Genomic DNA, 52,352 nt, shown 5'->3' on the forward strand with positions numbered 1-52,352 from the left:
CATGTGTTAGGCACGCCGCCAGCGTTCATCCTGAGCCAGGATCAAACTCTTAATAAAAAATTTCTGGGTTCTATTCTTATTGAATAGATGCTTTTCTTTGCTGGCTTAATATCTATACTGTTTAATTTTCAAAGACCTTTTTATCATCCGCCGCTTTTCAGCGACTTTATTACTATATCATATCCATCGTATTATGTCAACACTTTTTTTCGTCGTTTTCTTCTCTGCTGTTTTACCAGCTTCTCTTTATAGGATATAGGTTTTACTGTTTCTTTTGTTCTTCTATCCTGCCGCCCCTACTAGCGGCGACTCGTACTACTTTATCAGAATCTCTTTTGCTTGTCAACTCTTTTTTTAAAGTTTTTTTGTTTCTTACCCGCCACCCCTTGCTTATGGCGACTTTTACTACTATACCAGGTTCTTTCTTCTCTGTCAACAGGGTTTTATATGGTAAATTATGTATTTAATTTCTGTGCGCTAATACTATATAAGGGGTTAATTCCTTTACCTTAAGATAATCGATCTATATAATTCTGCAGTACAGCTCCCTCGTCAGGATTGCATTTAAAAACTCTTGTATCTTCACTTTGGAAGTTTTTTAAATGAACTGTAAATTGATTATCTTTTTTATCCACCTCATATAATATACATCTATATCCTTCATCATATAAATCCTTAAAGTTTCTAACAATTGGAGAATCAAAATCCCCGTACATAGTATCAAATCCTTTCCGTTTTTGCTTTTCATAAGTTGCTAATACAAACCCAAGTTGTATCATGCTAAATATATAAATAGAATCACCATTTTTTATAACTTTATTCATTAACACCTAATTTAAGATTTTTTCTTAAAAAAGATAGACCTTAGGGATTAGATTGACTTTTATTGCGAAAAAGTTTGTATAAAACATCAAGAGCTGTAAAGGTTGAAAACAAGCTGTTTTTATAAATATAATTGATTAAATTTTCTGTTTTTTTAATGCTTTATTGACTTTTAAACATTTTTTTAATATAATATATGTAAAGATATTATCTCTTCCATTCAATAAGTATTTAAGGTTGCATAATTATTCACGCTTATTTATAATTATGCAGTTTTTATTCTCGGTTGCTTCCACCTCTAGGAACCAACTCTTTACAATCACTGATTTTATCTATCCAATTTTATTCATTTGAACAAAAGATGGTTTGAACTTTATTTTTTATCTTAATTAGTCGTAAAGGAATAGCTCACTATAATAACCCTTTGTTATATAGTTTCTTTGGTTTCTTTTCATTTATTATTTTTATATTTCAGAGATAGAAAGATAACAGATATGATTTATTAGAAACTTTACTAAAATATTATGATTATAAGCTGTGGGCTTATTTCTTAATATATTTTCAAGTAACGCTTTTTCTTAAATTATACTAAAATTCAATAATGTTAAAGGAGGGTTCTAATATGGAAAATTTGAACATTGGGGTGAATATTGTAGAAAAAGATCCGATACTAATTGATAGCAAGGGGTATAAAAATCACTTGAAAGTAAGAAAAGCTATACCAAAAGATGTTCAAGACATCTACTATATTGCCTGTACAGTTGGCACAAACAAAAAAGATTCTAATCAAGGGTTTTTGGTAGATGATTATTCTTCTGATCCAAAATATTATCAAAAAATGCTACTGGAAAAAGTATTAGAGTTAGATCATTTTTATGTGGCGGAAAGCTTTAACAATAAAGTAGTCGGTTTTTTAATGGCCTATACAAAAGAACAATGGCTTAAATATAACCGAGATTGGTTACAGGAAGTTCATTGGCATCCTAGTTTTGATAAGACAAAAACAGAGAATTTTATAGTAATAGACAAAACTGCTATATATGCTCCTTTAACTGGTCATGGTATTGGAAGTCAACTTTATAAAAGGTTAATAGCAGATATTTTACCAAAGGGTATCCACAATATATTTGCTGAAACAATTATCAGTCCAGTACCTAATTTTGCATCCTTATCCTTTAGAAAAAAACAAGTTTACACCTTAGCGGGTGTACGTTATGAGGCTTATATGGGAGAAATGTTTACTGATTTAATTTATCATAAATCCATATAGTTTAAAAATAATAAAATTCTTCTTAAACTTGTGGAATTTAAGAAGAATTTTATTTTTTAGTAATATTAATAGGATTCTTTCTCCATTGTGGCTAAAACCCTCATGAACAAATTCAATGTTTTTAATCGCTCTTCCTCTTCTGTAAATCTTGTCTTGTTTTTGTAGGAACGTTGATTTTCTGTTTTAACTTTTTTCTTTTTTTCTATATATTCATTTAAATTAATTATTTTACTTCTACTCAAATTAACCACTTCTCCTAATGATGTTTAATTTATTAAGTTAATTTTCGATTTTTTTTATAAAAATCCTTCTTTTTTTTCTATTGTTTTTTTGTGCCTTTTATATTAGTGTCTATCATTAGGCTCTATCTTTTTTTCTACTGGAACTTCTCCTTCATCATCTATAACTTTTTCAACTGTTGCTATCGACGCTACTACTGATTGTAATTCATCTAGTATACTTATTTCTTCTCCAAATTCCATATCAGCTACCTTTAATATATCTCCTGGTCTAAAATGAGTAATATCATATTCTATTTTCTTAGGAATGTTGCCAGCAGTACATTCAATTTCCACTTCCTTTAATTGCTGTTGTACTACAATACCACCTTTCTCTACAAATCCTCTTCCCTTAAGAACCACAGGTATAGAAACATGAATTCTTTCATCCGCATTTACCTGCTGTAAATCTAAATGCATAATTTGTCTTGTTACAGGATTCCATTGTATTTCCTTTATATAAGCTGTATAGCTTTCTCCTCCTATACTTACATCTATTAAGCTCTTCTCTCCTCCATGCCTTACAAGACTCTCTAACTCTCTTTTGTGTACTTCTATAGGTAATGTATTCATGTTTTTTCCGTAAATTACTGCTGGTATATACCCTGTATCCCTTAAGCGATGATTGGCATTACTCCCTATATCATTGCGAATATTACTTTCAATAGAACTTACCAATGCTAAGCCCTCCTTTTTATCTTCTTAAAATCCATTATTTCCAAATGTTTCTGTTTTATACAAAATTAAAAGTGATTCAATAAATTGAATCACTTTTAATCATATATACATTTACTTTTTTAAAAGACTATCTTTCTCCTTCGGTGTATTGCTAAGTCCACCGCTTTAGGTGAACAAACTAATTATAGTTGTAACAGATCTACCGTTTCTTCTGTCTCTTCTCCCTTAGATGCATAAACAATCGTTGCAACCACGCTGTTGACATCATCCAAAATTTCTATATTTTTATTTCCTGCAATATTTAAATCTGCTAAGGTTAAGTTATCTTGCTCTTTCAACTTGATCGCATTTACTTCAACTTTATCTGGTAGATATTTAGGATAGGTTTGAATTTCTACTTCCCCTAACTGTACTTGTAATATTTCGCTACTAGATTCTACTTTCTCTTTATTCATAATGTAAATCGGCATCGTCATTTTAATTTTTTCATTTTCATTTAAGGTTTGTAAATCTATATGTAACAAATTGCTTTTTAATGTGTTTCTTTGAACTTCTTTTATAATGGTATAGGTTTTTTCCCCATTGAGATCTAAACCTATCTTTGTACTCATTCCATATTGAGATATGATTTTTTCCATTTCTTTTGCATTTAAATATATGGATTGTGTATCCTTTCCCCTAGCGTATACTACTGCTGGAACTGTTCCATTTCTTCTTTCCTTTGAAACTTTATTTTTTCCGGTAGCTTCTCTTTTTTCAGCCTTTAGCATTGGCGTAGCCATAATATATTCTCCCCTTTCAAAGTAGTTATATTTTTGGTCTTATTAATATTAAAACAAAAAATTTGGAAAATTTCAAACATTTATAGTATATTTTTTTAATGTTTTAAATTTTATGTTTATTTTCTATAGATATATTCTTATAAATATAATTTTTCTATAAATTCAAAAGCCTCCATCAATATTGATAATGAAGGCTTTTTATATAACAGTATACTTAATCAATAGAATTTAATACTCTATTAACCACATCCTTTAGCTTCTTTTCTCCAACAGCTTCATCTATAGCAACAAAAACAGATTTTATTTCTTCTGCATCCTCATCATAACAATAAGAATATCCATAGGATATAAAACTTTCTGGAATAACATCTTCAATAAAAACGATATTTTCGTCTGCTGTAGCCATTAATTCATTTATGACTTCCTCCTTTGTTAAGGTTTCTCCTATTGATTCTAGCTCCATCTGTTCTTTCAAAGCTACTGCTTCTTGTATAATTTGATATACCAAAGCATCATCTCGTTTTGAGGCTTTCGTTATATCCTTTACTTCTTTAAAATCAAAGGCATTCATGATATCTTTTAAAACATCTTCGCTATTAACAAACTGGTCCCCTGCTATCACATAACTCATAATCTCATCTCCTTTGTATCTTCTTTAAAATTTTACTGTATTATTCCAATCTCTATAGGATATATATATTATACTATTTAAAAATATATTATGAGCAATTTTATGTGGAGAAGGTCGTTTTATCTTTCGGTGTATTGCTAAGACTCCCGCTTCTTCTAGATAAACAAACTAAGCGACTAACACAAAATCAAAGATTTTGGTTATCTGCTTATAGATAAACAAACTAAGTGACCAACACGAAAGTTAGAAACCAAACTTTCGGTTGTCTACTTAAAGCGGGAGATCAAGCACTACATCCTCGAAGTAAATTCGGCTACAATTCAGTGGGAGTAAAAACTCCCTCTGAATTAAGTCTCATTTTATGGCAATAAAAAAAAGAAGTAGTTTTTTCTACTTCTTCCTTTATCTTTATTATATGATTAATCTACTGTATATGGTAGTAATGCCATATGTCTAGCTCTTTTAATGGCAATTGTTACATCTTTTTGATGAATTGAGCAGTTTCCTGAAATTCTTCTAGGCAATATTTTGCCTCTTTCAGTAATATACTTTTTAAGTTTTTGTATCTCTTTGTAATTGATACGGCTATTTTTATCCGCACAAAAAGCACAAACTTTTTTCTTAGCTTTTCGCTTTCTTCTGTTATTTACCATTCTACTCCCTCCTTCTTTTTAGAATGGAACACCATCTTCTTCTTCATCTATAGCTTGAAAATCATCTAAATCTATATCTGAACTTCCAAAGTCATCTGTTCTATTTGGTACATTATTGTTACTTTTATTTTCTTTATTTCCCCATTCCAAAAATTCTACTTGATTTGCTACAATTTCTGTAACATATCTTTTGTCACCATTTTGAGTTTCATAGGACCTAGATTGTAGCCTTCCTTCAATTCCTACTAATCTCCCTTTAGCTAAGTAGTTCGCACAGTTTTCAGCAGTTTTTCCCCATACTACAACATTGAAAAAGTCTGCCTCATTTGTTTTGGAAAAAGGTCTATTCACTGCAATACTAAAGGTGGCTACAGCTTTTCCGCTTGCAGTAAAACGTAATTCAGGGTCTCTTGCAAGTCGTCCAATCATAACAACAGTATTCATAAAATACACCACCTATATTTTTAATTATTCTTCAATTTTAATGATCATATGACGAATTACTTCATCAGCAATTTTAAGATTTCTATTTATTTCTTTTGGGGTATCTGGATTTGTAGTAAAGTTCATTAACACATAGTATCCTTCTTTTATTTTGTCAATTTCATAGGCTAACTTTCTTAATCCCCATTCATCAACATTTTCAACTTCCCCATCGGCTTCGATAATTCCTTTGAACTTGTCTAATAGCTGATTTCTTTTTTCTTCTTCTGTGTTTGGTTCAAACACACAAAGCAATTCATATTTATTCATATTTTCACCTCCCTCTGGACTTAAGCGGCTCTGTTTTAACAGAGCAGAGAAATGATTTTCTCACGTCTCAATATTATATCATTATGGTTAACATTTTGCAAATATTTTTTCTCTCTATTGGAAATTCTATTCAATAAGGGCTGAAAAAAATTTTTTAATTGTTGTATATATTTTAATGCTATGGGCAATCCTATTACTAGATAGCCCCCACAATACAACATTTTATTCATCCCAATCTCCCCCTTACAATAAAAGCGAGTGGTGTTTACACCACTCGCGATTTTTTTTAAATCATTTCCTTTAATACTTTTCCTATTCTTTCTATACCTATTTTTATTTTATCCTCTGGCATATTTGAATAGTTTAATCGGAAGGTGTTTTCCTTCCCTCCATTAGGGAAAAATGAACCTCCTGGTACAAAGGCAACATTTAGTTCTATAGCTTTTTCTAATACTTTTTTAGCATCTAATTCCTCCGGAAGCTCAACCCAAGTAAATAATCCACCCTCTGGATAAGTATATTTTAGTTTTTGAGGAAAATATTCTTTCATTGCCTCTAGCATAACATCCCTACGTTTTCTATAAACATCTTTGATCTTTTCAACATGTTCATCTAGATCATATAAATCTAAAAATTTATTAATTTCTCTTTGGGCCATTGTGTTAGTTTGAAGATCTGAGCCCTGCTTTACGAAGATGTATTTTTGTAGCAGCTCTTGACCAGCTAAAGTCCAGCCTATTCTTAATCCTGGACAGAAGGTTTTTGAAAAGGTTCCTAAAAACACCACTCTATCCTCTGTATCAAAGGATTTAACCGCTGGTGGTCGTTCTCCTTCAAACCTTAATTCCCCATAGGGGTTGTCTTCTATTACTGGTATATCATATTTGTTTGCTAACTCCACTAACTTTTTACGACGCTCTACTGACCACGTTTTTCCTGTGGGGTTTTGAAAATCTGGAATTACGTAAATAAATTTAACGTTTTCTTTTGTGGATAGAATGCTTTCAAGCTCCTCCATATCCATTCCTTCATCATCTGTAGTAACTTCTACAAACTCTGGTAAATATCCCTTAAAAGCATTAATAGCACCTAAGTAACTTGGACTTTCACAGACCACGATATCTCCATCATTTAAAAAGATTTTTCCAGTAAAATCTAAACCTTGCTGAGATCCACTTGTAATCAAAATATCATCTGCAGAGGCTTTTATTCCTATGTTTTCCATTCTTTTAGCTATTTTTTCCCTCAGTGGAGTAAAGCCTTCAGTGGCACTATATTGCAATGCCTGCATACCATTCTCGTCCAAAACCGCTTCTACAACTTTTTTCATTTCTTCAATAGGAAATAATTCAGGAGCAGGGAGTCCTCCTGCAAAGGAAATGATTTCTGGTTTTTCAGTTAACTTTAATAACTCTCTTATTTCAGAAGCCTTAAGATTGTCCATACGTTTTGCATATTTTATAGCCATAAAAAAACACCTCCAAATGTTGTTTGTTCAGTAGATTCCTTGCTGATTCTTAAACTATTATACCATTTTTGGAGGCAAAAGAGATGTTTCTTGTTATTTTTTTGTAAAGGCTTTAATTTTTTTAATCTTCTTTGTTAGTTACCTTTTTCACTCTTCTTTCTAGATTAGGTCTATCTATCCATAATTGTTTTTCACACCCTAAACATTTCACTCTAAAATCTGCTCCTGTCCTCATAATCTCAAAATCTTTACTACCACAGGGGTGTTGTTTTTTTAGTTCTACTTTGTCTCCAACCTTTAAATCTAATGGCATAATCCTAACACCTACCTTTTTACTATTAAGAAGTTTTATTTATAACAACTCTTCTTGGATATGGAATCTCAATTCCATGTTCATCAAACGCTTGTTTAAAAGCCTTTCTCATAATTCTTTCTGTTGCCCATTGTTCCATAGGCACGGTTTTAGCAATAATAGAAATAACGACCTCTGAATCTCTTAAGTCTGTTACCCCTAGTACTGTAGGTCCTTCTAATATAGAAGGATTTTCTTCCTTTAATTTTTCACTAACTTCACTTAATACTCTCATAGCGTGATCTATATCTTCTTCATAAGCGATGGACATATTGACCCATGCCCTCATTTTACCTGTACTCTTATTAGTTACTTTTTTTATCTCTCCATTAGGAAGAATGTGGAGATCTCCATTGAAATCTCTTATTTTTGTAACCCTTAAGGCCATTTCCTCAATAATACCGCCAAGACCATCTATTTCCACATAATTTCCTACAGAGAACTGTTCTTCAAAGAGGATAAAAAAGCCGGTTATTACATCCCTTACTAGATTTTGTGCACCAAACCCAAAAGCCAAACCTCCAATACCTGCTGTAGCAATTAAAGCACCCACCTCTACTCCAAAAGATTTAATAATAGAGGTAAAAGCTATAAAATAAATCAAATATTTTACAATACTCTTGATTAATCCCTTCATGGTCTCCATGCGCGCAACATCTACTTTGAAATTTGAATTTCTTTGGGTGTGAAAAAATTTGTTAACAATAGATTCAATTACTTTTATACTGATCTTCGCAATAAGTAAAATAATAATAATTTTAAAAATTACTCCAATGATAGTTGTTAATTGTTCTGGATTTTTTAAAAAATCTATTGTTTCTTTAATAGATATTTGTATCGTATTAATAAAAATAAACATTTAAGCTCTCCTTAATTAATTTGTTTTACTGTTTTCTCATTATCAGTCTTTTTTATTTCATATATTCCTTTTATTTTTATATTACTTTCTTCAATATCTTTTTTTATATACCCCAACAAGTTCTCATTAAACTTGATAGACAATCCACAGCTAGCGGTAATCTCTCTAGGTGTTGGGATTGTGTCAAATTGATATTTTTTTTCCTTTAGTACTTTTTCTGCTGCTATTGCATAATGAGTTGATTCAAATACAATTACATACATTTCCTGCATCCTCATTTTCTAATCCACCTTAAAGTTTAATTGTGTTTTTTGCATTGTTCAGCTTTTCTACAATGGTGTACATATTACTGACACCTCCCACCATCAACTTGCCTTTTACTTTAAAATAATCTAAGCAAGTGCCACAGGATAAAATTTCTACCCCATTGGCCTCTAAGGTTCTCAAATGCTCTATAACCTCAGAACCTTCTACTACTAAGTTTACACCACCGTTTAAGAATAAAATAGTTTTTGGAAAAGGCATTACCTCTGTTAATGTATAAATATATCCCTTCATTAAAACCTTTCCTAGTTCTTCAGATCCCTCTCCTAATCGGTCTTTAGAAATTAATATTACTAAATCCTTTTTAGGGCTGCTGTCACATTGTATATCCATCGTTGGCATTTCATTGATTCCATGATCTTTAAATATATCTATATAATAGTTTCCCTGATTTTCTTGAATATCCACTTTAAAATCTAAGCTTTTTGCTAATTTTGATACATTTTCTTTAGCAATTTCATTATCAACAATGGTGGTTACTTTCCCTTTATCTATAGCTTCCAACGCCTTTTTTGTATGAATCACTGGTAATGGACAATTCAAACCTCTTGCATCAACTTCTTTATACATTTTCATTCCTCCAAAGTATTTTTGTATTATACTCTACATCCTAGAACCTCATTTTCCTCTTTCTTGCTTTAAGTATATCAATAGGAATGTCTATCTTCAATCTATTGTAACCAACCTGCTATAGAAAATTTCTATTCTTCTTAACCAAGTTATAGAAAAACATAATTAAAGTAAAGTCTTCTTTTAAAAAATTTATAGGATGGTTTTATTGAAATCAACAAGGTAAATTATAACTTTTTCACAAATAAATAAAGTTTGTAATTTCCTATTGATTATAACAAAAAAACACGAGATTTCCTCTCATGTTTTTATTTATTTAAATATTTAAGCTGTGCACCTCTCTTCGACATACCATCATAGGCGTTACCCAAGCAGTTAACTCAAATTAGGCTGCCCTGCGGCACACGAAAGGGATCACTTACCGTTGCTTCCTTCCGGACCTGGCGGGGTTCGTAACTTTCCGTTGCGTAGGACCCAACTCTCATTGCCACTTACTTAAGCCAGCCCTACAATGAATATGCCTCTGAGAGGAATTCAACCCTGCTATAGCGGATTGCAGGTTACAGGACACCGCTACCTCCCCATCTAGCACAGCAAACTTATAAACTTGTTAATGGCGGAGAGAGCGGGACTCGAACCCGCGGGGCCTTGCGGCCTTACACGCTTTCCAGGCGTGCCCCTTAGCCAACTCGGACACCTCTCCATAGTTTTATTATTACTGTTTTTGTTTGCTATCTCTTAATGCTTTAAAAAACTTCTTCATAATATTGGAGCATTCTTCCTCCATCACACCTGTCACAACTTCTGCTTGATGATTGAAGTCTTTATTACTAATAATATTTGCTACTGATCCACACGCTCCTGCTTTAGGATCCATAGCACCAATCACTACTCTGTCAATTCTACTCTGCAAAATAGCACCTGCGCACATTGGACAGGGTTCTATTGTAACATAAAGGGTACTCTCTGTCAATCTCCACCCATCCGCATTTTTACAGGCTTTTTGAATGGTAATTATTTCTGCATGGGCTGTCGCATCCTTCAAACTTTCTCTCAAGTTATGACCTTTAGCAATAACCTCACCTTTTCTCACCACAACAGCACCGATAGGGACTTCCCCTTTATCATAGGCTTTTTTAGCCTCTTCTAGAGCCATTTTCATATAATAAAGATCCACTAATCTTTGCCTCCAACACATTGGTGTACCTATTAAAAATTCTATATTATTAATTTTAAGTTGGTTAACATCGCTACCCTAAAATCATAAAAAACTAAAAAGCAAGGCATAAATCTACTGTACTATTATAGCCTATTGTGTAAGCTTTGTCTACAGTTCACTGTATTTTATCTACTATTAAAGTATTCCATTTTTGCCTTATATTATTATGTCTCGCTATGAGCGTTATATACTATACCCTCTTTAATATATATAATTGAATCCAATGTCTTTTTAGATTATTCCTTTTTATCCTTTAAAACCCCTAAAAATCTTTAATTACCTGTTGATTTAACTCCTTATCGGCTTTTTTATAAGAAAATAAACATAAAAAAACAAAGCCCTGCAAACTATATCTGCAAGACTTTATTATTACTAAAATGGTGTTCCCGGCGGGAGTCGAACCCACGGCCTACCGCTTAGGAGGCGGTTGCTCTATCCTTCTGAGCTACGGAAACATATAAGGTTTAATATTTATAGAATGTTCACCAGATGCTACCCAAGTTGGTCAACATTTTTGTCCAAATGATAGTTTACCACAAATTCTTTAAAAAATCAATGGTTAGAAGTTACTACAGAAGAAATTTCTACATACTTAATTTTAGTTGTTGTTAATTTTTTCCTTCTTTAACAGCAGAAAGACCGTTTTTCGAAGTATTTAGACACAAAATCCTTTTTTATACATTAACACTGTGTCAGTTTTAGTTAAAAAATCATAAATAAAGATTACCTTCAACTTATAGTCTGAAACCTATGATTACCCCAAAAAAGTAATTGTATAAAAACCCATATGCGATATACAGTAGTTAATTGGACTGTTTCACTACTATATACCGCATATGGATTCAACAAAATACTCATCGTTTAATTGCTGTTAGTCATCCTTCTTCTGAAGCATCTTCTTCCAGATTTTTATCTTAAATGGCAAAGCAATAATACCTATCACTATGATTAACCAACCCCACCATGGCATATTCAACCCACCCCCTTAATGTGTAAATAAATGTTTCTTCATAATTGGTGTCAAAAGCAAGATCAAGACAACACTGATGGCAAGCAATATCCCATTGCTAAACCAAAAATTTCCAATTTCCAACGGCCGTACCATAATTGCATTAAACGCCTCAAAAGCCCAATAATTGGGGAATGGATATAGTACCCAAATCCATTTAGCGGGTATAAATAATGCAGCAATCGGTACACCCATAAAAACAAGAAATACTACCTTAAGTAATGCTATTCCTTCTATCTGGCTGTTAGCAAAGCTACCAATGCCAAATCCGATTAAAAGTGATAAAGTTACAGAAAAAAGCACTCCAATAATTAGTAATAAATAATTGACCTGCGTACCTACCATGATCAATGCATTACCAACACCTAGCATCACGCCGATGATCAATGCCATTAATCCCCGTGCCAGTAGCATTTCTCCAAAACTAAGAGGAGTAACCCCTAGGGCATGAATCGATCGACTCTCTTTCTCATCGATTATATTAAAAGCACTCAACAATCCGCCCATTAAAATACCCATAAGGATCATCACAATAACAATGACATTCTTGAATTGGGATTCCTCCTTCCCCAGACTTTCTACCTGATAGTCACCAAAGTATTGACCAGAAATCACCTGATCTAAGGTCATCCCAGCCAATTCACGTAAGGATTCTAGTTCATTTCCTTCTAGTATTATATTATATTTGTCAGCTACCTTCGTAATTCCAACAACATCATCAATCCCCAAAACCCTCTCTTTTACAGCTTGATTAGATTCAAGAACAATGACTTTTCCATATTGCTGTAATCCCTGTACCACAGTTTCTTCCACACTAGAATCAATGACGAAAGAGACCTGAGTGTTTTGAAGAGATGAGATGAACAGACTAAAAATAAATGACAATAACAGTGGCATTATCAGCATATAAAGCATAATCTGATCACGAAATGCTAGTGTAAAGTCTTTGGCCATAAACTTTAAAATCCTTCTCAATCTTAAACCACCTCCCTCATCAAACAGCGCTTGCAAGCCCAATAACTAACAGCGTACGCAATTCCATTCGCTATAAGTAGACTTAGATAGAGTGAACCAAGGTATCCACTCCGTCCTGTTGGGAAGAGTACTTCCCGGACTCCGAAGAGAACTGGATAGGATGGAACCATCTGAACCAACATGTTAGAAAAGGTTGGAAAGAAATATGAACCAATTGGTAAACCCATCAATGACATCAGTACAATTGCAACAAAGAGAAACTCCGAAAGACTGCGAAAATGTACACTGACAATTAGTCCTAAAAATGTAGCAAAAGAACTCATAAGGATTATAAGCCCCAGTAAATTCAGATAATCCACTCGCAATCCCAAAGTAAATATCACAACCAGAAGTCCATAAATAATAGATAATAGAACGTTAGTTATAGCTTTTGAGAGAACATAATCATGTACTCCACCCGGAGCAATCCGGTAAGCACGAATTATTCCCTCTCTCTTCTCCTGAAAAACCATTACCGCAATGAGGAGAAAACCAAGCATCACAACTTCTAGAACCAAAAATACGGGAACCATATCCTTATTCAATGGAATAGGTTCTGTCTCCTCACGCAAAAACTGAATCTCATGCATTTTTGGCCAATCGATAATTCCAGCTTCACCCAATGACCAATCAATAGAAGTCTTTAAGTAATTAATACTGGATTCAGGTTCATGTCCCTGTTGAATAATGGTAAACTGAGGGTCTTCAATAGAACCTTTGACTATAATTCCAATACTATTTTTATTCTTCTGCATAGCTTCTCGCAAAGCTTCTTCTGTCTGAAAAAACTGATCATCAGACACATCATGAGATCGCCAGACTTTTTCCATAAATTTTGTCGGAGTCAAATCAGTGACTAGTTCTGATGGTGTTAACTTCATTTCTTCCGGGATTAGAAACCTGACTAAAATAATGAAAAAAATAGCGAGAAAGATGATCGCATAGTGAAATTTATTGCGAAACATGACTTTTGTATCTTGCTTCACTAGGCTCCAAAAACGTCTCATCTCACTTCAGCCCCCTCCCTGTTAGCTTGATGAATATCTCTTCTAACGTTGCTTCCTGTGTATGCATAGTCTGAATTTCTCTGGAATCCATCAAACTTTTAAACTCTTTCCAACTTTTTGCATTATCAATGAAAAAAATGTCACTTCCCACTATATTACCCTCAACCCACTCAACTTTCACTGCCTTTTGACCATACTCCAGTTTTAAGGCTTTTGGTGAATTCAGGGTAATAATCTTACCTTCATTTAAGAAAGCAACCCGATCACAAAGTTCATCAGCCACAAACATATTATGTGTAGTCAAAAATATGGTACAGCCCTCTTTCTTCTTCTGTATAATGATTTCTTTGATCTCACTTGCTGTTGTGGGATCCAAACCTGAGAGAGGTTCATCAAAAAAGAGAATCTTAGCTTTGTTTAACAAAGAACGGGCAAATACAAGCCGCTGTTTCATACCTTTCGAATATTCCCCTGCTCTTTTATCTGCTGCTTCCCGTAAGCCAACCATGTCTAAAAGTTTCATGGGATCTTCTGTATTGACATCGAACAATCCAGCAAAATACATCAAGTTCTCATAACCCGTAAGCTTAGTGTAAACATTCGGGTGTTCAAAACTAACTCCAATCTGATTAAAAAACTCCCTCCCCATTTCTTTTATAGATTTGCCATCATACTTTACCACACCTTTTTGGAGTTCAAGAAGACCGGTCATTATATTCTGCACAGTACTTTTTCCAGCACCACTTGGCCCTAGAAAACCAAAAATTTCTCCTTTAGCAATAGAAAAACTGACGTCTTTTACCGCATCTTGCTGTTGCCCAGGATAACGATGAAATAAATGATCAACTTGAATCATCATCTTGCCTCTACCCCCTTTTACCCAAATGAATTTCAGATATTATCGCAAAAATCATATGACCGATCGGTCACACGACTTTGTTGCCATATTAACATAAAGGACTTCTTCTTGTCAAGTGCCTTGACGAAAAAATTTATCCTATGTATAATATGACTAATTAGTCATAAAGATATGACTAATTAGTTATAAAGGAGTGTGAAATACTTTGCCAACCCAAACATTTTTCAATTTACCAGAAGAGAAGCGAAATAAAATCATCGAAAGTGCCATAAATGAATTTAGTACTCATTCTTATGAAGCAGCATCATTGAATAAGATTGTTGAAGAAGCCGGAATTTCAAAGGGAAGTATGTACCAGTATTTCGAAGATAAAAAAGACCTCTACCTTTACTTACTGGATGTAGCTGGCCAGATTAAATTATCCTATATGCAAGGTATTATTGATGAAACAGATGATTTTTTTACAACGCTAGAGAAAGTGATTATTGCATCGAGCAAATTTAACTTAGAACATCCAGGGCTCTCCCAACTTGTAATCAACATGCTCAGCGGTAACAATGATCCATTCCCTTACGAAACTTTCCAACATCTACGTCAGACAGGACAAAATTGGGTAACTCAGCTCATTACCAATGCCCAAGTCAACAATCAGATCCGCACAGATCTTGACCCAAGCTTCCTCGCTTATCTGGTCAATCAGATGACCATTGATTTTGGTAATTACCTAATGGAAAACAACAACTTAACTCATGCTGACATGTTAAAAGGCAAGACTATTCCTGCTGACACAATAAAAAATGCAACATACAATTTCATCTCTGTCCTACGAGATGGCATCAGTGTTAGAAGTTGTGAGCATGAGTCGAACCAATCTAATCATTATAATCTATAAGACTGCTGAAAAGACTGGATCAGATTACAATGAAGTAAAAAGCATTAAATAAGTTTAAGAGATATTTAAACAGAATCAAAAATTTTGCGTAATTTTTCGAGACAAACACAAAGACCTAAACAGTATATAGTAACTAATGTTTAGGTCTTTGTTGATGACAAAATTTCCAATCGAATCCTTCTAGAACCATCTCCTCGTTTTGAATAAGGAGCTAAATCTTTTGCTTTAGTTGGAATAGAGTCTCCCTCTGAAGTGAAGTTTAATATAAGCTAAACCAGCTCACTAAATTATTTTACTTGGACTGCACCTAATTCAAGGGCTTTTTGATTTAATGGTACCAAATGCTGTTTTGCTGGTCCAAATACTTTTTTCATTGCTTCTACAATAGTATCTACTAAAACCACCTTAGTTAACTCAAGATACGCTCCCAGCATCACAATATTGGCAACTTTACTGTTTCCAATTTCATTGGCTATTTTATTGGCTGGGATATAGTATGCATTAACATCATCACGTGCTGTCTTGAGAGAGATTAGAGAACTGTTGATTAAAAGATTTCCTCCTACTATTACATTTCCTTCAAACTTAACCAGTGATGGTAAATTCATTACGATAGCAGCGGTAGCATCCTCTGTAATAATTGGTGAATCCACAAGGCTTTCGGAAATAATAACCGCACAGTTGGCTGTACCTCCCCTCATTTCCGGGCCATAGGAGGGTAACCATGAGACATTTTTTTCTTCAACCATTCCGGTATAGGTAAGTAATTGTCCCATAGCCATTACCCCCTGACCGCCAAATCCTGCCATAATAATTTTTTCTGTCATTTTATATCTCCTCCTCTGGTACTCGAAAGTTCCCTAATGGATAATAAGGAATCATGTTTTCATCCAGCCATTTTAAACTCTCCACTGATGTAATTCCCCAGTTAGTGGGACATGTGGACAATACTTCAACTATTCCAAAACCTTTGCCCTCCAACTGTACCTCGAAGGCCCTTTTAATTGCCTTTTTTGCTTTACGAATACTAGCTACATTATGCACAGATACCCTTTCTACAAATACGGCGCCATCAATAGTTGCCAACATTTCAGACATCTTCAGTGGTCTCCCTGACATAGCAGCATCTCTACCATAGGGTGCAGTAGTTGCTTTTTGTCCAACTAATGTAGTAGGTGCCATTTGTCCACCCGTCATGCCATATATGGCATTGTTAACAAATATAGTAGTTATTTTTTCTCCTCTATGGGCAGCATGAACAATTTCAGCAGTTCCGATAGAAGCTAAATCACCATCTCCTTGATAAGTGAAGACAATATTTTCAGGAAGTACTCTTTTAATACCAGTTGCTACTGCTGGTGCTCTTCCATGGGCAGCTTCTTGCATATCACAGTTAAAATATTCATAGGCCAGTACTGAGCAACCAACTGGTGCTACACCAATAGCCTCTCCCAGTACTCCCAGTTCCTCCAACACTTCTCCCACTAGTCGATGAATTATTCCATGAGTACAACCGGGACAATAATGAAACTGTTTATCGGTAAGTCCCTCGGTTTTCTTAAATACTACTGCCATTATCTTTCACCTCCTAAGATGGTTTTTACCTTTTCAACAACTGCCTCAGGTGTTGGAATCATTCCACCTGCCCTTCCGTAAAAATGAACTGGCAGTTTGCCTTCGTTAGCAATTTTTACATCATCTATCATTTGCCCCATACTCATTTCCACAGTTAATAATGCTTTAGTTCCCTGGGGTATTTCATTAAAGGCTTTATTAGGGAATGGCCACAGAGTAATCGGTCTGATTAAACCTGCTTTAATACCTTCTTTTTCTAAAACATCTACGGCATTTTTAACAATTCTAGCTGTAGTACCATAGGCCACCAACACAACTTCAGCATCCTCCATTTTATACATTTCATACCTTACCTCATTTGCTTCCATCTCTTTATATTTTTGATCCAGCTTAATATTATGCCTTTCTAGTTCTGCAGGGTCTAATACTAGTGAATTAATAACATTTGGTTTTCTTACACTCTTTGTACCTGTAGTTCCCCAATCCTCAGAAGATACATCCCGTTTTCTAATTTCCTTAAATTCAATGGGCTCCATCATCTGACCAATCATACCGTCTCCAACAACCATCACTGGGTTACGATAATAGTCGGCAACTTCAAAGGCTTCCATAGTTAAATCAACTGCTTCCTGAAGACTGGCAGGTGCATAAACAAGATGTCTATAGTCTCCATTTCCTCCACCTCTAGTTGACATAAAATAATCTGCTTGAGAAGGTTGAATACCACCTAGTCCAGGGCCTCCTCTACTGATGTTAACAATAACACAGGGGAGCTCTGCCCCTGCAATATATGAAATACCCTCTTGTTTTAAAGCTATCCCTGGTGAGGAGGAAGAGGTCATTGCTCTTTTACCTGTGCCAGCAGCTCCATAAACCATATTAATAGCAGCCACTTCAGATTCTGCTTGAACAAAGACACCTCCGATTCTAGGTAACTCCCTTGCCATAAACTCTGGCAACTCATTTTGGGGTGTGATAGGATATCCAAAGAAATATATACATCCAGCTTTAATAGCTGCTGCAGCAATAGCTTCATTTCCCTTCATTAATATCTTAGCCATTTAATTCCTTCCCTCCTTACATCTTAATCAGCTTTTCAAGATTCCCACTTTTATTAAGTAGGGATTTAAGTCTTTTACTTCATGTGAAATAGAATTTCCATCTGAAACCCCTAAGTTTAGCATAAGCTAAACAAGTTCACTTATTCTTTCGTTTCAATGGTTATTACTATATCAGGACAAATGGTAGCACAGTTTCCACATGCAATACATTTTTCCATTTTTTCCACTGTAGCAGGGTAATATCCCTTTACATTAATTCTGTCTTTATTCATTTTTACAATTTTAACTGGACATACTGTTATACACAGTTCACAACCTTTACAGCGATTTTCATCAAAGGTTACAACACCTCTTTTTTTTACCATCGTTATAACCATTCCTTTCGCTACGCTCAAGGCACAAAACGAAATGAAACCGTCGCCTTTAAGCTTATTTTATAACTATATTATTAAGATTACAGACAACTACAAATCACGTGGAGGTGAGGACACTGCTCAAATACTTTTTTAGAACTCCAAAGGAGAATGTAAAAGTTACTCACACTACCCTCCCCAACGAACCAGACTCGCAGCCCAGGTAAAACCAATTCCTGCTGATAGCAATAACACATTATCACCTGCTTTAATCTTCCCCTCTTCTAAACCAAGTTTTATAGATAAGATTGGGTCAACACATCCTAAATGCCCATATTGCGCAAGATAAGTTGACTGTCCTTGTGAAAGCCCAAATTTGTTCAATAACATTTGATGAGCTGCAGGTTTTAAAAATGTTACTGCAAGATAATCTATATCATCCAGGCTAGACTCGCTTTTTTCTACACATTCTTTTGTTACCTTAATAAATGCATCTAAGGTAACTTTGTTGAGATTTTCCCTAATACGTTCAAACTCAGTCACATGAATCTTCCACTGTTCAGAAGGAACAAATTCATTACTTGCTGGATGGATTTTTCTTCCATACATAGTGTAAATCCAATCAGCAAACATACTATCAGCATAAACTGCCGATTCCTTAAGTTCGTTGTAAGGATAATTACGTTGTAATATGACAGCTGCACCTCCACTAGCTGCAGAGAACATAAATGATGAATCTGAATCTTCATAATTTACCAGTGGACTATTGGCAGAACCCCCAGCAATCAATACTGTATTGATGCTATTATCTGCTACCATCATATCTCTAGCAGTCTTTAATGCTATCGAAGTTGCTGCACATCGACAGGAGATATCAAATCCCCAGGCATGGTCTGCACCAATCTCTTTTTGAATTACCAATGCTGTTGTACAGATCAAGTGTTTTTTATAGTCCTCACCATTGTAAATAATTAAGTCAATTTCTTTAGCGTCTATACCTGTGTTCTTTAAACAATCTTTTGCTGCATACAGTGCCATTTCACATGCATGATCATTTTCACCAGGAATAACAACCCGCTTTATCCCCATCTTATCAGAGATGATATTTACTGGAATGCCACTTTTTTCTGAAAGCTCCTTTGCCGTCATATAGTAGCTGGGTAGATAGATTCCAAAACCAACAATACCGCATGTTATTTTCATCGTTTCACCTCAAAAAAATCGCTTTTTTCATTCCATTGGAGATACATTCCTGCCCAGGCTAAACCTGCACCAAAAGCAGTCATTGCTATTTTATCTCCAGGTGCAATTAAACCTTTTTCTATAGCATCACATAAGGTAATTAGTACAGAAGCACCACCTGTGTTTCCATATCGCTCAATAGTTGTATGCGTTCTTTCCAATGGTAACCCAAGTTTTTCCATGCTGTATTGAATAATATTTTTATTGGCCTGATGAAAAATTACAAAATCCAGTTCTTCCACCGAAACGCCAGCACGTTCTGTTACTTTTTGAATAGAACGAGGTGCAACTGTAGTGGCAAAATTTTTGACAGCTTTATTATTCATATGTAGATAACGTAAATCGGTATTAATATTTTCTGTTGTAAGTGGCATCCGGGAACAGCCAGCTGGAATAATACAAGTTTCATAAGCATCTCCATCTGTCTCTAGTAGATATGTTTGAATTCCCTTATCTTCCTTCAATCTACTTATCACTGCTGCACCTACACCATCTCCAAAGAAGCAGCAGGTGTTTCTATCTCTCCAATTGATCATATTTCTGCTGAGAACATCTCCAATAATTACAAGTACATTTTTACACGATCCACTCACGACAAAGTTTGCTCCGACTGTGAGTGCATACACACCCCCAGGACAACCACCAATAATCATATCAAAGGCAGATGCATTAACTGCACCAAGACGATGCTGCACAAGACAAGCAGTTGCTGGATCAATATGATCGGGATCAAGGCGAGATAAAATAATTAAGTCCACTTCTTCAGGCCCAATCCCAGCATTTTCTAAAGCTCTTTTGCCGGCCTCATAAGCTAGATCAGATAACGCTTCCTCCTTAGCGGCTATTCTTCTTTCCCTTACACCAATTTTTGAGCTAATCCACTCATCACTTGTATCCAGTACCTTAGCCAAATCTGTATTTGTTACAACTTTCTCAGGAACATAGTAGCCAACACCTCTGATTCCTGCATAGTATTTATTCATTGCTGAGAGATTTACATCCATTGATTTTCCCCCTTTCCTAGATGTTCTTAATCCTTTACCATGCCAGATGGGCATGGTTTTTGCTCAACTTCGATCAATTCGATGAGAATGCCATTAAACTGTTTTGGATTTAAGAATACTACTTTCTCTGGTGAATTCCCCCGGTGAATATGTATGGGCTCTCCGATGGGTTTATAACCATCTTTGCTAAGACACGCAATTTCTTCAACAATATTTTCAACCCTAATGGATATATGATGTAAGCCCTCACCATAATTTTTAATAAATTTTCCTATAAGTCCATTCTCATCCATGGGTTCCATAATTTCTAAGCCTGCATTATTGAAGTTCAGCATCTGTGAAACCAATCCGAAATTAGCATATACTTCCCGTTCACCAATTGTCCCTGCAAAGTATTTCGTAAAAATATTCATAGCTGACTCAATCTCTTTTACTGCAATACCAATATGGTCTATTTGAATTTTCTTCATGTTTACCCCTTCCATTTCAAAACTACAGAACCCCATGTCCATCCTGCTCCAATAGTAACAAGCAAAATATTATCACCATCTTTTAATTTTCCTTCCTGATTTAAAAGATCCATAGCCAAAGGAATATTACCGCTAGAAGAATTAGCAAAACGATCAAGAACAATTGCTACCTTTTCAAGATGCAAACCGACATCAACTGCACACTCCTTCAACAAAGTCAAGTTTGGTTGATGTGGAATCACATAAGAAATGTCATCAATTGTAAGGTTTGCCATTTTCAATGCTTTCCTAATGCTCATTGGAATAATCTCTCTTGCCTTGTTGTATACATCTTTTCCTCCCATATATAGGTACTGCCATCTATTATTCAATACCTCTTCCGATAATGGATGTTCCGAACCGACTCCTTTAACAGTTACCGAATCAACACTTCTTCCATCCGATGCGAAGTACATGGATTTAATCCCATTTTCACTTTCTATCAGCCTGATTACTACCGCTCCTGCGGCATCTCCATAGTATGCACAAGTGCGATCCTCATAATCAGTAATCATTGACATCGTATCTGCACCGATGATCAGTGCATTTTTGAAATGACCAGTTTCAAGAAATTGTGCACCTGTGATTAGCCCATAGACGAAGCCTGCGCAAGCTGCATTCAGGTCAAAGGCCACCGCATTTACAGCACCCAATTTTCTTTGAATTATAGTGGCTGCAGATGGGATTAATCGATCAGGAGTAATTGTTCCCAGTATGATTAGCTCGATATCTTCTGATTTTAATCCAGCAGTCTCAATTGCTTTTCGCCCAGCTGCTACAGCCATATCACTGGTAGCTTCACCTTCAGCTACCCTTCTTCTACTCATAATACCAAGCTTCTCTTGTATCCAGTTCCGATTCGTTGGTGAGGTTTCTTCCAATTCAACGTTTGTGACGATCCGTTCAGGAACATAAGAACCTGTTCCGCAAATGCATATTGATTTTGCCATATTTCCATCACCTCAATAAAATTTATTTTTTATATCTGTAAAAACCTTTACCATTTTTTTTACCATAATACCCTGACTCCGTCATAGTTCGAATGACCGGAGACACAGCGTATTTTTTTTCACGGAAATGATAAAAAAGGTTATCAAATGCATCAACAATTATATCTAAGCCAATCTTATCACACAAACGCAACGGTCCAGCGGGAAATCCTAGACCTAATCTAGCAATTGTATCAATTGCCTCAGCATCTGCAATACCCTGTGAGTAGATTTCTGCTGCTTCATTAATTAATACAGCAATTAGCCTACTTGAAACAAATCCGGGTGAGTCTTTTACAACTACAGGTACTTTCTCCATATCCTTAACTAGATTGGTTGTTAGACTTATTGTCTCCTCTGATGTATCCTGGTTTTTTATCACTTCAACTAACTTCATCTCTGGAACTGGCCACATAAAATGTAATCCTATCATCTTATCTAATCGTCCTCCAGCAACACCAAGTTTTCCGATTGGAATAGTCGAAGTGTTAGTTGCAAAAACCGTCTCTTCCGGGCATATTTCTCCCAAACGTGCAAACAACTCTTTTTTAGCATCAGGGTCTTCATTGATACTTTCAATGATTAACTGACATTCTGCAGCTTTTATCAGATCGGTTGTGACTTTAACCCTTGACCATATCTGATCACATTCTGCCTGTGAAATCCTTCCTTGCTCAATCTCCTTTTCAAAATACTCCTCAAGGCGATGATCATCATCCCGACGTTTGATCGCTATAACCTGAAAACCGCTTTTTGCCAAAGTATGAATAATACCTCGTCCCATTAAACCATGACCGATAACAGCTATATTATTAACTTTCATATTACGTCACCTCCATATTTGGTTTAGATATGCTTAATATTGAATCAGTGCACTTGACCAGGAAAAACCTGCTCCTGCACTAAAGATCGCAACCAAATCACCTTTCACGATTTTACCATCATCAAGCATCATTTTTAAATTGTAAAAGATATCGGCTGCCCCTATGTGTCCAACATGTTTGGATAAATAATAGGATGTATTTTCAATGGGAATTTCTACAACCTCAATGATTTTATCCATAACGCTTTTACCAAGATTATACATAATCAGCTTATCCACATTTTGAAGTGTAAACTCATGCCTTTCCAGAAGATCAACCATCACTTTTCTGTTGTTCTGAATCAGAGTGTTATACAATTTTTTCCTATTTTCTTCTGTACTCAGGTATTCAGACGCAGTTTTAATACAATCCAGAACAAACCTACCTGCCCGTACATTTTCAGATGTTGGAGGTTCTTTCGTACCCCCTACTGGGATATACCATAAATGATTAAAACTACCATCAGTTATATTGTTTACTCCCAAAATTCGATTAGAAGTAACACCACGTCGAATAATGGCTGCACTTGCACCATCCCCATAAAAGTTAGCATTAGCAGCTTTCCAGCGATTTACAAGTGGTTTTTCGTATTTATCTGCACAAACCACCAAAACAGTATTCATATCTGGATCTGTTTTAAGCCTTGCCAATGCATAATCAAGACCTATAATAGAACTACAACATGCCTGATCAACCTTAAAGGAATAAGCATTTTTAGCTCCAATTTCATGTTGGATTCTGGCATAATCAGCCCATTTAAGGTAATCAGGAAAAACGGTATAATAAACCAATGCATCGATTTCGTCAGCTTCTACTCCAGCATCAGCCATCGCTTCTTTTGCCGCTTCGATGGCCATATCAGATGGTTCAACTTTATCACTTGCCATATGTAGTTTAACTATACCCATGTCCTGAATCCGTTCATCTGTTAAGTTTTCTTGTTTCTGTATTTCTTTTACATATGCTATATCTTCTGGCAAGTATATCCCTAAACCAGCAATACCAATTGAATTCATGACTGTCATAAGCTATTCCCCCCTTCAATATTAAATGCACTTAAAATCTTACTTTGGGTATTATGCCTTCAATAACAACCGATGTAGCGCTACAGTTTAAAATTGGATGGCAGTACTGGATGCACAATAGCCTGTCCCACCACTAAATAAGAATACTAGATCCCCTTTTTGGATATTTCCGTCCTCTATCATTTTTTCTAAATTCAAGAAAATATCAACTACTCCAATGTGTCCGTGGTTTTTGGCAAGATATGCCGAAGTATTTTCTAGTGGAATTTCAATAGAGTCTGCAATCTTTTTTAGAAAATGCAGCCCTACGTTATAAACAACCAATTTGTCAACATCTTTTTTGCTCTTCCCTATTTTTTGTAACAATTCTTTTAGTGTCTGAATATTCAGACTGACAATTTTTTCCCCTACTTCTTTCCGCTCATCTTCATTTTTTAGATTACGTCTAGCTGATTCAATCATACTACCAAAATATAGCCCTTGTTCTACATGTTCAGGTGTAATAGGATGCTTTGTTCCGCCAACTAATGGAATTCTCCAAATATAATTCAAACTTCCATCTGTTTTATTACAGAAGTTGATGATTTGACTTCCCTTTACTCCTCTTTGTAAGATCACTGCACTAGCACCATCTCCAAAAAAGCAACCATCTGTACAAGTCCACCGATTGACTAAAGGCTCTTTCCATGTCTCAGCAGTAACGAGAAGCACTGTGTTAATATCGGGATTGGATTGAATCTTTGCACATCCATACTCTAGAGCCATAATCCCAGCATTGCATGATTGTTCCAGACGTATAGCTGCAGAGTTTATTGCGCCTAAAGCATGCTGGATTTTTCCATAATCCGCCCAGATAAAATGTTCTGCCCAACTAATATACGAATAGATAATCAAATCAATCTGCTCAGGTTTGACTTTACCCTTTTCCATTGCTTTTTTTGCTGCTTTAATGGCCATATCTGTTGCAAATTCATGATCTGCCGCAACATGTACACACTCAATTTGAACCCTCTCAATTAATTCATCAGAAATTCCATAACGATCCTTTACTTCATGCACTGACACTGTCTTTTCAGGAATGTACGAACCAAATGAGAGAATACCTACATCTGGATATAAGCCCATTAATCTCCCTCCTTAGCTTTTAGATGAAATCTTCTTCTGCACACCATTCCAGGTATAAACCTCCCCAGGCTAACCCTGCTCCAAAAGCTGCTAGAGCAATCTTATCTCCTGTTTTTACAAGTCCAGTTTCCACTGCTTCGCTTAAGGTAAGAAGTACAGACGCACCCCCGGTGTTACCGTATTTTTCAATCGTTGTATAAGTTTTTTCCATAGGTAGCCCCAGTGTGTTCATGTTGTTACGAATAATATTCTTGTTAGCCTGATGGAAGATTACCCAATCTAATTCACTCACTTCTTTTCCTGCTATAGCAGTTACATCTTTTACGATCTGTGGCCCCACAGTGGTAGCAAAATTCCATACTTCTCGGTTATTCATTACAACATAGCGCTCACGAGAATTTACATTTTTCTCTGTAATCGGTGTTCTTGATCCACCTATCGGCATAATTATGACATCATATTTGCTGCCATCTACTTTCAGTTGGTAAGATTTTATTCCCTTATCTTCTTTTATCCTACTAACTACAGTAGCAGCTATCCCATCCCCAAAAAAACAACAGGTTTGCCGATCTGACCAATCGATTATATTTCTGCTATTGACATCTCCAGAGATTGCAAGTACGTTCCGACATGCACCGCTTTTGACAAAATCAGTAGCAATGGCTAGAGAATACACACTTCCTGCACACCCCCCAATTGCTATATCAAAAGTAGCAGCATTCTTTGCTCCTAGCAGTGACTGCACAAGGCAGGAGGTAGGTGGATCCAGATGGTCAGGATCCAGACGGGATAAGATAATTAAGTCGATCTCTTCGGGTTTTATTTTGGCATTTGCTAATGCTCTTTTACTTGCTTCATAAGCAATGTCTGATAAAGCTTCATGTTCTGATGCAATTCTTCGGGTTTTCACCCCAATTTTTGTAGAAATCCATTCATTGGTTGTATTAATTTTTTTTGCTAAATCATCGTTTGTTACAATATTCTCAGGAACATAATGTCCAATTCCTTTAATTCCAGCAAAATACGTGCCGTTTCCGTTTATCTTTACTTCCATTAACTGATTCCTCCTTATAGTGGAAGTCCCAATTCCTTTGCAGCCAACTTATAAAACTGGGATGTCGGCAAATTGGTAGCCTGCACCATTTTTTTCATATCACCTTTCTCAATCGTTACAGCATTACTGATTAACGCTTTCATCGAATCCAGTTTTCCTATATTTAAATTGTAAAAATCCTCACTGGTCATTTTGATGATTACATGGGTTTCCTCATCAATTCCTTTACTAATAGAAATTTTTCCATTAGTAATAATCGTTGTATATCCAAAATTGATATCTGGCAAGTTATAAGCTACCTTTACATCTACAATATTTTCAATGGATTTTAATGCCTTTTCATCTTCTTTAAGCATCTCTAAAACTCTGCTTACTAAATTCCAAAAATCATCACTATTTTTGAATATAGCCATTTTATCACCTCCTTAGTTTGCAAATTCTGATGAGTCACACCATCTAAATAAAATTCCTCCCCAGTTAAACCCAGCACCATTCCCGAAGCAGAAGATCTTACTTCCTGGTTTGATCATTCCTACTTCTCGAGCTTCATGGAGAATAATAAACATACTTCCACCGCCACTATGTCCAATCTTATCTGTGACAATTAAGTTCTTATCATAACTGATTCCTGCAGAGTCAAGTTGCATATAGATTTGTGGGATCGCTGCCGGGTGTGGAGCGACAAAGTCTAGGTCATCTTTTGTTAGGCCTGCCCTTTCAAGACAGATATCAAAAGAACCTCTAAACCAATTAATAATTTCTGGAATTAGGAAATTCATTTTTTCATTTTTGACTATCGGATATGGCTTACCTTCACCAAATTCTTCTCTAGGGATTCTCGAACCAAACGCAAACAATCCGGAAGCATCAAAATGTTCCCCGTCTGCATCAAAGTGTTCTGACAAGAAACCCTTGTACCCATCTTTAAGTTTGCCCAGCACTACCGCACTTGCAGCATCTCCTAAAGCTCCTGCCAATAGATTTTCACTAAAATTTAAGAAACGAGAACTGATATCTCCACAAATAACCAGTGCTTTTTTATATGTACCATCAGCAACAAAACGAGCCGCAGTGGACAAGCAAAAAATTGGTGTAGCACAGGCTTGATTAATATTGAGAAGCATCGCATTCTTAAGTCCTAACCGATGCTGAACCTGACAGCCACTTGGTGGACAGTAAAAATCACTTGATCCAGTTCCGAGAATTAATAAACCAATCTCCTCAGGAGACACACCTGCATCCTTTAGTGCAGCTTCTCCTGCTTTCACTGCGATGTCTGATAATGCTTCATCATCATTGACCCATCTTCTTTCGTCTACTGAGAGGATCAGTTTAACTTTCTCCGCTGGTACACTGGTTAACCGTTCTACATCTTCATTGGTAATTACCTGGTCTGGAACATAATAACCAACACCCTGGATTCCAACCGATTCAATCTGTTTCATATGTTTTCTCCTCACTTTCATTATTCATATATATAAAAACCTCTACCTGTTTTTCGCCCAAGATACCCGGCATCTAACATTTTTTTTAAGAGCGGGCATGGCCGATATTTAATGTCATGTAGGTGTTCATATAAACTTAGTAAACTATAATACACAGTATCTAAACCTGCCAGGTCGATGAGCTTTAAAGGACCCACCTTCAAATTCATTCCCCGCTTCATTATTTCATCAATATTTTCCGGGTTTTTTGTCAGGTTTTCCATTAGTACCAGAACTGCTTCGTTAGCCCACAGGAGAAAAATCCGATTAAAGACAAACCCTGGATGATCATCAACCATGATGTCTCTTTTATTAATCTCATGACAACTTTGGATCACCTGATTAAGAGTTGCTTCTGAAGTCCGTAACCCCTTTACTATTTCCACTACTTTAATAATGGGTACTGGTGAGATAAAATGCATTCCCGCAAAATTCTCTGGTCTTTGTAAAACGGATCCCAGCCCTGTAATCGAAAATGTTGAAGTATTGCTAACCAGGATTGCATCATCCTTCAAGTATGTATCCATATTTTTGAATAGAGTTTGTTTCAATTCTTTATCTTCTTTTATAGTTTCAATAACAAAATTAGTATTTTTGATATTTTCCAGATCAGAAGCAATGAAATAATAATTGAGGTTTTTCAAAATTAATTCTCTCTTCTCTTCACTCATTCTCCCTTTGTAGACTTCATTGTCGAAATAAGCTACAACCTTATCTTTATAACGATCACTATTCCCGTAAATATCGATTTGATATCCGTGATCAGCATAAACATGAATAATTCCACTCCCCATAAGACCTGTTCCAATTACTGCCATTCGCTTCAAATTATAAACACCTCACTTTATTTTTTGCTTCTAAACCACCATCAACAATTATCAGTTGTCCAGTTATATAATTAGATTTTGAACTGGCTAAAAAAAGTACACTTCCAGTAAAATCATCGGCTTTGGATCTTGCTTTATAGGAGAAATCATTTAAAGATTCAGAAGCATATGTTAATCCGCCTGGAATATAGTGAGCTTCTACTACATTTACTGTAATCTTCTTTCCTGCCAATTCTTTACCAAGATTTTTTGTTATTCCCCAAATACTTTCTCGAAGTGTTGAGGACCCGCTCTTACCTAGTTCAGCCATACATTGGCCTAGATTTACAAGATTAATGATTTTTCCATATTCATTTTTCAACAAGTATTGTACTGCAGCCTTACAACAATTAAAAATCATCTTTGTAGGTAAAATTGCATTTTGTTCAAAATTTTGATAACTAAGGTTTTCAAAAATCTCCCCTTCAGCTTCTACTGGTACAAAATTGATCAGAATATCGATCTTTCCGAAAACCTTATAAACTTCTTCCATATTTTTTTTTACATCTTCTGGATCAGCTAAATTCGTCTGAATTATCATAATCTGGGTGTCAAATTGTTTCACTTCCTTGACTATAGTGGATATTTCGTCATCATTTGTATCACAAAGAATAGCAAGATTGGCACCTTCTCTGGCTAAAGCTAATGAAATGCTTCTTCCAATTTCTTTGATCCAGGAAGTAATTACAACCGTTTTAAGATTAAAATCCATATTTTACCTCCTGTTACGTTTTTTCTCATCACTTCGGACAATCACATTGTATAAACATGCTTCATGACAGCAAAAGCAACTAACACATTTTTTTCGATCAACTATAGGAAGTTTGTCCATTGTGAGAGCCTCTGTCGGACAAATTTTTATACATTCCTGGCATCTGATACACTTATCTTTCAAAAATTTGGGAACTGGTTTAAGTAACGCATTATAGATGGGTGGGGTGATTTTCATAATAATTTTTCCTAGAACAACTAGAGCTTTCACTGGATATTTGTACTTCACCATAGGTACAGAATCCCCAACAACTTGAATCTCTTTTCTGAGCGGGGAAAAACCAAGTTCCACTGCTTTGGTTAAGTAACCGATATCTTTCAGATTTAAGCCAATCTGTTCTACTGCTATAACATCTAAGGCTGCCGCATTTCGACTCGCAAGAATCATTCCAGTCTTTGCAGGTGTCCCGTTTGTCGGGCCATTACCTTCCATCCCATAAATTCCATCCATAATAGTCAACTGAGGTTTCACTGCGTTTAGAATATCCAGCAACACAAGATAAAAGTTATCCATCGTTTGAGTGTTGGCATGAATTTCAGTCTTTTTTTTGCCAACAATTGTACCATAAAGATTCTTTACTGCTCCTGTGTACAATACGCCTGCATGGATCTTTACCTTTGGAATGTTAATAACTACATCTGCTTCAGTAACGTATTTACTAACAGGGACTTTCTTCATCAATCGGTTGGATTTCTTAAATACAAAATCCGTCTCATAGCGATCAATATCACAGATCTTGCAATCATATTTCCTGGCTACTTCTTCGATTCCACAGGCTGCAAAAATTTTTGATGTACCATGTACACCAGAATCTCCAATCCAGATCTCTGCTCCAACTTTCTTCAGTAGTTTGCAAATGGCTTGGATTACTGTAGGATGAGTTGTCGCCATTTTTTCTGGTTTAAGAGGTGAAACCAGGTTTGGCTTTAACAATACTTTATCACCCGGTTTAACAAAAGTTTCTATTCCGCCTAAGAGGTTTACGGCTTTCTCCACTGCTGTATCCACTTTTTCTTGTTGGTAATCATAACATTGTGTCATTGCTACAGTGTTTTCCATTTCACTATTCACCCCACCTCATAATTATTGAACCCCATGTCCATCCAGCACCTGCAGAAGTAAAAGCAAGAATATCTCCCTCTTTAAGCCTTCTTTCCCTGTTTATTTTGTCGAGGGCCAGTGGAATATTTCCACTAGAAAAGTTTCCATACTGGTCAAGAGTAATAATTAGTTTATCCTCTGGAATTCCTAATTCTTTGATACAGTCTTTCAGAAGTGATATATTGGGTTGGTGTGGAACAACAAATGTAATATCATCTGTTGTCAAGTTTGCAATATTTAGTGTAGTTTTAATAGATTCTGGCATACCAACCACAGCTTTTTTGTAAACTTTTTTAGCATCCATTATTAGGAATTGCCCACCTTGTTCAAGTACTTCTACTGATGCAGGCCATTCCGAACCACAACCTCTGACGGTCAAATCATCAGTCCCCTCTCCATCTGAGTGGAAATCAATAGCAAGAACTCCATTGGAACTGTTACTATCTTTAATCACGATAGCACCAGCACCGTCACCAAAAAAAACACAATTCCTATGCTGATAGTTGTTTACTTTCGATAGAGTGTCTGAACCGATAATCAATGCATTTTTGAAAAATCCATTTTTTATAAATTGGGTTCCAGTGGAAAGCGCAAAAATAAACCCTGGACAGGCAGCATTGATATCAAAAGCTACGGCATTTCCAGCTCCCAGTTTATGTTGAACTGTTGTTGCTGCAGAAGGCACCAGACGGTCTGGAGTAACTGTCGCAAGTATGATTAATTGGACTTCTTCCGGTTCCATTTTAGCCATTTCAAGAGCTTTACGTGCTGCTTCTACAGCCATATCAGATGTGCTTTCATCCTTTCGTGCCCTTCTTCTGGTTTTAATACCTAGCCGAGTTTCCACCCATTCAGGTTTTGTTGGAGCAGTTGCTGCTAATTGTTCATTTGTTACTACTTCTTCTGGAACATAAGATCCTGTTCCATAAATACATACTGATCGCACTAAAGAAACACCTCCTGTGTATGATTAAGGTTAAAAACCTCTTAATGTTAGACCGCCATCTACAGCAATTATCTGACCGTTGATGTAGTCAGCGTCCTTACTCGCAAGAAAGAGTACCAAATTTACTACATCTTTCACTTCACCAATTCTACCCATAGGTATGCATTTGAGAAAATGTTCTGCTATTTTCTCTGGTACCTGTTCAAACATCTCGGTTGCCGTAGCACCCGGAGCAACAGCGTTAACACAAATACCCCTATCCGCTACCTCTGTTGCCACAGCTCTGGTCAAGCCAATAATCCCAGCTTTTGCAGCACAGTAGTTGGTCTGACCAACGTTACCAAAGAATGCTAAAATGGATGATATATTAATAATTCTACCGCTCCCTTGAGCCAACATATAGGGTAAAGTGCAACGGGTGCAGTTAAATACCCCCATCAGGTTGGTTTTCATGACAATTTCCCAATCATCTAACGTCATTTTTGGAAATAAGTTATCACGTATTGTTCCTGCATTGTTTACGAGAATGTCAATCTGACCGTAATGCTCGATAACTCTTTGAATATTTGTTTCTACCTGACTATAATCGGTAATGTCTACTAAGTAAAAACGATACTCAGCATTTAACCTGTCTAACTTTTTCCTGATTTTTTCCGCTGCTGTGTGATTACTCTTATAAAAAATAGCAAGTTTAGCACCTTCTTGAACCAATTCTTCGACTATACCAGCCCCAATACCACGATTACCACCTGTTACAATGGCAACTTTATTGCGTAATTTCAACTACCCTCACCTCACATTCTTTTACTTTTTTGCGCAAACCTTCAATGCCAATTCTCTTCCAAGGTTAAATGCTTCCTTGTTCATTACCAGATATTCTTCCTTGACTCGCCCAGCTAAAATTTCGTAAAAGACTTCTGGAACCCAGTTAAATACTTTTGAAACATAGCCTAGCATGATAATATTAGAAACTTGTCTTAAAAGATTATGGACTTGAATAAATTTATCTATGTCAATTATTTGCACATCTGATTTTTGCTTCAAGATATTAAAATATTGTTCTACATCGATCATTGTCTGCAGGCCAGACGTAACTGTTGTTGGAGTTTCAACATAACTATTTACACAACAAATACCATCTGGTTTTAATAAGTGAGCCCAGCGAATCGCTTCAATTTTTTCGAAAGCAATTATCAAGTCAGCTGTCCCTTCTCTGACGAGTGGTGATAAAATTTTTTTCCCATACCTGATATGAGTTACTACTGATCCACCACGCTGGCCGAGTCCCATAATATCTGATACTTTCAGATCATATCCCTGAGCTAAAAAATAATCTGCAAGAATATCACTAGATAATACAACACCTTGGCCACCTAAACCACAAAGAATAATATTTTTTCCATTATCGTTTTTATGCATATTCAATCGCTCCTATTTGACAGACTTGTTGACACAGACCACAACCTATGCAGCGATGGGGATTGATCAAAGCAAAGGTTTGACCATTTCCTTCTGTAAGTTCAATAGCAAGACAACCGATTTTTGCACATTTCAGGCAACCTTTACAACGATCAGTTATCTGACATGTTTTTTTTTCAGATCTACAGCTAAATACCAAACACGGTCTCCGGGCAATAATAACAGCCGGTTTATCATGCTTAAAAGTACTGGTAACACATTTTTCAAACTCTTCCAGATTGTAAGGATCAACAATTTGAATATCTGCGACACCGATTGCTTCACATATTTTTTCTATGCTCAATCGGTTAACCTCATGACCTAATCCATAGCCTGATGAAGGATTACCCTGTCCACCGGTCATAGCAACAGTGAAGTTATCCATGATTATCGTAGTTACATTACCTTTGTTATAAACAACATTAATCAGATTATTAACTCCAGTGTGCCAAAATTCACCATCACCTGTAATCGCTACAAACTTTTCGTTGTTTTTTGCTGCTTTATTGTATCCGTGTGCAATTCCGATTGAAGAACCCATACACTGAACAATATCAATCTGTCCAATATGTGGAAGAGCTCCAAGACCTGCACAGCCGATAGCACCAGAGGATTTTATCTGATTTTTGTGAAGCAGATAAAACAAAAAGAGGTGTGGGCAACCTGGACAATTTGTTGGAATTCTAAAAGGAATCACATTTTTAAAGGGAAATGCACTATCAGGTAATAAGCCTAGTATTTTTTCGGCTATGATGTCTGATGTAAAGTATAATGCGTATGGAAAACGCGGAAAAATCTCTGAACCTTTAACTGGTATTCCAAGAGCTTTGATTTCTTTTTCAAGTACTGGTTGAAATCCCTCAATGATGTAGAGTTCATCTACATAATTAGCAAGTTGTCTAATCAATTTTTCCGGCAAAGGATAAGCCATACCCACTTTTAAATAGGATGCATTCGGCATTACTTCTTTAGCATAGTAGTAGGACACCCCGCTCGCAATAATTCCTATCTTTTTACTAGCAAGGGTTAGGGTGTTTACGGAAAAATCGTTACAATCCTGTTTCAATTTATTCCAATATTGTTTAAAATTGTGCCAATATTTTACAAGATCTTTTTCTTTATAATTGCTAAACCCAAATCTAATAACATTTGTTACCATTTTTTGTGCACAATAATTGTAGCGAATATGTTCTGATTGTGTGACCGTAAGATCAGGATCAACTTTAATTACACTCTTGCTTTTGCTAGTTATCGCATTCATCCGCAAAATAACCGGTATACTGTATTTTTCACTAATTTCGTAACCAAATTTGATAAAACGCCTAGTCTCTTCACTATCGGCAGGTTCTAAAACAGGAATTTGTGCTGCAATTCCATAATTTCGACTATCTTGATAATCATCTCCAACAATCCGACCGACATCATCAGCAACCAAGACAACTATTCCACCATTTATTTTGGTACCAGAGTACTGAAGCAAAGCATCTGCTGCTACATTAAGTCCCAACGTTTTCATCACAACAAAGCTTCTTTTTCCGTTAAAGGAAGCACCGATTGCAGTTTCCATTGCAGTTTTTTCATTGGTAGACCATTCACAATAAATATCCTCGTATCTCTCAATATATTCCAACACCTGACTGCATGGAGCTCCAGGATAACCAGTGGCTACCGATATTCCACTTTCGTAAGCTCCAATCGCCGCAGCTTCATTGCCAGCTACAACCTTTTTTTCTTCCATACTTTCACCCCTATTCCCTGTTTTCACTCCGCAGAGATCTTTTGAAATTTTTATCCAAGGAGGCTATATCAGAAATTCATTCACTTAACAAAAAACTTTCGATTCTCTAAGGTAAGCATGATGTACCTTTTACTCACACACCTTAAATTTATATCCTGTGAATTTTTAACCAATTATTTACTTCTCACTATATACAAGCAACTTTTGGGTTCAAAATGTAAACCCCCCTTGAATAAAAAAAATAATTTTTTTCTATCTCGAATAAGAAATCTGATAAAATCTAGATTCTAAGCTTCTTTATTTTGAAAAAAATTCTTAATTTCTGATAGATCTTCCTTAATCTCTTCTAGCAGATTTAGTTTTTCAATTAAATTAGATATAATATTTTCATACTAAAGCTCTCTTTACCCTTGGTTGAGCATTAACTCTATCATCTTTTCTTTCAATTGATTCGCATCTATCCTCTATAAAAACTCTTCTTAAGTTATCTAAAGCTCTATTTTTAGTTCTATTAACAGCTTGTCTACTAATTCCTAGTATTTTGGCTATATCTTTTTCTGAAAAGTCTTGTATAAACTCCAAAATAATAACATCCTGTTGCCGTTTCACTAAGGATTGAATCAATATAGATATCAAAGCAATATTCTCTATATCCCCTATGGTTTGATCTGATATTATCTCATAGTTTATTTCCACGAACTCCTTAAACTTACTTTTATGTTTCTTAAACAAATTTAAAGTTCTTTTCTTTAAATGCATGTGTATATATTTAGCAATTTGCTTATGCGTTGAATACTTAAATATTTTCATATCAATGGTTTTTATTAGTATTAAAAGCTCAATGATTAAATCGATTTCTGCTTCTTCATAGTGTAAACACTTGCTTAGTTTTTTCAAGGTAGCATCAAAATCTTTTATTATTTCATAGGTAGCATCCTTATCATTTTCCTTTGCTCTTTTTAATAGATCGTATAATTCCATATAAATCCCCCTTTTGTTAAAAAATTATTAATATATACTATCCCAAGCAACCTTATGGTGGAATTTGTAAACGTCTGTAATTCGTCTTTTTTTGACGAATTTTGCTAACGTTGTTGAAAACTGGTGTATAGGAGAGAAATTTTTTTAAAAAGTTAGATTTTGTAGAATGCACCTTCCCTTACATCATGAAGCACTGCACATATTTTCTCAATTTCATTATAATCTCCCTTCAATTTTGTAAATTGTATATATATAATTGGTGATATCTAATTAATAAATTGACATTATAATATACATAAAGATGTAGTATTTTACCACATTTTCATTAAACTAATTATCTTAATATTATATATAGTTATTTATCGTATTTTATGGATATATATAAAAAAAAACGGTCAAGGAGACATCGAATCACCTCAACCAGTATCTCAATCCTTTATTCAATTTGACGTTCTATCTCTGTCTCATCAAATAACATTACATTATCTATTATAGAAAGATGGCTTTCTTCTAATATAATATTGTGGAACTTCACCGTTGTTTTCCGTTCTCTTCTTCGAAAGAAAATCTACCGTGTAAATCTTTTGAAACAGGGCATCTCCTCTTCTTTCTAGTTCCAATTGCTATTCGATTTGCAATCTAAAACTTATTTACTGGTAAAAAACCACTCATCGGCTTACTTCTTTTTTATTTATCCTTCTTAGTCCTACCAAAAATATCTAAATATAAAAAAAAGAGGCCGGGCATATTTACCCAAACCTCTTCACGTTACTTTCGCTTCTTATTTTCTACTGATTTCTGTTGTACTATTTCCTGTTCAGGGGTAATTACTGATATAATCAAATGCCTGTACCCTTCTTCTACTAAAACCTTTTGTCCTATCCTAAAACCCAACTTCCCCAACCACTTGCTATTTAGAGGGAGATATTCTCCCTCTATTATTTTACTATTTTATCGACATTTCCCATATACTTTCTTAATGCTTCTGGAATTACTACAGCTCCGTCCTCCTGTTGAAAGTTCTCTAAAATAGCTGCTAAAGCTCTTCCTACCGCTAAACCAGAGCCATTTAGTGTATGAAGAAATTCTACCTTTTTTGTTTCCTTAGTTCTATACCTTATATTCGCTCTCCTAGCCTGAAAATCTTCGAAGTTACTGCAGGAAGAAATTTCTACATACTTATTGTAGCTAGGCATCCAAACTTCAATATCATATTTAAAAGCAGCAGTAAAACCTAGATCACCAGTACAAATTTTTACAATTCTATAGGGGATCTCTAATAATTGCAATACTTTTTCTGCATTATTTGTTAGTTTTTCCAATTCCTCATAGGATTCTTCAGGTTTTATGAATTTTACTAGCTCCACCTTGTTAAACTGATGCTGTCTAATAAGACCTCTTGTATCTCTACCAGCAGATCCTGCCTCAGAACGGAAACAAGGAGTATAGGATACATAATAAATCGGTAAATTTTCTTCATTTAAAATTTCATCTCTATGTATGTTAGTAACTGGTACCTCTGCAGTAGGGATTAAAAAATAATCTTTTTGGGGTATTTTAAAAACGTCTTCTTCAAATTTTGGTAATTGTCCTGTTGCAGTTAAACTGTCTCTATTTACCATAAAAGGAGGTATTACTTCTGTATATCCATGTTCTTCTATATGTAAGTCCAGCATAAAGTTAATTAGAGCCCTTTCTAATCTTGCTCCTAGTCCTTTATATAAGGTAAATCTTGAGCCTGTTATTTTAGACGCAGCTTCAAAATCCAAAATGTGTAAATCTATTCCTAAATCCCAGTGAGCTTTTATTTCAAACTCAAATTTTCTTGGTTCTCCCCATTTCCTTACCTCTACATTGTCGTCATCGGTTTCTCCTTGAGGCACATCAGGATGAGGAACATTTGGTATCCTTAGAAGTAGGTACTGCATTTTATCCTCTACTTCTTTTACCTCATTATCTAAATCTTTAATAGTATTAGATAAATCCTTCATTTGATTCATAATTTCTGTTGTATCTTTACCTTCTTTTTTTAGCTTAGGAATTTCTTTAGAAACAGTTTTTTGCTGATTCTTCATTTGTTCTACTTGTTGTAAGATTTCCCTTCTCTTCTCATCTAATTCCACCACTTCATCTAAATCAAATCCCTTTTCACCTCTTCGAGCCATAGCAGCCTTTATATTATCCAAATCCATTCTAATCCTTTTAATATCCAGCATTTATTTTAACCTCCTTTATATAAAATTGAAATCAAAAAAAGCCCTCACCCCTGTAAAGGGACGAAAGCTTTTATTCCGCGTTGCCACCCTAGTTGATTAGTATCTACTAACCCTCTCTCAAGCATTTAACGGTTGCAAACCGATAGTACCTACTATTCTTCAGTACATGGCTCTAAGATGGATTCAACAGTCGACTTTATCGGTTTACACCCACCACCGATTCTCTGAAAAAGCTACCTGTTTACTATTTCTTTTCCTTGCCTTTATTAGTATTCATATTTTGAAATTAGTTTATCATAGTTTTTAACTGTTTTCAATGGTTTTTGTTATGATAACATTTATATTATGCTATTATTCCTTGATGATAAATATCTATTCATTCTTTGTTTCTATTTTTCTTTACTTAAAAAGTCAATGGCATACTGTGCATAAAGAGCAGCTCCTATTTCTAATGCATCTTCATCAATATTAAATCTTCCATGATGATGAGGATAATTAGCTGCTTTTTCTTCATTCCTAGCACCAACAAAAGCTATAATTCCAGGGGTCTTTTCCAAATACATTGCAAAATCTTCTCCACCTGTGACTTTTTCCATCTTTTCAATAGCTTCTTTTCCAAACAATTTCTCAACTGATTTGCAAGCTATTTCAGAACATTCCTTATCGTTGATGACAGGAGGTGTACCAAAAGTGTACTCTAATGAACCTTCAGCACGATAACTTTTAGCTGTATTGACGATAATTCTTTCTAAGATGCTGGAGAACTTTTCTCTTAATTCAAGATTAAAACACCTTGTGGTTCCTTCTAAAATAGCTTCGTTTGAAATTACATTAAATCTTGTACCTGAATGGAAGCTGCCTACACTTACTACAGCTGACTCTAAAGGACTAATTTCTCTACTAACAACCGATTGTAAATCCATGACAATAGCAGAAGCTGCTACAACAGCATCTATTCCTTGATGTGGTAAAGACCCATGACCTCCTAATCCCTTGACATAGATTTTAAATAAATCTGCTGATGCCATTCTGGGTCCTTCTTCTATAGAGATTTTTCCCACTTCTACATCACTCCAAAGATGGATACCAAATACACTATCTACTCCCTCCATGACACCTTCTTCTATCATCTTTCTTGCTCCTTGAGCCAGTTCTTCTGCTGGTTGAAAGAATAGTTTTATACTCCCTTCAATATCTTTCTTCATATCTTTTAAAATTTTTGCCGCTGTTAATAGCATGGCAGTATGCCCATCATGACCACAAGCATGCATAATACCTTCATTTGTTGACTTATAGGAAACTTCATTATATTCCTCTACTTGAAGAGCATCCATATCCGCCCTAAGTGCTACAGTTTTTCCTTTGTTTTCTCCCTCTATAGTTGCAACAACTCCTGTTCTAGCCACTACATCAAAAGGTATCTCCATTTTCTTTAGTTCTTCTTGTATTCTTTTAGAAGTCCTTATCTCCTCCCAACTTGCCTCGGGATACATATGAAATTCTCTTCTCATATCTATCGCATATTCTTTATATTTTTTTGCTAAATCTTTAATCTTCATTTTTTACTACCTCCGCAACATCTAATATTGTATGATAAACTAACTCTATACCCTTTTGTAAATCTTTATATCCTGTCCATTCTTCAGGACAATGACTTCTTCCATCTTTGCTAGGAACAAAAACTAATCCTACTTTTGTAATTTCAGCCATCATCATGGCATCATGTCCTGCTCCGCTTAACATATCTACTTTGGAAAACCCTAATTTTTTACAGTTTTTATTGAATTTCTTAATAATATCTTCATCTAATTTTACTGGAGATACTCTGAGTTTTTCTGCATTTGTATAACAAATCCTTTTCTCTTTAGCTTCTTTTTTTAGAGCATCAATGATATCTTTGATTACCTGATCTATGGAATTTTCATCTTTTGAACGAATATCTATTGTGAACTTTACTTCCCCTGGTACAATATTGGTAGCCCCTGGCAAAACCTCTAAAACCCCTACCGTAGCTACGGTGCCTTTTTCTGCTTTTTTAGCTATATTACTGATTTGGCTAATAACAGTAGCTGCAGCATCTAAGGCATCTCTTCTCATGTTCATTGGAGTAGTTCCTGCATGATCTGGTCTTCCCTTTATAATAACTTCTAAATGTCGTATACCTACAATACATTCAACAATTCCAACATCCTTCACATTGTGTTCTAATACGGGTCCCTGTTCAATGTGTAATTCAAAAAAGGCTTTTGTTCTCTCTGGTTTTCTAATGGCTTCTTGAATTTTATCAGGATCAAAACCAAAATTCTTCATAGCTTCAGCAATCGAAATTCCTTCAACATCTTTATGTTGATCTAATTCATTCCTTGTAAGCTTTCCCACCATTCCTCTACTGCCAAACAATCCAATCCCAAACCTTCCACCTTCTTCTTCAATTAAAGCAAGAAACTCAATAGGATACTTTACTTGTACATTGTTATCCTTCATAGTTCTAGCAATTTCTAGTGCCATTGAAACTCCTGCTGGTCCGTCAAAATTTCCTCCATTTTTAACAGAATCATAATGGGAGCCTACCATAATAATGGAAGCATCTTTATCTTTTCCTTCTAATCTTCCTACAACAGTTCCAACAGCATCCTCATATACATATAGACCAGCTTTTCTCATTTCCTCTTTAATATATTCCCGTGCCAATCTATCTTCTTTTGTAAAGGAAAACCTTGTTAAACCACAGTCAGGTGTTGCATTAAATTTAGATAAGTTTTCTATATCTTTTTGTATTCTTTTTAAGTTGGTCTTCATTATGCTCCCCCTAATGTATGTAATTTTTTATATTGACTAAAGAAAATTAATAAATATTCCCGCTACCAAAACAGATACAATTGTAACGGTGGTAAATCCACCCACTAGCATTTTAGGAAGCATTTCATCCATTAAATAATCAAATTCTTCAGGTGTTTCAGCTAAAGCCTTTGAAGCTTCTTCTGTTAACACATAGTTTGGAGGAAATCCATATAATGCTGTTAAGGCAACCGCAAATGCCATTTCCTTGGAAAAACCTAATTTTTTCCCCACCAATGTAGACATCACCCCCATACCAGAAACCCCTAAAATAATAATACATCCTAAAGGAACAACAATTTCACTCAACATTTTTGGTGTAGCTTGAGCTAATTGGGCAAATATATAGGCCATTAATCCTGTCATTAGCCATCCAAAGGAACCCGATAGATTTAGTGGTTTTCTCTCTAGGAAGCCTATCTCTGAAGCAATAACACCAAAGATTAAACAGACCACATATTTTGATACAACTTCATTGGTAATATTAGCAAAACCCACTGCCATCCAAGCCACAATACCTAATTTTGCAAGATACATATAAGTTGTTCTATATTTTTCTGGTGTTTCAGGAAATATTCTAAATTTACTTTTAGAAACCTCAACGGTTGCAGCCATTTCTGCTTTTGCTTTATCTTTGATCTTTACTTTTCCACCTCTATACAATCCTATCAACCGTCTTCCTTCTTTTTTTAAACAGTGGGCTGTGATAGGATATCCAACAAACCCCTGCATAACATACATAACAATAGCTAATACCGCTAATTCCTGTAATCCTTTTGCTGCCGCTGCATCCGACATAATAATAGCTGCTACAATTCCTCCTGTAAGAGGTGGTGTAGCAATCATTACGGTTTCCCATCCAAATAATAATCTTCCTACTGTTAAAGTAGCTATACAGATACCAAGGATTCCTGCTAAAGCTATGGTAATCGTCTTCCATTGAGCCAGAAGCTCATTAATACTCATCATGGTTCCCATATGGGTAATCAATAAATACATTGCCAATAGAGCAAAGGGCATCCCTAAACTAGAAATATTGATTAAGTCCTTAGGAAAAATTGTCCAAAATCCAATTAAAAATATCACTGCTGATACAAACACTGATGGTATAAATGCCTTTGTTCTAGTAGAGATCACATCTCCAATAACTAATACTACCAATACAATACAGAAAGCTGTAATAGTACTCATTCTCATTCCTCCTCATTTTCATAACATTAAATAGCATTCATTTTTAATAATTAAATGTTTTAAAAACTTTTTTAATATTAAGCAATTTCTATACCAGTTTTCAATTCATAAAACAATTTTATTAAAACCTTGATAAACCTCATAAAAAGACTCCCCAAAATAAACTCAAAATTTTTTAGAACCTATTTTTCAAAAAAGCGATGATACATATCATCACTTTTTGATATATATCATCGCTTCTGTTCTTTTATGATTTTGAGTTTTTTTGCAACTGTTGATTGATCAACTTCTAATATTTCAGAAATTTTTCTAGTCGTTTTATATTTTTTAAAGGCTTTTAATAATAACTGCCGTTCCACTTCTTTTGTAGCTTCTTTCAAGGGTATAATTCCTCTTACCTCTATATTTGGTTCCTCTTTGATATTGAATAAATTATGATATATGTACTCGCTTTCTATATAATCTTTATCACAAGTAATCACCAATCTCTCTATTGCATTTTCTAACTCCCTTATATTACCCTGCCAAAAATGACTTGTCAAAGTATTATGAGACTCTAATGTCAACTTTTTATTAGTACAATATTTTTCATTATATTTTTTTAAGAAAAAATGAGTTAGTATAGGAATATCCTCTACCCGTTCTCTTAATGGAGGGATATAAACAGGTAGTACGTTTAATCTATAGTATAGATCTTCTCTAAATTTCCCTTCCTTTACCATTTGTCTAAGGTCTTTATTGGTAGCTACCAATATTCTTATATCAATATTAATAGGTGTAGACCCTCCAACCTTATAGATTTCTTGTTCTTCTAAAGCATGCAGTAGCTTTACTTGGAGATGAAGCGGAATTTCTGCTATCTCATCTAAAAATAAAGTTCCTTTGTTGGCTATCTCAAAAAATCCTTTCTTCCCCTCCCTCAATGCTCCTGTAAACGCTCCCTCACTATAACCAAAAAGTTCTGATTCCAATAAACTTTCAGTAATAGCTCCACAGTTTACTTGAATAAAGGGCTTTTCTCGACGATGACTCATCTTGTGAATCGTTTTAGCTATTAAACTTTTTCCCACACCTGTTTCTCCTTGCAATAAAACAGTTGCATCTACAGTTGATACCTGCTTTATTAGGTTCAAAACCTTCTTCATTATAGGATTTTCTCCTATAATAAAATTTTCTTGTAATTCCTGCTTTCTATGAAGTTCTTCTCTATACCAATCCAATAACTCTTCTGTTTCTTTCAGCCTATGGTTTAATTTTTCTACCTCTGTAATATCTCTAGAAATATTGATGGCTTTTTTTAAGTTTCCAACCTCGTCAAACATAGGTATTCCTGTCACCATAAATATTTTTCCAGTACGTGTTCTTTGTATACTAAATTCTTTTTGTTTGCTTTCTATTACAACCACTGTCATAGATTTATCAATAATTCCTTTTTTTTCTAACAAATAAGCACTTTGACCAAGAATTTCATCATCAGAAACTCCAAAATTTTCTTCTGCCCCTTTACTGATCCGTAAAAAAACTCCCTTATCATCAGCAATACTGATAAAATCAACAGTGCTATCTAATATTAGTTTTGACTCCTCATATATTTCTTTATATTGCTTTAATTCCTGCAATAAGAAATCCTTTTCTTTTTCCTCCATACTATTCACCTCTCACCATAATAAAAGAGACTAGGTTTTTTATTATTTCTATGATATCATAATTTTTCAATTTCTTAAGTATAAAAAGTTTTTGTTAAAGGCAATACTTTATTTAGGTACAGTTTGGTGCTACTACCTGTGGAATAAAATTTTAAGGGGGTTAATAAAATGAAAAGTACCAATGAGATAGATATTATTGCTCAAATAAGTGATATGAAAAATATTGATTATAGAAACACCTTAGCTATTGCTACCTTAATCGAACTACTCATCGAAAAGCGAGTTATTACTCGTCATGAATTTGCTAGAAAAGCTAATGGATTAGATAATATGTCTTTAGAAGAATTAAAGCAGTTAAGAACTCGTTTTTAAGCTAAAAAAAGTTCTTGATTTAAATAAAGCACCCTTTGAAAAATTTTTCAGAGGGTGCCTATTTGTGTTTTTAATTTCTGGTTTCAACGTCTAACTGTTTCAAAATTTCCTCTAATTCCTTAATATACCTCCCATATTCTGCCCAATCTCCCTCTTGAGAAGAACGGTTAGCATTTTCAAACACTTCATTTGCTCTTCTAATAAGATTTTCAACACCCTCTACCTTTTCTTCTTCGGGGGCCTGTGGCGTTTCTGGTCTTTCTTCCCTCTCCTCACCTTCCTCAGCAGGAGCTGTTGGTGTAGTTTTACCAAAAATCTTCTCCAAAGCTAAATCTAAGGTTGTTTCCATAACAATTTGATCTCGATAAGCAACGATAACCATTTTAACTTCTGGTAAGCTGTTTTGTGTAGAAGATCGAATGTATAGTGGTTCAACATACAGTATTGAATTTTCTATAGGAATCACTAAAAGATTTCCTCTAATAACAGAGGATCCCCCATCTCCCCACAGGGTTAAGTTTTGGGAAATTTGTGAATCTCCATCAATTCTGTTCTCAATCTGCATTGGACCGTAAATATTTCTATCCTTTGGTAGCTGATAAAGGATTAATTGGCCATAATGCTCACCATCATTTCTAGCCTTCAATATGGCTGTCATATTAGGGAGTGTACTTGGAGTATAGGGTACGGATAGAACAAATTCTTCCTTCTCTTCCCCTGGTAGTTTCATAATCATATATTGAGATTCAATATTTTGTTGACTAACGTCATATCTTTCCTGAGCAAGATTCCAAACATCCTCTCTTGAATAGAAAATAGATGGATTCGTAATATGATAAAGTTCATAGACCTCTGATTGAATATCAAATAATACTTGCGGATAGCGAACATGACTTCTAAGACCTTCTGGCATTTCTTCTAAATCTTTAAATAGCTCAGGAAAAATATTTTTATAGGTTTGAATAACAGGGTCGTTATTATCTGAGATATAATAGCTAACATCACCATTATAAGCATCGATTACTACCTTTACTGAGTTTCTAATATAGTTATTTCTTCCTGCCATATAAGGGGTAGAATAGGGATAATTACCAGTGATGGTATAACCATCGATCATCCAATAAAGACGTCCTTCTTCAATGACAATATAAGGATCTTCATCATAAGAAATAAAAGGAGCTATTTTATTAACACGATCCACCACATTTCTATGGAGGACAATTTTACTATCGGAGGTGATACTATTGGAAATCAATATTTTTAAACTCCCTTGACGAAGGGTATACAATAATCGATTGAAGCCCTTTAAAGGAATACCCGCTGTTCCCTCATAAATAGTTTCCGCATTGGCATCCCCCCCTAAAGGATAATCAAATTCTTTCTCTTTCGTATTTACAACAATATATTCGTCTGTTAATTCACCAAAATAAATCTCAGGTCTTTCAATATTTATATCAACACTACTTATAGGAGGAATGTTTCTAATTAAAAGCTCCGGTTGTCCCTCGCTGGTTACCGCATTGACTGGCGACAAAGCAACACCATAACCATGAGTATATTTTAAATGCTGATTAATCCATGTTTTAGCATTTTCATTTAATTTGTTTTGATCTAACTCCCGAGGAGCTAAGAAAACCTGTTTATACTCTCCATTAATCTTATATCGGTCAATATCTACATCTACAAAGCGATAGTAGGGTCTTATGGCTTGTAGTTGGTTATAGGATTCTATTGTTGGTCTATAATCGTTAATTCGAATGTTTTTAATAGTTTCTTTATTATTTTCTAAATCTTCTACTGTTAACGTATTGCTTACATCAAACTCTTTAACAGTAACATCCTTTAATCCATAGGCACTTCTTGTATATTTAATATTATTTTCAATATAAGGAGTTTCCTTAGCCATAACATTAGGATCTACCACTAGCTTTTCTACCCCTAGAACAGCCATATTTCCTAATAAAGTAATCAAAATAAGACTAGCTGGTACCAACAAAGCTTTTTTCCATTCTTTTTTAGAGTATCCATATAATAAAGCTGCAGCTGATAATAGAGCAATTACCATTTGTACTCTATATAAAATCAAACTTACATGAATATCTGTGTATCCTGCCCCATAAACAGCACCAGTAGAAGAATATAATAAATGATAAGCTCCTAAATAGAAGTTTGCTGCCATAATAATAAAGAAAATCATCCCAATAATAGTTAATTGCCTCATTCCTAATTGGGTAAAATTCTTTAAAAAGTTTTTGTTCCACTTTGCCTCTTGTTCTGATTGATAATAGGTTGGCTGTTTTATTGTAAACATTGCTATATAAAAAACAAAGGTAACTACTACTAAAGCCACTAATAAACCAACTAATGTGCTTAGCAGCTGTTCTATTACTGGTAGTTGAAAAATATAAAAAGATAGGTCTTTGTTAAATATAGGATCTGCTAAATCAAAACCTTCTGCATGAAAAAAGGTTAACAGATTGAACCATAGCTTCCCTGCTATTGAAGAAGCTGTAATAAAACCTAAAAATATAGAGGGTAATATCAATATTTTATTTATTGTTTTTTCACTTGTTCCTATATCATAAACCTGTGTCTTCTTGTAATAATCTTTTTTTAATATAATCAAATAAATATAATAAAATACAGTAGAAACAATAAAAATAGGTATACCTAGTTTTAATTGTGTTTTTAGCTTTGTTAAAAATACCTGTCCATAGCCTAACTCAGAAAACCATTGATAATCAGCTACAAAATTTAAAGTCTGCCTAAAAAAAACAATGAAAATAAAAAAAGCTATAGCTAGGAAAGCCCCTAATAGCTTTTTACGATTTTTCAAATCCTCCACTCTCCTTTATAGTAACTAACAAATTTAACTTAGTCATAATAAAAACTTCCTATAGTATAATATATTTTCATTATACTATAGGAAGCTTTTATTTTCAAACTATTGATTTAATTTCATGTCCCCTAGCTTAATCCACCCTTTTTTTCTCATATATTCAGCAATAATAAAAGTAAGAATAGCTGGCAAAACAAAGTGTAAAAAGATTACTTTTATCAGTACTACAGTGGAAGAATTTCCATTTTCTGTAACCATTTTGGCAAAGGTTCCAAACTGACCTACCAAACCACTGGTGCCCATTCCTGCTCCTATACTATTGTTTTCCATATAAAATACATAGGTAGCTAAGGGTCCTAAAATAGCACTTGCTAGTGTTGGTGGAATCCATATGAGGGGATTTTTAATGATATTAGGTACTTGTAGCATGCTGGTCCCTAATCCTTGAGCAATTAAACCTCCAAAACCATTTTCTCTATAGCTGGCTATACCAAATCCTATCATTTGGGTAGCACATCCTACAACTGCAGCTCCTGCTGCTAATCCATTCAAGCCTAATGATATGGCTAATGCAGCACTGCTTATAGGTAGCGTTAAAATCATACCCATTAAGGCTGCTACTAAAATACCCATAGGAATTGGATGAATGACAGTAAGACTATTAATGATTTCTCCCAATCCAGTCATCATAGCTGCAACAGCAGGTCCTATAAAATTTCCGGCTAATCCTCCTGTTATAATGGTAAGAGCAGGAATTAATACGATGTCTACCTTTGTTTTACCTGCTATTCGTTTTGCTATTTCTGCCCCGATCAAAGCTGCTACAAAAGCTCCTACCGGTTCTCCCACCTTTATGCTATAGATTCCTGCCTCTGTTAAAAATATAGTGTTAGCTCCAATAGCCCCAGTGGCGATAGAGGCAAATATGCCTAATGAAGGAGCTCCCACTGCAAAAGCCACTCCAGCGCCAATAGCTGGTCCCATTAAAAACTGAGCTATTTGTCCAAAGGAGGCCAATAATGGAATGTTTACTTGTTCTCCTATTTGCTTCAATATAAGCCCAATAATTAGTGAAGAAAACAATCCCAAAGCCATACCATTTAATGCTTTGGTAAAGTAGTCTCTAATAGATACTTTAGTATTATTAATTTCCATCAAAATTCCCTCTCTTTATCATCAATGATATTCATACTAATATCTAATGCCTTTACTGAATGGGTTAACTCTCCTACAGAAATCACATCAACCCCTATTTTTGCAATTTCTAATAATCTTTCTTCTATAACATTCCCAGAAGCCTCTAAAATTGCTTTTTTCTTAGTAATTGCTACAGCTTCTTTCATAGTTTCCACACTCATATTATCCAGCATAATAATATCAGCCTTTGCTTCGAGAGCTTCCCTTAATTGATCTATTGTCTCCACCTCTACTTCTATCTTTGCAGTATGAGGAATATTTTCTCTGCATTTTTCTATTGCCTTCTTAATACTTCTAACTGCTTTAATGTGGTTATCTTTAATCAATACTGCATCCGATAGATTAAAGCGATGATTATGACAACCTCCCATTCTTACAGCATATTTTTCTAAGACTCTAAGCCCTGGAGTAGTTTTCCTAGTATCTACCACTCGAACAGGGTATCCTTTTATTATATCATTATAGCTTTTAGCTTTAGTAGCAATTCCTGACATTCTTTGTATTAAATTTAAAGCTAATCTTTCTCCCGTTAGTAGATTTTTTGTTTTCCCTTTTAATTCTAGAATTGATTCTCCTTTAGTTACTAAGTCTCCATCTTTTTTGAAGGCTGTGAAGTGTATGCTTTCATCTATTAATTTAAATACCATTTCCACCACTTTTATACCTGCAACAACACCTTCTTCTTTTGCCTTCATGACAGCCTGCGCTTTATTGTTTTCATTAAATAAGATATCTGTGGTAATATCTGTATAATTAATATCCTCTATTAATGCATTTTTTATAATCTTTTCTACTAAGAATCTGTTATACAAGCAATTCCCTCCCTATAATTCATTAACCAACTAGATAATGAGAGCCAATGCTCTTTTTTCTCTTTAATGCAGCTTTAATAATTAACATTGCTACCGTTACCATATTATTAAGTTCATAATAGTCCATATTATCTTCTCTATATTTCATTAATTGATCCTTTATCTCTTTGATTGCCTCTAAAGCATTTTCCAGTTCTGCTTTACTTCTTACAATACAAACCTGCTGTTGCATTATGTTTTTTAAATCCTTTCTAAGAAAATGTATTTCTATAGGAGTTTCTTTTTGATCTATAGGTTTTTTAGGATTATTGTAGTGAGAGAAAACGCTATCTTCTTTTTTATAATTAGGAATGAATTGATTAATAGCATTGGCAACTCTATTGCCAAAAACAATTCCTTCTAATAAAGAGTTGCTAGCCAAACGGTTACTGCCATGAATTCCAGTACAGGCACATTCTCCACAGGCATATAATCCTTCTATATTGGTTTTTCCTTCTTTATTTGTCAATATACCTCCCATAACATAATGCTCTACCGGTGCTATAGGGATATAATTCTTTGTCATATCTACTCCTTTTGATAAACAGTAATTATAAATGGTAGGAAATCTATTTTTAATAAAATCTGAAGATTTATGAGTAATATCTAAATATACAAAAGGCTTATGGTTCTTTTTCATTTCTGTAAAAATACTTCTTGCTACAATATCCCTTGGAGCTAAATCCTGCATTTCATGGTATTTTTCCATAAAAGCTTCACCATTATGATTTCTAAGGATTCCCCCTTCCCCCCTCACTGCTTCAGAAATTAGAAAACACTGCCCTCCTTCAGCACTATAGAAGGCAGTAGGATGAAATTGTATAAATTCCATATCTCCAATTTCAGCAGATGCTCTATAGGCCATAGCTATTCCATCCCCTGTTGCTATTGTATCATTTGTTGTATTTTTGTATATTTGTCCAATACCACCAGTAGCAATAACTACCGCCTTTCCTTTATAAAAAAGCTTTTCTCCTTCTTTGTTGATTACTACAATTCCCTTTGCTGTGTTACCCTCTGTTAAGATGTCTAAAACAAAAATATCTTCATCTATTTCTATATTCCTTCTTTCTCTAACCTGTTGACTTAATATCTTTACAATTTCTTTACCAGTAGCATCCTTCACATGAAGAATACTATTTTGACTATGCCCACCCTCTCTCGCCAGCTTTAAATTACCTTTTTCATCTTTATCAAAATTCACCCCAAAAAACATCAGTTTATGGATATTTTCAGTAGATTCATCTACTAATATCTTTAAAGTCTCCAAATTATTACAATAACCCCCAGCCTTTAGAGTATCTTGAAAATGGATTTCTTTATCTATTGAAACTGCTATACCTCCTTGGGCCATTTGACTATTGTTTTTTTCTAAGGTAGCTTTACTTATTAGGGTTACCTTATATTTTGGATTAATATTTAATGCAGTAAATAAACCTGCAATCCCAGTACCCACAATAACGATATCACTATTTACTTTTTTTAATACCTCCATATTAAAATCAGTAACATATCTATGATTCATTATTTTTACTCTCCTTAGCTGATTTCCAGCATTCTTTTTAATGAATTTAATGCTCTTAATCTAACCTCTTCCTCTACAAGGATTTCCTTCTCTTCGTTCAACAAAGCTAAATAGATATCTCTTAGAGTTGTCTTTTTCATATTGAAGCAAACAAGGGCTGGTGATAGTAAATAGAATTTCTTATGGGGATTATTCTTTCTCAGTTTGTGTAAAACTCCCATCTCCGTACCTATAACAAAGGTTTTTCCATCACTTTCAGTGGCATATTTTATAATTTCCGATGTACTTCCTATAAAATCAGCCTTCTCCACTATCTCAGGAGCGCATTCTGGATGTACTAATATAGAAGCCTCTGGATGTTGTTGTCTAACAGCATCTATCTCTGTAGTCTTTACACGATGATGGGTAATACAAAAACCTTGCCAGGAAATCACTTGTTTTTCTGGTAGTTGTCTGTCAATATAGTCCCCTAAATTCTTATCAGGAATAAATAGCACTTTATCTGAATGAACACTTTTAACAACCTTTAGGGCGTTGGAGGAGGTACAACAAATATCACTTTCAGCCTTTACTTCTGCCGAGGAATTAACATAGCATACCACTGGAACATTTGGGTTCTCCTCCTTAAATTTTCTTAACTTTTCTACATCAATCATATCTGCCATAGGGCATCCAGCATCATAAACCGGCAACAGTACCTTTCTATCTGGAGATAGTATCTTTACACTCTCCGCCATGAAGTGTACCCCACTCAAGACAATTATATCTGCATTGGTTTTGGCAGCCTCTTGACTTAGTTTTAAAGAATCCCCTACAACATCAGCGATATCTTGTATTTCTGGTACTTGATAGTTATGAGCTAATATAACAGCTTTTTTTTCTCTTCTCAATTGATTTATTTCCTGTATCATTTCTTGATCTGTCATTGTATTTTTTGTCATAGTATCTACCCTTTCTAATAATAATGAATATATAATAGTAAAATACACATTCTTATAGTTTCTTACTATTATTCCAAATAGCAATTTAATCTTTGTGTTTTTACACTTGTCTTGTCACCTGTTGTAAAAAAATATATCATATTTTTACTCATTTATCAAGTAACCTTTTGCTAAAAGAGCTTCTTTCATCTTTTCAAAACTTTTCTCATCTGGTACATCTAAGGTATGAATATGGATTCCCTCGGTTAAAGAGGATAAGGGTTCTGCTTTTTCTTTTTTAATTTTTTCTATAAATTCTTCTAATTCTCTTTTATATCCTATGTCCAATATACCTTTAATTTCTCCATAGATGGGATGTTCTACAATTACGTCAAGAACTCTAGCACCATAATCTATCATAATTTGTAATTCTTCCTTCATGTCTTCGTAGCTAGTATGTTTTGAAACAACGGTTTTTGTTAGTTTTCTATTATCATTTTTAATCATTACATATCCTTGGGGTGTAGCAATTACATCTACACCTTGAGCCCTTAATAAAGCGATGTCCTGTACAATTACTTGTCTAGATACATCAAAAATCTTTGCTAACTCTGTTCCTTTAATAGGTTTGTTTTCTTGTTTTAGTTTAACTATAATAACTTCTCTTCTTTTTTTGCTGTTCATCTATTTCACCTCTCTATATTATTGATTATTAGTACCATTCTAACATAGTTCTTTTTCACGTGGAACAAAAACTAAAAAAAGCTCTACATGTTTTTGTAGAACTTTTTTCATTCACGTCGCAACGACCTACTCTCCCAGGCAGCTTCCCGCCAAGTACCATCAGCGGTTAGGTAGACAGCCAAAAGTTTGCTTTGTAACTTTTGTGCTGGTCACCTAGTTAAAAACCTAGATCTTTCTATTGTAATAGTATCTATCTTATCTCTCATGCAGTTCACCAGTCAAAACATCTATCTATAGTGGTTTTTAACTTCCTTAATTTATTTAAGCCCTTTCAGCGCAAAACGAAAACTAAAAAAAGCTCTACATGTTTTTGTAGAACTTTTTTCATTCACGTCGCAACGACCTACTCTCCCAGGCAGCTTCCCGCCAAGTACCATCAGCGCTGAAGGGCTTAACTTCTGTGTTCGGTATGGGAACAGGTGTGACC

The 52,352-nt window shown here is 34.9% G+C and carries 56 protein-coding genes, 2 tRNA genes, 1 rRNA gene, 1 other RNA gene and 1 other annotated feature; of the genes, 3 read left to right on the forward strand and 57 right to left on the reverse strand.

Features of this window, described 5'->3' with window-relative positions:
• Positions 1–509: 509 nt before the first annotated feature.
• The gene (locus CHB72_RS20990) at positions 510–824 is read right to left on the reverse strand and encodes a hypothetical protein (protein WP_089284843.1); all 315 of its coding nucleotides are present in this window, start codon (positions 822–824) and stop codon (positions 510–512) included.
• 620 nt (positions 825–1,444) lie between these two features.
• Between CHB72_RS20990 and CHB72_RS20995 the strand changes: the two genes are divergently transcribed.
• Positions 1,445–2,092 (forward strand): GNAT family N-acetyltransferase, encoded by a 648-nt coding sequence (locus CHB72_RS20995; RefSeq protein WP_089284844.1) that lies wholly within the window; start codon positions 1,445–1,447, stop codon positions 2,090–2,092.
• Positions 2,093–2,157: 65 nt separating this feature from the next.
• Here CHB72_RS20995 and CHB72_RS26810 read toward each other — a convergent pair whose 3' ends face one another.
• From CHB72_RS26810 to CHB72_RS21090, 20 genes are all read right to left on the reverse strand, one after another.
• On the reverse strand, positions 2,158–2,334 hold the full coding sequence (locus tag CHB72_RS26810) for a hypothetical protein (protein ID WP_176431520.1): 177 nt from the start codon (positions 2,332–2,334) through the stop codon (positions 2,158–2,160).
• 102 nt (positions 2,335–2,436) lie between these two features.
• Positions 2,437–3,048, reverse strand: a complete 612-nt coding sequence (locus CHB72_RS21000) for a 50S ribosomal protein L25 (protein ID WP_089284845.1) — start codon at positions 3,046–3,048, stop codon at positions 2,437–2,439.
• A 182-nt stretch (positions 3,049–3,230) separates the two neighbouring features.
• Positions 3,231–3,830, reverse strand: a complete 600-nt coding sequence (locus CHB72_RS21005) for a 50S ribosomal protein L25 (protein WP_089284846.1) — start codon at positions 3,828–3,830, stop codon at positions 3,231–3,233.
• 214 nt (positions 3,831–4,044) lie between these two features.
• On the reverse strand, positions 4,045–4,461 hold the full coding sequence (locus CHB72_RS21010) for a hypothetical protein (RefSeq protein ID WP_089284847.1): 417 nt from the start codon (positions 4,459–4,461) through the stop codon (positions 4,045–4,047).
• A gap of 419 nt (positions 4,462–4,880) precedes the next feature.
• Positions 4,881–5,114, reverse strand: a complete 234-nt coding sequence (rpsR, locus tag CHB72_RS21015) for a 30S ribosomal protein S18 (RefSeq protein ID WP_089284848.1) — start codon at positions 5,112–5,114, stop codon at positions 4,881–4,883.
• 18 nt (positions 5,115–5,132) lie between these two features.
• Complete coding sequence (locus CHB72_RS21020) at positions 5,133–5,558, reverse strand: single-stranded DNA-binding protein (protein ID WP_089284849.1); 426 nt, start codon at positions 5,556–5,558, stop codon at positions 5,133–5,135.
• Between the two features lie 24 nt (positions 5,559–5,582).
• Positions 5,583–5,867, reverse strand: a complete 285-nt coding sequence (gene rpsF / locus CHB72_RS21025; protein WP_089284850.1) for a 30S ribosomal protein S6 — start codon at positions 5,865–5,867, stop codon at positions 5,583–5,585.
• A 35-nt stretch (positions 5,868–5,902) separates the two neighbouring features.
• Positions 5,903–6,097: a hypothetical protein gene (locus CHB72_RS21030; RefSeq protein ID WP_089284851.1), complete on the reverse strand. Its 195-nt coding sequence runs from the start codon at positions 6,095–6,097 to the stop codon at positions 5,903–5,905.
• 56 nt (positions 6,098–6,153) lie between these two features.
• Entirely contained in the window at positions 6,154–7,335 is a 1,182-nt protein-coding gene (locus tag CHB72_RS21035; protein ID WP_089284852.1) for an aminotransferase-like domain-containing protein, read from the reverse strand.
• Between the two features lie 121 nt (positions 7,336–7,456).
• Positions 7,457–7,648, reverse strand: a complete 192-nt coding sequence (locus CHB72_RS21040) for a DUF951 domain-containing protein (RefSeq protein WP_089284853.1) — start codon at positions 7,646–7,648, stop codon at positions 7,457–7,459.
• Positions 7,649–7,673: 25 nt separating this feature from the next.
• On the reverse strand, positions 7,674–8,546 hold the full coding sequence (locus CHB72_RS21045) for a mechanosensitive ion channel family protein (RefSeq protein ID WP_089284854.1): 873 nt from the start codon (positions 8,544–8,546) through the stop codon (positions 7,674–7,676).
• Between the two features lie 11 nt (positions 8,547–8,557).
• Complete coding sequence (locus CHB72_RS21050) at positions 8,558–8,824, reverse strand: DUF3343 domain-containing protein (RefSeq protein WP_242975221.1); 267 nt, start codon at positions 8,822–8,824, stop codon at positions 8,558–8,560.
• Positions 8,825–8,837: 13 nt separating this feature from the next.
• Positions 8,838–9,440, reverse strand: a complete 603-nt coding sequence (gene yedF, locus CHB72_RS21055; protein WP_089284855.1) for a sulfurtransferase-like selenium metabolism protein YedF — start codon at positions 9,438–9,440, stop codon at positions 8,838–8,840.
• Positions 9,441–9,769: 329 nt separating this feature from the next.
• Positions 9,770–10,034, reverse strand: an RNA gene (gene ffs, locus CHB72_RS21060) — signal recognition particle sRNA large type.
• A 20-nt stretch (positions 10,035–10,054) separates the two neighbouring features.
• A tRNA-Ser gene (locus CHB72_RS21065) sits at positions 10,055–10,143 on the reverse strand.
• Between the two features lie 12 nt (positions 10,144–10,155).
• Positions 10,156–10,617: a tRNA adenosine(34) deaminase TadA gene (gene tadA / locus CHB72_RS21070; protein ID WP_242975222.1), complete on the reverse strand. Its 462-nt coding sequence runs from the start codon at positions 10,615–10,617 to the stop codon at positions 10,156–10,158.
• A gap of 420 nt (positions 10,618–11,037) precedes the next feature.
• Positions 11,038–11,114, reverse strand: a tRNA-Arg gene (locus tag CHB72_RS21075).
• Between the two features lie 530 nt (positions 11,115–11,644).
• On the reverse strand, positions 11,645–12,643 hold the full coding sequence (locus CHB72_RS21080) for an ABC transporter permease (RefSeq protein ID WP_089284857.1): 999 nt from the start codon (positions 12,641–12,643) through the stop codon (positions 11,645–11,647).
• 2 nt (positions 12,644–12,645) lie between these two features.
• The gene (locus tag CHB72_RS21085) at positions 12,646–13,689 is read right to left on the reverse strand and encodes an ABC transporter permease (RefSeq protein ID WP_089284858.1); all 1,044 of its coding nucleotides are present in this window, start codon (positions 13,687–13,689) and stop codon (positions 12,646–12,648) included.
• A 1-nt stretch (position 13,690) separates the two neighbouring features.
• The gene (locus tag CHB72_RS21090) at positions 13,691–14,548 is read right to left on the reverse strand and encodes an ABC transporter ATP-binding protein (protein WP_242975223.1); all 858 of its coding nucleotides are present in this window, start codon (positions 14,546–14,548) and stop codon (positions 13,691–13,693) included.
• 205 nt (positions 14,549–14,753) lie between these two features.
• Between CHB72_RS21090 and CHB72_RS21095 the strand changes: the two genes are divergently transcribed.
• Positions 14,754–15,440, forward strand: a complete 687-nt coding sequence (locus tag CHB72_RS21095; RefSeq protein ID WP_089284859.1) for a TetR/AcrR family transcriptional regulator — start codon at positions 14,754–14,756, stop codon at positions 15,438–15,440.
• A gap of 287 nt (positions 15,441–15,727) precedes the next feature.
• Here the strand turns inward: CHB72_RS21095 and CHB72_RS21100 are convergent, their stop codons facing one another.
• The 29 genes from CHB72_RS21100 to CHB72_RS21230 form a co-directional block, all read right to left on the reverse strand.
• Positions 15,728–16,267, reverse strand: coding sequence for a 2-oxoacid:acceptor oxidoreductase family protein (locus CHB72_RS21100; protein ID WP_089284860.1), 540 nt, complete (start codon positions 16,265–16,267; stop codon positions 15,728–15,730).
• 1 nt (position 16,268) lies between these two features.
• Positions 16,269–17,015 (reverse strand): thiamine pyrophosphate-dependent enzyme, encoded by a 747-nt coding sequence (locus tag CHB72_RS21105; protein WP_089284861.1) that lies wholly within the window; start codon positions 17,013–17,015, stop codon positions 16,269–16,271.
• Positions 17,015–18,076, reverse strand: coding sequence for a 3-methyl-2-oxobutanoate dehydrogenase subunit VorB (locus CHB72_RS21110; RefSeq protein ID WP_089284862.1), 1,062 nt, complete (start codon positions 18,074–18,076; stop codon positions 17,015–17,017). Before CHB72_RS21110 ends, CHB72_RS21105 begins: the two co-directional genes overlap by 1 nt.
• Positions 18,077–18,216: 140 nt before the next feature.
• The gene (locus tag CHB72_RS21115; protein WP_089284863.1) at positions 18,217–18,441 is read right to left on the reverse strand and encodes a 4Fe-4S dicluster domain-containing protein; all 225 of its coding nucleotides are present in this window, start codon (positions 18,439–18,441) and stop codon (positions 18,217–18,219) included.
• 177 nt (positions 18,442–18,618) lie between these two features.
• Positions 18,619–19,632 carry a 3-oxoacyl-ACP synthase gene (locus CHB72_RS21120; RefSeq protein WP_089284864.1) on the reverse strand — a complete coding sequence of 338 codons (1,014 nt, stop codon included), beginning with the start codon at positions 19,630–19,632 and terminating at the stop codon, positions 18,619–18,621.
• Positions 19,629–20,675: a 3-oxoacyl-ACP synthase III family protein gene (locus CHB72_RS21125; protein ID WP_176431522.1), complete on the reverse strand. Its 1,047-nt coding sequence runs from the start codon at positions 20,673–20,675 to the stop codon at positions 19,629–19,631. The genes CHB72_RS21120 and CHB72_RS21125 overlap by 4 nt, the downstream gene beginning before the upstream one ends.
• A gap of 26 nt (positions 20,676–20,701) precedes the next feature.
• Entirely contained in the window at positions 20,702–21,145 is a 444-nt protein-coding gene (locus CHB72_RS21130) for a VOC family protein (RefSeq protein ID WP_176431523.1), read from the reverse strand.
• Positions 21,146–21,147: 2 nt separating this feature from the next.
• The gene (locus CHB72_RS21135) at positions 21,148–22,134 is read right to left on the reverse strand and encodes a 3-oxoacyl-ACP synthase III family protein (RefSeq protein WP_089284867.1); all 987 of its coding nucleotides are present in this window, start codon (positions 22,132–22,134) and stop codon (positions 21,148–21,150) included.
• A 22-nt stretch (positions 22,135–22,156) separates the two neighbouring features.
• Positions 22,157–22,996, reverse strand: coding sequence for a 3-hydroxyacyl-CoA dehydrogenase family protein (locus tag CHB72_RS21140; protein ID WP_089284868.1), 840 nt, complete (start codon positions 22,994–22,996; stop codon positions 22,157–22,159).
• Between the two features lie 33 nt (positions 22,997–23,029).
• Positions 23,030–24,061, reverse strand: a complete 1,032-nt coding sequence (locus tag CHB72_RS21145) for a 3-oxoacyl-[acyl-carrier-protein] synthase III C-terminal domain-containing protein (protein WP_089284869.1) — start codon at positions 24,059–24,061, stop codon at positions 23,030–23,032.
• Between the two features lie 87 nt (positions 24,062–24,148).
• Complete coding sequence (locus tag CHB72_RS21150) at positions 24,149–25,186, reverse strand: 3-oxoacyl-ACP synthase III family protein (protein WP_089284870.1); 1,038 nt, start codon at positions 25,184–25,186, stop codon at positions 24,149–24,151.
• Between the two features lie 19 nt (positions 25,187–25,205).
• Positions 25,206–26,240, reverse strand: a complete 1,035-nt coding sequence (locus tag CHB72_RS21155) for a 3-oxoacyl-ACP synthase III family protein (RefSeq protein ID WP_089284871.1) — start codon at positions 26,238–26,240, stop codon at positions 25,206–25,208.
• 14 nt (positions 26,241–26,254) lie between these two features.
• Positions 26,255–26,653 carry an SCP2 sterol-binding domain-containing protein gene (locus tag CHB72_RS21160; RefSeq protein ID WP_089284872.1) on the reverse strand — a complete coding sequence of 133 codons (399 nt, stop codon included), beginning with the start codon at positions 26,651–26,653 and terminating at the stop codon, positions 26,255–26,257.
• Positions 26,654–26,665: 12 nt separating this feature from the next.
• Positions 26,666–27,700: a 3-oxoacyl-ACP synthase III family protein gene (locus CHB72_RS21165; RefSeq protein WP_207652620.1), complete on the reverse strand. Its 1,035-nt coding sequence runs from the start codon at positions 27,698–27,700 to the stop codon at positions 26,666–26,668.
• A gap of 5 nt (positions 27,701–27,705) precedes the next feature.
• Entirely contained in the window at positions 27,706–28,542 is an 837-nt protein-coding gene (locus CHB72_RS21170) for a 3-hydroxyacyl-CoA dehydrogenase family protein (protein WP_176431524.1), read from the reverse strand.
• Positions 28,543–28,552: 10 nt separating this feature from the next.
• Positions 28,553–29,302, reverse strand: a complete 750-nt coding sequence (locus tag CHB72_RS21175; RefSeq protein WP_089284875.1) for an SDR family oxidoreductase — start codon at positions 29,300–29,302, stop codon at positions 28,553–28,555.
• 3 nt (positions 29,303–29,305) lie between these two features.
• Entirely contained in the window at positions 29,306–30,421 is a 1,116-nt protein-coding gene (locus tag CHB72_RS21180) for a DUF362 domain-containing protein (RefSeq protein WP_089284876.1), read from the reverse strand.
• 4 nt (positions 30,422–30,425) lie between these two features.
• The gene (locus CHB72_RS21185; RefSeq protein ID WP_089284877.1) at positions 30,426–31,409 is read right to left on the reverse strand and encodes a 3-oxoacyl-ACP synthase III family protein; all 984 of its coding nucleotides are present in this window, start codon (positions 31,407–31,409) and stop codon (positions 30,426–30,428) included.
• A gap of 30 nt (positions 31,410–31,439) precedes the next feature.
• Positions 31,440–32,192 carry a 3-oxoacyl-ACP reductase family protein gene (locus tag CHB72_RS21190; protein ID WP_089284878.1) on the reverse strand — a complete coding sequence of 251 codons (753 nt, stop codon included), beginning with the start codon at positions 32,190–32,192 and terminating at the stop codon, positions 31,440–31,442.
• A gap of 21 nt (positions 32,193–32,213) precedes the next feature.
• Positions 32,214–32,828 (reverse strand): indolepyruvate oxidoreductase subunit beta, encoded by a 615-nt coding sequence (locus CHB72_RS21195; RefSeq protein WP_089284879.1) that lies wholly within the window; start codon positions 32,826–32,828, stop codon positions 32,214–32,216.
• Entirely contained in the window at positions 32,821–34,632 is a 1,812-nt protein-coding gene (locus CHB72_RS21200) for a thiamine pyrophosphate-dependent enzyme (protein ID WP_141131524.1), read from the reverse strand. Before CHB72_RS21200 ends, CHB72_RS21195 begins: the two co-directional genes overlap by 8 nt.
• Positions 34,633–34,892: 260 nt before the next feature.
• Positions 34,893–34,988, reverse strand: a complete 96-nt coding sequence (locus tag CHB72_RS28355) for a hypothetical protein (protein WP_408606583.1) — start codon at positions 34,986–34,988, stop codon at positions 34,893–34,895.
• Positions 34,989–34,992: 4 nt separating this feature from the next.
• The gene (locus tag CHB72_RS21205) at positions 34,993–35,586 is read right to left on the reverse strand and encodes a sigma-70 family RNA polymerase sigma factor (RefSeq protein WP_089284881.1); all 594 of its coding nucleotides are present in this window, start codon (positions 35,584–35,586) and stop codon (positions 34,993–34,995) included.
• A gap of 768 nt (positions 35,587–36,354) precedes the next feature.
• Positions 36,355–36,480, reverse strand: coding sequence for a hypothetical protein (locus CHB72_RS27885; protein ID WP_278277881.1), 126 nt, complete (start codon positions 36,478–36,480; stop codon positions 36,355–36,357).
• Positions 36,481–36,524: 44 nt separating this feature from the next.
• On the reverse strand, positions 36,525–37,802 hold the full coding sequence (gene serS / locus CHB72_RS21210) for a serine--tRNA ligase (protein WP_089284882.1): 1,278 nt from the start codon (positions 37,800–37,802) through the stop codon (positions 36,525–36,527).
• Positions 37,803–37,855: 53 nt separating this feature from the next.
• Positions 37,856–38,069, reverse strand: a binding site (T-box leader).
• 122 nt (positions 38,070–38,191) lie between these two features.
• Positions 38,192–39,361, reverse strand: a complete 1,170-nt coding sequence (locus CHB72_RS21215; protein ID WP_089284883.1) for a M20 family metallopeptidase — start codon at positions 39,359–39,361, stop codon at positions 38,192–38,194.
• Positions 39,351–40,601: a Zn-dependent hydrolase gene (locus CHB72_RS21220; RefSeq protein ID WP_089284884.1), complete on the reverse strand. Its 1,251-nt coding sequence runs from the start codon at positions 40,599–40,601 to the stop codon at positions 39,351–39,353. Before CHB72_RS21220 ends, CHB72_RS21215 begins: the two co-directional genes overlap by 11 nt.
• 36 nt (positions 40,602–40,637) lie before the next feature.
• A complete protein-coding gene (locus tag CHB72_RS21225) occupies positions 40,638–41,831 on the reverse strand; it encodes a hypothetical protein (protein ID WP_089284885.1) in 1,194 nt (397 codons plus the stop codon).
• 230 nt (positions 41,832–42,061) lie between these two features.
• Entirely contained in the window at positions 42,062–43,477 is a 1,416-nt protein-coding gene (locus tag CHB72_RS21230; protein WP_089284886.1) for a sigma-54 interaction domain-containing protein, read from the reverse strand.
• Positions 43,478–43,645: 168 nt separating this feature from the next.
• On the opposite strand from CHB72_RS21230, the gene CHB72_RS21235 reads away from it, so the two are divergent.
• Entirely contained in the window at positions 43,646–43,849 is a 204-nt protein-coding gene (locus tag CHB72_RS21235) for a hypothetical protein (protein WP_089284887.1), read from the forward strand.
• Between the two features lie 70 nt (positions 43,850–43,919).
• Here the strand turns inward: CHB72_RS21235 and CHB72_RS21240 are convergent, their stop codons facing one another.
• The 7 genes from CHB72_RS21240 to rrf all read right to left on the reverse strand — a co-directional run.
• Entirely contained in the window at positions 43,920–46,694 is a 2,775-nt protein-coding gene (locus tag CHB72_RS21240; protein ID WP_089284888.1) for a UPF0182 family membrane protein, read from the reverse strand.
• 99 nt (positions 46,695–46,793) lie between these two features.
• Positions 46,794–47,843, reverse strand: a complete 1,050-nt coding sequence (locus CHB72_RS21245) for a PTS transporter subunit IIC (RefSeq protein WP_089284889.1) — start codon at positions 47,841–47,843, stop codon at positions 46,794–46,796.
• A complete protein-coding gene (nadC, locus tag CHB72_RS21250) occupies positions 47,843–48,697 on the reverse strand; it encodes a carboxylating nicotinate-nucleotide diphosphorylase (RefSeq protein WP_089284890.1) in 855 nt (284 codons plus the stop codon). Before nadC ends, CHB72_RS21245 begins: the two co-directional genes overlap by 1 nt.
• 22 nt (positions 48,698–48,719) lie before the next feature.
• Entirely contained in the window at positions 48,720–50,261 is a 1,542-nt protein-coding gene (gene nadB, locus CHB72_RS21255) for an L-aspartate oxidase (RefSeq protein ID WP_242975224.1), read from the reverse strand.
• Positions 50,262–50,275: 14 nt separating this feature from the next.
• Positions 50,276–51,250, reverse strand: coding sequence for a quinolinate synthase NadA (gene nadA, locus CHB72_RS21260; protein ID WP_330397101.1), 975 nt, complete (start codon positions 51,248–51,250; stop codon positions 50,276–50,278).
• A 96-nt stretch (positions 51,251–51,346) separates the two neighbouring features.
• Positions 51,347–51,865, reverse strand: coding sequence for a transcription repressor NadR (locus CHB72_RS21265; RefSeq protein WP_089284892.1), 519 nt, complete (start codon positions 51,863–51,865; stop codon positions 51,347–51,349).
• A gap of 390 nt (positions 51,866–52,255) precedes the next feature.
• Positions 52,256–52,352, reverse strand: a 5S ribosomal RNA gene (rrf, locus tag CHB72_RS21270); the annotation flags it as partial.

Source organism: Anaerovirgula multivorans (genome assembly GCF_900188145.1).
Classification (GTDB): Bacteria; Bacillota; Clostridia; order Peptostreptococcales; family Natronincolaceae; genus Anaerovirgula; species Anaerovirgula multivorans.

Bases quoted from the DNA above. Each gene is read 5' to 3' on its own strand.
- CHB72_RS21005 (WP_089284846.1), bottom strand. From the start codon at position 3,830: ATGGCTACGCCAATGCTAAAGGCTGAAAAAAGAGAAGCTACCGGAAAA.
- CHB72_RS21225 (WP_089284885.1), bottom strand. From the start codon at position 41,831: ATGAGTACTATTACAGCTTTCTGTATTGTATTGGTAGTATTAGTTATT.
- CHB72_RS21130 (WP_176431523.1), bottom strand. From the start codon at position 21,145: ATGAAGAAAATTCAAATAGACCATATTGGTATTGCAGTAAAAGAGATT.
- CHB72_RS21205 (WP_089284881.1), bottom strand. From the start codon at position 35,586: ATGGAATTATACGATCTATTAAAAAGAGCAAAGGAAAATGATAAGGAT.
- CHB72_RS21125 (WP_176431522.1), bottom strand. From the start codon at position 20,675: ATGGATGTAAATCTCTCAGCAATGAATAAATACTATGCAGGAATCAGA.
- CHB72_RS21235 (WP_089284887.1), top strand. From the start codon at position 43,646: ATGAAAAGTACCAATGAGATAGATATTATTGCTCAAATAAGTGATATG.
- CHB72_RS21155 (WP_089284871.1), bottom strand. From the start codon at position 26,240: ATGGAAGTAAAGATAAACGGAAACGGCACGTATTTTGCTGGAATTAAA.
- CHB72_RS21145 (WP_089284869.1), bottom strand. From the start codon at position 24,061: ATGACAGTCATGAATTCAATTGGTATTGCTGGTTTAGGGATATACTTG.
- CHB72_RS21140 (WP_089284868.1), bottom strand. From the start codon at position 22,996: ATGAAAGTTAATAATATAGCTGTTATCGGTCATGGTTTAATGGGACGA.
- CHB72_RS21120 (WP_089284864.1), bottom strand. From the start codon at position 19,632: ATGAAAATAACATGCGGTATTGTTGGTTTTGGAATCTATCTACCCAGC.
- CHB72_RS21030 (WP_089284851.1), bottom strand. From the start codon at position 6,097: ATGAATAAAATGTTGTATTGTGGGGGCTATCTAGTAATAGGATTGCCC.
- CHB72_RS21035 (WP_089284852.1), bottom strand. From the start codon at position 7,335: ATGGCTATAAAATATGCAAAACGTATGGACAATCTTAAGGCTTCTGAA.
- CHB72_RS21010 (WP_089284847.1), bottom strand. From the start codon at position 4,461: ATGAGTTATGTGATAGCAGGGGACCAGTTTGTTAATAGCGAAGATGTT.
- CHB72_RS21085 (WP_089284858.1), bottom strand. From the start codon at position 13,689: ATGAGACGTTTTTGGAGCCTAGTGAAGCAAGATACAAAAGTCATGTTT.
- CHB72_RS21105 (WP_089284861.1), bottom strand. From the start codon at position 17,015: ATGGCAGTAGTATTTAAGAAAACCGAGGGACTTACCGATAAACAGTTT.
- CHB72_RS21100 (WP_089284860.1), bottom strand. From the start codon at position 16,267: ATGACAGAAAAAATTATTATGGCAGGATTTGGCGGTCAGGGGGTAATG.
- CHB72_RS21215 (WP_089284883.1), bottom strand. From the start codon at position 39,361: ATGAAGATTAAAGATTTAGCAAAAAAATATAAAGAATATGCGATAGAT.
- CHB72_RS21180 (WP_089284876.1), bottom strand. From the start codon at position 30,421: ATGGAAAACACTGTAGCAATGACACAATGTTATGATTACCAACAAGAA.
- CHB72_RS21170 (WP_176431524.1), bottom strand. From the start codon at position 28,542: ATGGCAGTAATTGGAACAGGTCTTATGGGGAGTGGAATTATTCATGTT.
- CHB72_RS21195 (WP_089284879.1), bottom strand. From the start codon at position 32,828: ATGCATAAAAACGATAATGGAAAAAATATTATTCTTTGTGGTTTAGGT.
- CHB72_RS21090 (WP_242975223.1), bottom strand. From the start codon at position 14,548: ATGATGATTCAAGTTGATCATTTATTTCATCGTTATCCTGGGCAACAG.
- CHB72_RS21040 (WP_089284853.1), bottom strand. From the start codon at position 7,648: ATGCCATTAGATTTAAAGGTTGGAGACAAAGTAGAACTAAAAAAACAA.
- CHB72_RS21110 (WP_089284862.1), bottom strand. From the start codon at position 18,076: ATGGCTAAGATATTAATGAAGGGAAATGAAGCTATTGCTGCAGCAGCT.
- CHB72_RS21265 (WP_089284892.1), bottom strand. From the start codon at position 51,865: ATGAACAGCAAAAAAAGAAGAGAAGTTATTATAGTTAAACTAAAACAA.
- CHB72_RS20990 (WP_089284843.1), bottom strand. From the start codon at position 824: ATGAATAAAGTTATAAAAAATGGTGATTCTATTTATATATTTAGCATG.
- serS (WP_089284882.1), bottom strand. From the start codon at position 37,802: ATGCTGGATATTAAAAGGATTAGAATGGATTTGGATAATATAAAGGCT.
- CHB72_RS21045 (WP_089284854.1), bottom strand. From the start codon at position 8,546: ATGTTTATTTTTATTAATACGATACAAATATCTATTAAAGAAACAATA.
- CHB72_RS20995 (WP_089284844.1), top strand. From the start codon at position 1,445: ATGGAAAATTTGAACATTGGGGTGAATATTGTAGAAAAAGATCCGATA.
- rpsR (WP_089284848.1), bottom strand. From the start codon at position 5,114: ATGGTAAATAACAGAAGAAAGCGAAAAGCTAAGAAAAAAGTTTGTGCT.
- CHB72_RS21220 (WP_089284884.1), bottom strand. From the start codon at position 40,601: ATGAAGACCAACTTAAAAAGAATACAAAAAGATATAGAAAACTTATCT.
- CHB72_RS21115 (WP_089284863.1), bottom strand. From the start codon at position 18,441: ATGGTAAAAAAAAGAGGTGTTGTAACCTTTGATGAAAATCGCTGTAAA.
- CHB72_RS21020 (WP_089284849.1), bottom strand. From the start codon at position 5,558: ATGAATACTGTTGTTATGATTGGACGACTTGCAAGAGACCCTGAATTA.
- CHB72_RS21050 (WP_242975221.1), bottom strand. From the start codon at position 8,824: ATGAGGATGCAGGAAATGTATGTAATTGTATTTGAATCAACTCATTAT.
- rpsF (WP_089284850.1), bottom strand. From the start codon at position 5,867: ATGAATAAATATGAATTGCTTTGTGTGTTTGAACCAAACACAGAAGAA.
- CHB72_RS21160 (WP_089284872.1), bottom strand. From the start codon at position 26,653: ATGGCTATATTCAAAAATAGTGATGATTTTTGGAATTTAGTAAGCAGA.
- CHB72_RS21230 (WP_089284886.1), bottom strand. From the start codon at position 43,477: ATGGAGGAAAAAGAAAAGGATTTCTTATTGCAGGAATTAAAGCAATAT.
- nadB (WP_242975224.1), bottom strand. From the start codon at position 50,261: ATGAATCATAGATATGTTACTGATTTTAATATGGAGGTATTAAAAAAA.
- yedF (WP_089284855.1), bottom strand. From the start codon at position 9,440: ATGTATAAAGAAGTTGATGCAAGAGGTTTGAATTGTCCATTACCAGTG.
- CHB72_RS21245 (WP_089284889.1), bottom strand. From the start codon at position 47,843: ATGGAAATTAATAATACTAAAGTATCTATTAGAGACTACTTTACCAAA.
- CHB72_RS21150 (WP_089284870.1), bottom strand. From the start codon at position 25,186: ATGGGCTTATATCCAGATGTAGGTATTCTCTCATTTGGTTCGTACATT.
- CHB72_RS21175 (WP_089284875.1), bottom strand. From the start codon at position 29,302: ATGGATTTTAATCTTAAAACGGTTGTAATTACTTCCTGGATCAAAGAA.
- CHB72_RS21135 (WP_089284867.1), bottom strand. From the start codon at position 22,134: ATGGCAAAATCAATATGCATTTGCGGAACAGGTTCTTATGTTCCTGAA.